The organism is Aminobacterium sp. UBA4987, assembly GCF_002396985.1.
Lineage (GTDB): Bacteria > Synergistota > Synergistia > Synergistales > Aminobacteriaceae > Aminobacterium > Aminobacterium colombiense.
Map to the genome: position 1 here is coordinate 1 of NZ_DGZF01000014.1, position 57,671 is coordinate 57,671.

At 47.1% G+C, this 57,671-nt stretch carries 52 protein-coding genes (1 of these 52 running past the window's edge); 20 read left to right on the forward strand and 32 right to left on the reverse strand.

All coding sequences use genetic code 11. The features are described from left to right. Window positions 1-2 precede the first annotated feature (2 nt). From glyA to B2U56_RS09490, 5 genes are all read right to left on the reverse strand, one after another. Window positions 3-1,259 (reverse strand): serine hydroxymethyltransferase, encoded by a 1,257-nt coding sequence (glyA, locus tag B2U56_RS09470; protein WP_013047610.1) that lies wholly within the window; start codon window positions 1,257-1,259, stop codon window positions 3-5. Between the two features lie 41 nt (window positions 1,260-1,300). After that, entirely contained in the window at window positions 1,301-2,494 is a 1,194-nt protein-coding gene (locus tag B2U56_RS09475; protein WP_013049161.1) for a glycine C-acetyltransferase, read from the reverse strand. 31 nt (window positions 2,495-2,525) lie between these two features. Further along, entirely contained in the window at window positions 2,526-3,494 is a 969-nt protein-coding gene (locus tag B2U56_RS09480) for an L-threonine 3-dehydrogenase (RefSeq protein WP_041459391.1), read from the reverse strand. Window positions 3,495-3,519: 25 nt separating this feature from the next. Then, complete coding sequence (locus tag B2U56_RS09485; protein WP_013049163.1) at window positions 3,520-3,804, reverse strand: hypothetical protein; 285 nt, start codon at window positions 3,802-3,804, stop codon at window positions 3,520-3,522. Window positions 3,805-3,953: 149 nt separating this feature from the next. After that, entirely contained in the window at window positions 3,954-4,544 is a 591-nt protein-coding gene (locus B2U56_RS09490; protein ID WP_013049164.1) for a hypothetical protein, read from the reverse strand. 167 nt (window positions 4,545-4,711) lie between these two features. Here B2U56_RS09490 and B2U56_RS09495 point away from each other — a divergent pair, with 167 nt between their 5' ends. Beyond that, window positions 4,712-5,896: an NAD(P)-dependent malic enzyme gene (locus B2U56_RS09495; protein WP_273311916.1), complete on the forward strand. Its 1,185-nt coding sequence runs from the start codon at window positions 4,712-4,714 to the stop codon at window positions 5,894-5,896. 77 nt (window positions 5,897-5,973) lie between these two features. On the opposite strand, the gene B2U56_RS09500 is transcribed toward B2U56_RS09495, so the two are convergent. Beyond that, a complete protein-coding gene (locus tag B2U56_RS09500; protein WP_273311919.1) occupies window positions 5,974-7,485 on the reverse strand; it encodes an AMP-binding protein in 1,512 nt (503 codons plus the stop codon). 77 nt (window positions 7,486-7,562) lie between these two features. Between B2U56_RS09500 and B2U56_RS09505 the strand changes: the two genes are divergently transcribed. Together B2U56_RS09505 and larC are read left to right on the forward strand one after the other, a co-directional pair. Further along, on the forward strand, window positions 7,563-8,453 hold the full coding sequence (locus B2U56_RS09505; RefSeq protein ID WP_148211360.1) for an asparagine synthase-related protein: 891 nt from the start codon (window positions 7,563-7,565) through the stop codon (window positions 8,451-8,453). Next, window positions 8,450-9,703 (forward strand): nickel pincer cofactor biosynthesis protein LarC, encoded by a 1,254-nt coding sequence (gene larC / locus B2U56_RS09510; protein ID WP_286953617.1) that lies wholly within the window; start codon window positions 8,450-8,452, stop codon window positions 9,701-9,703. The genes B2U56_RS09505 and larC overlap by 4 nt, the downstream gene beginning before the upstream one ends. Before the next feature lie 99 nt (window positions 9,704-9,802). On the opposite strand, the gene B2U56_RS09515 is transcribed toward larC, so the two are convergent. The 3 genes from B2U56_RS09515 to B2U56_RS09525 form a co-directional block, all read right to left on the reverse strand. Then, window positions 9,803-10,936 (reverse strand): alanine racemase, encoded by a 1,134-nt coding sequence (locus tag B2U56_RS09515; protein ID WP_286953618.1) that lies wholly within the window; start codon window positions 10,934-10,936, stop codon window positions 9,803-9,805. Between the two features lie 85 nt (window positions 10,937-11,021). Beyond that, the gene (locus B2U56_RS09520; RefSeq protein WP_286953619.1) at window positions 11,022-12,221 is read right to left on the reverse strand and encodes a M20 metallopeptidase family protein; all 1,200 of its coding nucleotides are present in this window, start codon (window positions 12,219-12,221) and stop codon (window positions 11,022-11,024) included. Window positions 12,222-12,239: 18 nt separating this feature from the next. After that, a complete protein-coding gene (locus B2U56_RS09525) occupies window positions 12,240-13,421 on the reverse strand; it encodes a hypothetical protein (protein ID WP_286953620.1) in 1,182 nt (393 codons plus the stop codon). 335 nt (window positions 13,422-13,756) lie between these two features. Between B2U56_RS09525 and B2U56_RS09530 the strand changes: the two genes are divergently transcribed. Together B2U56_RS09530 and B2U56_RS09535 are read left to right on the forward strand one after the other, a co-directional pair. Further along, window positions 13,757-13,981, forward strand: coding sequence for a DUF3343 domain-containing protein (locus B2U56_RS09530; protein ID WP_013049172.1), 225 nt, complete (start codon window positions 13,757-13,759; stop codon window positions 13,979-13,981). A gap of 248 nt (window positions 13,982-14,229) precedes the next feature. Further along, window positions 14,230-14,640 carry a hypothetical protein gene (locus tag B2U56_RS09535; protein WP_286953623.1) on the forward strand — a complete coding sequence of 137 codons (411 nt, stop codon included), beginning with the start codon at window positions 14,230-14,232 and terminating at the stop codon, window positions 14,638-14,640. Window positions 14,641-14,730: 90 nt separating this feature from the next. Here the strand turns inward: B2U56_RS09535 and B2U56_RS09540 are convergent, their stop codons facing one another. The 3 genes from B2U56_RS09540 to dnaK form a co-directional block, all read right to left on the reverse strand. Then, on the reverse strand, window positions 14,731-16,077 hold the full coding sequence (locus B2U56_RS09540) for an FAD-dependent oxidoreductase (protein WP_286953625.1): 1,347 nt from the start codon (window positions 16,075-16,077) through the stop codon (window positions 14,731-14,733). A 58-nt stretch (window positions 16,078-16,135) separates the two neighbouring features. Continuing rightward, a complete protein-coding gene (gene pepV, locus B2U56_RS09545) occupies window positions 16,136-17,527 on the reverse strand; it encodes a dipeptidase PepV (RefSeq protein WP_286953626.1) in 1,392 nt (463 codons plus the stop codon). Between the two features lie 122 nt (window positions 17,528-17,649). Next, window positions 17,650-19,539: a molecular chaperone DnaK gene (gene dnaK, locus B2U56_RS09550; protein ID WP_286953628.1), complete on the reverse strand. Its 1,890-nt coding sequence runs from the start codon at window positions 19,537-19,539 to the stop codon at window positions 17,650-17,652. 239 nt (window positions 19,540-19,778) lie between these two features. Between dnaK and B2U56_RS09555 the strand changes: the two genes are divergently transcribed. Next, window positions 19,779-20,609 carry a hypothetical protein gene (locus B2U56_RS09555; RefSeq protein ID WP_286953630.1) on the forward strand — a complete coding sequence of 277 codons (831 nt, stop codon included), beginning with the start codon at window positions 19,779-19,781 and terminating at the stop codon, window positions 20,607-20,609. A gap of 44 nt (window positions 20,610-20,653) precedes the next feature. On the opposite strand, the gene B2U56_RS09560 is transcribed toward B2U56_RS09555, so the two are convergent. The 4 genes from B2U56_RS09560 to B2U56_RS09575 all read right to left on the reverse strand — a co-directional run bounded on the left by B2U56_RS09560 (window position 20,654) and on the right by B2U56_RS09575 (window position 25,259). Next, complete coding sequence (locus B2U56_RS09560; RefSeq protein ID WP_286953631.1) at window positions 20,654-21,754, reverse strand: NAD/NADP-dependent octopine/nopaline dehydrogenase family protein; 1,101 nt, start codon at window positions 21,752-21,754, stop codon at window positions 20,654-20,656. Beyond that, entirely contained in the window at window positions 21,747-23,708 is a 1,962-nt protein-coding gene (locus B2U56_RS09565; protein WP_286953632.1) for a TRAP transporter permease, read from the reverse strand. Before B2U56_RS09565 ends, B2U56_RS09560 begins: the two co-directional genes overlap by 8 nt. After that, window positions 23,668-24,213, reverse strand: a complete 546-nt coding sequence (locus tag B2U56_RS09570) for a DUF1850 domain-containing protein (protein WP_286953633.1) — start codon at window positions 24,211-24,213, stop codon at window positions 23,668-23,670. The genes B2U56_RS09565 and B2U56_RS09570 overlap by 41 nt, the downstream gene beginning before the upstream one ends. Before the next feature lie 68 nt (window positions 24,214-24,281). Then, complete coding sequence (locus B2U56_RS09575) at window positions 24,282-25,259, reverse strand: TAXI family TRAP transporter solute-binding subunit (protein ID WP_286953635.1); 978 nt, start codon at window positions 25,257-25,259, stop codon at window positions 24,282-24,284. 274 nt (window positions 25,260-25,533) lie between these two features. Here B2U56_RS09575 and B2U56_RS09580 point away from each other — a divergent pair, with 274 nt between their 5' ends. Continuing rightward, a complete protein-coding gene (locus B2U56_RS09580; RefSeq protein WP_286953636.1) occupies window positions 25,534-26,430 on the forward strand; it encodes a MurR/RpiR family transcriptional regulator in 897 nt (298 codons plus the stop codon). Between the two features lie 51 nt (window positions 26,431-26,481). Here B2U56_RS09580 and B2U56_RS09585 read toward each other — a convergent pair whose 3' ends face one another. Continuing rightward, window positions 26,482-29,598 carry an ATP-binding protein gene (locus B2U56_RS09585; protein ID WP_286953638.1) on the reverse strand — a complete coding sequence of 1,039 codons (3,117 nt, stop codon included), beginning with the start codon at window positions 29,596-29,598 and terminating at the stop codon, window positions 26,482-26,484. Next, complete coding sequence (locus B2U56_RS09590; RefSeq protein ID WP_286953639.1) at window positions 29,586-30,896, reverse strand: metallophosphoesterase family protein; 1,311 nt, start codon at window positions 30,894-30,896, stop codon at window positions 29,586-29,588. The genes B2U56_RS09585 and B2U56_RS09590 overlap by 13 nt, the downstream gene beginning before the upstream one ends. Before the next feature lie 35 nt (window positions 30,897-30,931). Between B2U56_RS09590 and B2U56_RS09595 the strand changes: the two genes are divergently transcribed. Next, on the forward strand, window positions 30,932-32,173 hold the full coding sequence (locus B2U56_RS09595; RefSeq protein ID WP_286953640.1) for an SLC13 family permease: 1,242 nt from the start codon (window positions 30,932-30,934) through the stop codon (window positions 32,171-32,173). Next, window positions 32,167-33,189, forward strand: a complete 1,023-nt coding sequence (locus tag B2U56_RS09600) for a DUF2284 domain-containing protein (protein WP_286953642.1) — start codon at window positions 32,167-32,169, stop codon at window positions 33,187-33,189. Before B2U56_RS09595 ends, B2U56_RS09600 begins: the two co-directional genes overlap by 7 nt. Here the strand turns inward: B2U56_RS09600 and B2U56_RS09605 are convergent. Then, window positions 33,082-34,266, reverse strand: a complete 1,185-nt coding sequence (locus B2U56_RS09605) for an MFS transporter (RefSeq protein WP_273015693.1) — start codon at window positions 34,264-34,266, stop codon at window positions 33,082-33,084. The two genes, B2U56_RS09600 and B2U56_RS09605, sit on opposite strands and share 108 nt — an antisense overlap. 122 nt (window positions 34,267-34,388) lie before the next feature. On the opposite strand from B2U56_RS09605, the gene B2U56_RS09610 reads away from it, so the two are divergent. The 9 genes from B2U56_RS09610 (at window position 34,389) to nudC (ending at window position 44,554) form a co-directional block, all read left to right on the forward strand. Further along, complete coding sequence (locus B2U56_RS09610; protein WP_213700677.1) at window positions 34,389-34,904, forward strand: transcription repressor NadR; 516 nt, start codon at window positions 34,389-34,391, stop codon at window positions 34,902-34,904. A gap of 56 nt (window positions 34,905-34,960) precedes the next feature. Beyond that, the gene (locus tag B2U56_RS09615; protein ID WP_286953644.1) at window positions 34,961-35,971 is read left to right on the forward strand and encodes a PTS transporter subunit IIC; all 1,011 of its coding nucleotides are present in this window, start codon (window positions 34,961-34,963) and stop codon (window positions 35,969-35,971) included. A 172-nt stretch (window positions 35,972-36,143) separates the two neighbouring features. After that, on the forward strand, window positions 36,144-37,781 hold the full coding sequence (locus tag B2U56_RS09620; RefSeq protein ID WP_286953646.1) for a sensor domain-containing diguanylate cyclase: 1,638 nt from the start codon (window positions 36,144-36,146) through the stop codon (window positions 37,779-37,781). A 62-nt stretch (window positions 37,782-37,843) separates the two neighbouring features. Beyond that, the gene (locus B2U56_RS09625; protein ID WP_286953647.1) at window positions 37,844-39,202 is read left to right on the forward strand and encodes an MATE family efflux transporter; all 1,359 of its coding nucleotides are present in this window, start codon (window positions 37,844-37,846) and stop codon (window positions 39,200-39,202) included. Continuing rightward, a complete protein-coding gene (locus B2U56_RS09630; protein ID WP_286953649.1) occupies window positions 39,199-39,651 on the forward strand; it encodes a MarR family winged helix-turn-helix transcriptional regulator in 453 nt (150 codons plus the stop codon). The genes B2U56_RS09625 and B2U56_RS09630 overlap by 4 nt, the downstream gene beginning before the upstream one ends. A 25-nt stretch (window positions 39,652-39,676) precedes the next feature. After that, window positions 39,677-41,245, forward strand: coding sequence for a glucan biosynthesis protein G (locus B2U56_RS09635; protein WP_286953651.1), 1,569 nt, complete (start codon window positions 39,677-39,679; stop codon window positions 41,243-41,245). Between the two features lie 22 nt (window positions 41,246-41,267). Further along, window positions 41,268-41,606, forward strand: a complete 339-nt coding sequence (locus tag B2U56_RS09640; RefSeq protein WP_286953653.1) for a hypothetical protein — start codon at window positions 41,268-41,270, stop codon at window positions 41,604-41,606. A gap of 19 nt (window positions 41,607-41,625) precedes the next feature. Beyond that, on the forward strand, window positions 41,626-43,722 hold the full coding sequence (gene mdoH, locus B2U56_RS09645) for a glucans biosynthesis glucosyltransferase MdoH (RefSeq protein WP_286953654.1): 2,097 nt from the start codon (window positions 41,626-41,628) through the stop codon (window positions 43,720-43,722). Between the two features lie 34 nt (window positions 43,723-43,756). Next, a complete protein-coding gene (nudC, locus tag B2U56_RS09650) occupies window positions 43,757-44,554 on the forward strand; it encodes an NAD(+) diphosphatase (protein WP_273015687.1) in 798 nt (265 codons plus the stop codon). Here nudC and B2U56_RS09655 read toward each other — a convergent pair. Further along, on the reverse strand, window positions 44,518-45,717 hold the full coding sequence (locus B2U56_RS09655; protein ID WP_013049197.1) for an HD-GYP domain-containing protein: 1,200 nt from the start codon (window positions 45,715-45,717) through the stop codon (window positions 44,518-44,520). The two genes, nudC and B2U56_RS09655, sit on opposite strands and share 37 nt — an antisense overlap. A 195-nt stretch (window positions 45,718-45,912) precedes the next feature. Here B2U56_RS09655 and tpx point away from each other — a divergent pair, with 195 nt between their 5' ends. Beyond that, window positions 45,913-46,428, forward strand: coding sequence for a thiol peroxidase (gene tpx, locus B2U56_RS09660; RefSeq protein ID WP_013049198.1), 516 nt, complete (start codon window positions 45,913-45,915; stop codon window positions 46,426-46,428). A 76-nt stretch (window positions 46,429-46,504) separates the two neighbouring features. Here the strand turns inward: tpx and B2U56_RS09665 are convergent, their stop codons facing one another. The 3 genes from B2U56_RS09665 to B2U56_RS09675 form a co-directional block, all read right to left on the reverse strand. After that, a complete protein-coding gene (locus B2U56_RS09665) occupies window positions 46,505-46,804 on the reverse strand; it encodes an OB-fold nucleic acid binding domain-containing protein (RefSeq protein WP_013049199.1) in 300 nt (99 codons plus the stop codon). Window positions 46,805-46,919: 115 nt separating this feature from the next. Continuing rightward, window positions 46,920-47,213: a hypothetical protein gene (locus tag B2U56_RS09670; protein WP_013049200.1), complete on the reverse strand. Its 294-nt coding sequence runs from the start codon at window positions 47,211-47,213 to the stop codon at window positions 46,920-46,922. Between the two features lie 181 nt (window positions 47,214-47,394). After that, a complete protein-coding gene (locus B2U56_RS09675) occupies window positions 47,395-47,826 on the reverse strand; it encodes an FKBP-type peptidyl-prolyl cis-trans isomerase (protein WP_286953657.1) in 432 nt (143 codons plus the stop codon). A 134-nt stretch (window positions 47,827-47,960) separates the two neighbouring features. Between B2U56_RS09675 and deoC the strand changes: the two genes are divergently transcribed. Beyond that, window positions 47,961-48,638, forward strand: a complete 678-nt coding sequence (gene deoC, locus B2U56_RS09680) for a deoxyribose-phosphate aldolase (protein WP_013049202.1) — start codon at window positions 47,961-47,963, stop codon at window positions 48,636-48,638. A gap of 35 nt (window positions 48,639-48,673) precedes the next feature. Here the strand turns inward: deoC and B2U56_RS09685 are convergent, their stop codons facing one another. From B2U56_RS09685 to B2U56_RS09725, 9 genes are all read right to left on the reverse strand, one after another. After that, the gene (locus tag B2U56_RS09685; RefSeq protein WP_273015685.1) at window positions 48,674-49,879 is read right to left on the reverse strand and encodes a M20 family metallo-hydrolase; all 1,206 of its coding nucleotides are present in this window, start codon (window positions 49,877-49,879) and stop codon (window positions 48,674-48,676) included. Further along, window positions 49,873-50,796, reverse strand: coding sequence for a dihydrodipicolinate synthase family protein (locus tag B2U56_RS09690; RefSeq protein WP_013049204.1), 924 nt, complete (start codon window positions 50,794-50,796; stop codon window positions 49,873-49,875). Before B2U56_RS09690 ends, B2U56_RS09685 begins: the two co-directional genes overlap by 7 nt. Before the next feature lie 30 nt (window positions 50,797-50,826). Then, window positions 50,827-52,113 carry a TRAP transporter large permease gene (locus B2U56_RS09695; protein ID WP_013049205.1) on the reverse strand — a complete coding sequence of 429 codons (1,287 nt, stop codon included), beginning with the start codon at window positions 52,111-52,113 and terminating at the stop codon, window positions 50,827-50,829. Between the two features lie 12 nt (window positions 52,114-52,125). Continuing rightward, window positions 52,126-52,542 (reverse strand): TRAP transporter small permease, encoded by a 417-nt coding sequence (locus B2U56_RS09700; RefSeq protein WP_286953660.1) that lies wholly within the window; start codon window positions 52,540-52,542, stop codon window positions 52,126-52,128. 157 nt (window positions 52,543-52,699) lie between these two features. Continuing rightward, the gene (gene dctP / locus B2U56_RS09705) at window positions 52,700-53,722 is read right to left on the reverse strand and encodes a TRAP transporter substrate-binding protein DctP (protein ID WP_013049207.1); all 1,023 of its coding nucleotides are present in this window, start codon (window positions 53,720-53,722) and stop codon (window positions 52,700-52,702) included. A gap of 26 nt (window positions 53,723-53,748) precedes the next feature. After that, window positions 53,749-54,423: an aspartate/glutamate racemase family protein gene (locus B2U56_RS09710; RefSeq protein ID WP_013049208.1), complete on the reverse strand. Its 675-nt coding sequence runs from the start codon at window positions 54,421-54,423 to the stop codon at window positions 53,749-53,751. A gap of 17 nt (window positions 54,424-54,440) precedes the next feature. After that, window positions 54,441-55,829 (reverse strand): allantoinase AllB, encoded by a 1,389-nt coding sequence (gene allB, locus B2U56_RS09715; RefSeq protein ID WP_286953662.1) that lies wholly within the window; start codon window positions 55,827-55,829, stop codon window positions 54,441-54,443. Next, the gene (locus tag B2U56_RS09720; RefSeq protein WP_013049210.1) at window positions 55,823-57,238 is read right to left on the reverse strand and encodes a dihydroorotase; all 1,416 of its coding nucleotides are present in this window, start codon (window positions 57,236-57,238) and stop codon (window positions 55,823-55,825) included. Before B2U56_RS09720 ends, allB begins: the two co-directional genes overlap by 7 nt. Continuing rightward, window positions 57,223-57,671, reverse strand: the 3' portion of a protein-coding gene (locus B2U56_RS09725) for an IclR family transcriptional regulator (protein WP_286953663.1). 346 nt of this gene lie beyond the right edge of the window; the window shows 449 of its 795 coding nt (coding positions 347-795); its start codon lies off the right edge, out of view — the gene reads right to left on this strand; the stop codon is at window positions 57,223-57,225. Before B2U56_RS09725 ends, B2U56_RS09720 begins: the two co-directional genes overlap by 16 nt.

Here is a 57,671-nt window from a genome sequence, read left to right on the forward strand (position 1 = left end):
GCTTACATTCCCGCGTAGAGGGGATATTTGCCACAGAGATCAAGGACCTCGGCGCGGATGCGGGAAAGTACCTTATCGTTCTCTACGTTCTTCGCCACTTCGTCCATCCAGGACGCTATCTGCTCCATCTCGCTGGAACCAAAGCCGCGGGTGGTCACCGCCGGCGTGCCGATTCTCACTCCGCTGGTGATAAAGGGGCTCTGGGTGTCGAAAGGCACTGTGTTCTTGTTCACCGTGATGCCTGCCTTGTCAAGGGCTGTCTCAAGGGCCTTACCCGTTACGCCACGGCTCGTGAGGTTGATCAGGATAAGGTGGTTGTCCGTTCCACCGGAAACAAGATGAAAATCATGTTTCAGAAGGGCTTCCGCGAGGGAGGCCGCGTTCTTGACTATTCTGCCCTGGTACTCCTTGAAGGACGGCTGAAGGGCTTCCTCAAAAGCCACTGCCTTGGACGCGATAATGTGCATAAGAGGACCGCCCTGCATGCCGGGGAAGATGCTCTTGTCAACTCCCTTGGCAAAGGCCTCTCGGCACATGATCATGCCGCCGCGGGGGCCGCGAAGGGTCTTATGGGTGGTGGTGGTGACAAAATCGCAGAATGGAATGGGGTCTTTGTGAAGCTTCGCCGCCACAAGACCCGCTATGTGCGCAATGTCGAACATCAGCAGAGAGCCTGCCTTGTCCGCTATCTCGCGGAATTTCTCCGCATCAATCTCACGGGGATAGGCGCTGCCGCCGCAGACGATGAGCTTAGGCCTGTGGGCTAGGGCAAGGCGTTCAACTTCGGCAAAGTCGATGGTCTCTGTATCTTTGCTCACTCCGTAAGGAATGATGTTGTACAGCTGTCCGGAAAAGTTCACCGGGGAGCCATGGGTCAGGTGGCCGCCGTGGGACAAGTTCATGGCCAGAATGGTGTCGCCGGGCTCAAGGCATGTAAAGTAGACTGCCATGTTGGCCTGGGAGCCGGAGTGAGGCTGGACGTTCACGTGGTCGCAGCCAAAAAGCTGTTTCGCTCTGTCACGGGCAAGGTTCTCGGCTTCATCAACTACGTGGCAGCCTCCGTAGTAGCGGTGGGCAGGGTAGCCTTCCGCGTATTTATTGGTCAGCACTGATCCCATGGCGCACATGACGGCGGGGGATACAAAGTTCTCTGAGGCTATAAGCTCGATGCCATGTTCCTGACGCTCCCGTTCACGGGTTATAACGTCGGCTATGGCCCGATCCGTCTTCTCTAATTCTTCCCATGCTTTCTCAAACATATACATTTCTCCTTCCACTCTATGTGTATCCTCGTTTATATCTATCTCGATGATGAGATAATTTTCATTTCCTCTCCAACAAGCTGGAATTTCTGAAGGGCAAAATTAAGGTCTTCCTTTGTGTGAGCAGCTGAGACCATCACTCGAATGCGAGCTGTCCCCATAGGCACTGTGGGGAATGTAATAGCGCCGGCAAAGACTCCCTCTTCAAAGAGGCGGGCGCTGAATTTCTTGGCCTCTGTAGCTTCCCCAATAATGACAGGTGTGATGGGCGTTTCGCTATGCCCAATGTTGAAGCCCATGTCTTTAAGTCCCTTTTTGAGGTATCGTCCGTTTTCCCAGAGGCGTTTAACCCGATCTTCACTTCTTGAAAGCTCTTCAAGGGCAGCCAGGTTCGCACCAATATCAGGAACGGTCATAGCGCTGCTGAAAAGGTTGGGACGAGCTTTTTGCCTAATATAATCTACCAATTCGGCATCTCCGGCTACAAAACCGCCAACTACGCCAAAAGCCTTGGAAAGGGTGCCAACTTCTACATCGACCCGGCCATGAAGATTGAAGTGGTCCACAATTCCTCTGCCGCCTCGGCCAAGGACACCTTCTCCATGGGCGTCATCCACCATGATCATAGCTCCATGCTTTTCTGCCACTTCAACAAGCGCTGGCAGCGGAGCTATATCGCCGTCCATGGAAAAGACCCCATCGCTGATAACAAGTTTGTGACAGTTTACATTGTCATATTTTGCCAGCTGAGCATCAAGATTCTCTGGATCCGCGTGTTTAAAGCGGACTATTTCAGCTCGGCTTAAACGGCACCCGTCGATAATTGACGCATGGTTTAATTCGTCACTAAAGATAAGATCTCCTTTGCTTACCAGAGGAGGAATGGCTGCCAGGTTTGCGCAAAAACCGGACTGGACCACCATAGCCGCCTCTGTACCCTTAAATTCTGCGAGTTTTTTCTCTAGTTCCAGGTGAAGGTCAAGGGTTCCCGCAATGGTACGGACCGCTCCGGGCCCAACTCCCCATTTATCAACATACTTCTTGACCGCTTCAATAAGAGCGGGGTCGTTACAGAAACCCAGATAGTTATTAGAGCAGCACGAAAGATATTTTTTCCCCTCTATCTCTACCCATGCTCCCTGAGGGCCTGCTATGACAGGTATATTCGTATACAAGCCTTCCCTTTTCAACCGGTCCAGCTCTTCTGTAATAAAGGTTTTCTTTATGGTCATCTTTTCTTCCCCCTCTTAGATAATTTTTCTTTTACTTTTTGTTACATTTTTTCACTTTTAGGGTCTCTTTGAGATGGGCCAACATATCCTCGGTCATTTTATCGAGATCATATTTGGGGTCAAATCCCCACTCTTCCCTGGCAGCGCTTACATCCAGAGAGTTTGGCCAGGACTCGGCAATAGACTGTCGAACAGGATCCACTTTATATCCCAACGTGAAATGGGGTATGTACTTTCTGATTGAAGCCGCCAACTCCTCGGGATCAAAGCTCATGGCAGAAATATTGAAGGCGTTGCGATGTTTCAGTTTTGAAGAATCTGCCTCCATAAGCTGGATAACAGCATCTATAGCATCGGGCATATACATCATATCCATATAGGTGCCCGCGGCAATGAATGAATCATAATGACCATCGGCAATAGCCTTATAGTAAATTTCTACGGCATAGTCAGTCGTTCCTCCACCTGGTTCTGTCTCGTAGGATATCAGGCCTGGAAAACGGACACCTCGTGTATCCAGGCCATATTTTTTATGGTAGTAATCGCAAAGAAGCTCTCCTGTTACCTTCGTAATGCCATACATGGTGGCGGGCCTTTGAATGGTATCCTGAGGCGTATGGTCCAAAGGTGTATTAGGCCCAAAGGCCGCTATGGAACTGGGGAAAAAAACCGCACACTGTTTTTCTCGCGCTACTTCTAATGTATTAAAAAGCCCGCCAGCATTAATTTGCCAGGCAAGCTGAGGCTTTGCTTCGCCAACAGCCGAAAGAAGACCCGCCAGATGAAGAATCGTATCAATATTATATTTCTCCACAATACGTACAAGGGTGTCACTTTCACGGACATCAAGAATTTCAAAAGGTCCGTCACCAAGCTTTTCTATGCCTGTCGTTTTAATATCAGACCCCACAACATGGTCGGAGCCGTACTGGCAACGAAGCTTCTTTACAAGTTCCGTTCCAATCTGCCCTAGACACCCTGTGACCAAAAAATTTTTCACCACCCACTCCTCCTTCATCACCTTTTTATGAATTATTAAATAAAATAAAGGACCCCCGAAGAGGCCCTTTATGGTATTGTTCCGTACAAACTCCTGATGTCATAGCAGTTGATGTAGTAGTAGTCGACGTAGTAGTCGACGTGGTAGTCATTGTAGTTGCAGTTACTGTTTTATTTTTGTGACCTGCCATAGGAGAACCTGCTCTCAAGGCTTGGCGCTGTGAGCTCATTTCTTCCACGAAAGAAACTGTTTTTATTTTAAGACAGGGGGTGATAAGCCCTTTGGCAAAGTTCGATGTTAAAGCCCGCATTACGTCCTCCCACTTCTTTACTTGACAGCTTTATCTTAGTATTTTAACTCAACCTGCCTAGTATACGCACAGTCTTTAGAAGAAACAAGCTAAAACACTCACTCTTTTTTTATTTTACCATGGCCCCGAACCGGGGCCTGTTTCTTTTATCAGGTGGTACGGCACTCCGCCTGTTTTCTTCTGGGAAGGAAGGGAAGGTCAAGTTCTCCGGCAAAGGCCTCCATTCGGTGAGGAGCCACAAAGCCCCGCCCATCTTTCCATTCCACGTAGACCCAATTTTCAGGAGTGCCCCTTAAACGCACTTTTCCTCTATACCAGCCCCGCTGTTTTATGCCGTCTGTGATTATTTTTTGCCCCTCTGTGGTGTTTCTCTTTTTGACAGTCCAATATCCATCATCTCCCCAGGGGACGGTTCGGCTCTTAAAGACCCAGGCAGAATCTTTATATTCCAGATAGGAAAAAGTATCCGGCACAGGGTTTCCTTCTACATGAAGAAAGCTATGTCTCACCTCTCTTGGAGTCCCCTGATCTGAATAAGTTATTTCTTGTCGAAGCCCTTCTGGCAAGGATTGGGAGGCTCCATCCTCTGAGATTGGAGCGGAAACCTCCTTCCCGGAATTTTTCAGGGATTCTGGGAGTTCTATTTCATCGGGTTGAACAGAACTTTGGGCGAGAGCAGCTGTTGCAAATAAAAAGATAAGACAGACAATACCCACCCAACGAAAAAACCTGTTTGCCATACCACTCACCTCTCTTTTGTTTATTCTCTCATAATTTTTTATAAGTCGTCAAAGAAAAAGAAGACGAAAAGGCGATTTGATGTGTAGAATAATAAGCTGGTAATTATAAACTATCGGGGGAATTCGCTATCTCGCCTAGCAGCCCACGAAATAAAAGGAGGATTCCCATGCGGAAAGAAGCAATCTTCGCCAAGGCCCTATTAGCCCATCAGCAGTCAAAAGGGAAAGTTGCCATTACAAGCAAACTTCCTGTTGAAAGTATGGAAGACCTTGCCATCGCCTATACTCCAGGCGTCGCTGAACCGTGCAGAGAAATAGAGAAAAACCCTGACGCTGTCTATGATGTCACCTCTAAGGGAAACATGGTGGCTGTCGTTACCGACGGATCTGCCGTGCTTGGTCTGGGAGATATTGGCCCTGACGCAGCCCTGCCTGTCATGGAAGGCAAAGCCGTTCTCTTTAAGCGCTTTGCAAATGTAGACGCTTTTCCAATCTGTATCAGATCCCAGGATCCTGAAGAAATCGTGCGGACCACTGCCCTTATTACCCCAGCTTTTGGCGGCATAAATCTTGAGGACATTTCAGCTCCCCGATGCTTCGAAATTGAACGCCGGCTTAAGGAGGTATGTGATATTCCCGTATTCCATGATGATCAGCATGGAACGGCGGTTATAGTTCTTGCAGGCCTCATAAACTCTTTCAAGCTGGTTAAGAAAAACATCGAAGATGTGAAGATCGTCATGAGCGGCGCTGGTGCCGCTGGCATTGCCATATGCCGCTTTTTGCTCTCTGCCGGAGCAAAGAATGTTATACTCTGCGACCGGAGCGGCGCTATTTACAATGGCCGGCCTGAGCATATGAACTGGGCCAAAGATGAGATTGCAAAAGAGACAAATCCCAATAAAGAGATGGGAAACCTTGCCGAGGTCCTGAAGGGGGCCGATGTCTTCCTTGGCATTTCGGCTCCCGGAGTGGTGACCACAGAAATGGTGAAGACCATGGCCAAGGACCCTATTCTTTTTGCCATGGCCAACCCAACCCCTGAAATTTACCCTGATGAGGCCCAGGCTGGCGGAGCCGCTGTTGTCGCTACAGGACGAAGTGATTTTCCAAACCAGATAAACAATTGTCTTGGCTTCCCAGGCATTTTCAGAGGAACACTCGATGTACGGGCCAGCACAATAAATGAAGAAATGAAGCTTGCTGCCAGTGAAGCAATAGCGTCGCTCATATCAGATGAAGAGCTGACGGCTGAGCGGATCATCCCCGAGCCCCTTGATCCGCGGGTTGTTCCCTCCGTTGCTAAAGCAGTGGCCGAAGCAGCTAGAAGGACAGGCGTGGCAAGAATCTAAAAGTACGAAAACGTAATCTTTACATAGCCAAAGAGAGGCGGTGGAAATATCGCCTCTCTTTGGTTTATGGAGTAAACTTATATTACTCGGTTATTCTGCTCTAACTCTCTGAGCTGCTGCTCTCTCAGCTTTCTTCTTAAAACTTTCCCCACTCCTGAAAGAGGAAGCTCTCGCACAAAACATATCTTTCTGGGAATTTTATAATAGGCAAGCTGATCTTTACAGAAATTCGCCAGTTCAGAAGACGTGAGTCCGCTTCCTTCTTCCCTTACCACAAATGCCACCGGAATTTCTCCGCTTACAGGATGTTTGCCGCCAATGACAGCCGCTTCGATAACGTCGGGGTGGCGTTTCAGGATTCGCTCTATTTCTTGAGGGAAGACATTGTACCCGCCAACAATAAGCATATCGCTGACCCTGTCAAGAATTGTAATAAAGCCATCTTCGTCGATCCGAACCATATCTCCAGTATTGAACCACCCTTTAGAAAATCGTTCGGCTGTCAATTCAGGGGCTTTTAAGTAGCCTGAAGCAACAGAAGGCCCCTTAACCCAGAGAACGCCTTCCTTTCCTTTTTTCAGGGAGTTTCCCTCTTCGTCCCGAACATCCAGAGAGTAGCCTGGAAGGGCTGGTCCCACCGTGCCCTCTTTTCGCATCGTGTCGTTAGGGTTACATGAAACCACAGGGGAACATTCGGTAAGGCCGTATCCTTGATAGATAATAACGCTAAAAGTATCTCGAACCCGCTGTTCCAGCTCTGGTTCCAGGGCTCCCCCCCCGGTAAGAATATACTGGAGAGAGGAAGGCAAAGCCTCTCCCTTACTCACAGCCCCGAGGAGGAAGGGCAGCATCGTGGGAACTGCGATAAGGATATTTGTTTCTGAATCACGAAGGGCCCTGAAGAAGTTCTTTGTGGGCATAAAGGAAGGGACTATCACTTCGCGAAGACCCCAGAGCATGGGCAATAATCCGCAAATCGTATATCCCAGAGAGTGAAAATTGGGCAGCACGTTCAGCAATGTCTGATGTTCCTCAAAACCCTCTATGGTCTGCTGTACCTTCAGAGTGTTATCGTAAAGGTTTGAATGGGTAAGAGGCACTGCCTTGGGATCCCCCGTGGTTCCAGAAGTAGCAAAAATAACGGCAACTTCAGGATCCCCCTTCTCCACATGACGGCCTTGAAAGGGCGGGAGAGGTCCTTCAAGAGGAGCAACGGTCCAGGGAAAGGAAGAGAGGGACAGGGCTTCAGCCACAACCCCTTTTTCATCAGAAGTAATAACGCCCCATGGACAAATATGATGGAGCATGGCAATAGTGGCTTCTTTTCCCGAACGACTGTTCAGCGGAACGACGGTTCCCCCAAGCTGCCACACGGCAAGGGAAAGATAGAGTACCAGAGGAGAGTTGGGAAGAAAAAGAACCAGACGGTCCCCAGCGCCAAAACCTTTTTCCTCCAGGTTTTTACGGCACTGATCAACGACATCCAGCACATGGCTTCCTGATAACCACTTTCCTTCCCACCAGAGAATAGCATTATCTTTATCGTTTTTAAGACGGGAGAAAGCGATTTCTTCCAGGCGTTTTCTCATAGGCGGCCCCTTCTTTCTTTTTTATATGGTGTTAGAATACCACGGATAGGAAAAGTGGTGAACCACAGTAAGAGAAAATGATACAATCATTGATGTTTAAAAGAGAGTTGGTGGGAGAGTTGAGCTATACTATCTTAAAAAAATATTTACCTGATGCTGTTATTAAAAAACTGAAGCAATCTCGACGATGTGTCGTTTCTTTCTCTGGAGGAATTGACAGCGCCGTAGTGGTGGCTATCATGGCGTCTCTCATGGCTCCGGAGGATGTACATGCTGCCATGTTTCGTTCCTTTTTGCATTTCCCAGAGGAGATGGAACGGGGGGGCCTATTTTGCCACAGCCTGGGAGTTACCCTTCACCCTCTCCCTGGCCCCGAGCTGGATGTAGACGAAGTTATGAACAACAGCAGTGAACGCTGTAGATTTTGCAAGAAAGCACGGGGACGGGAGCTCCTTGAATTTGCCAAAGGCATAGAGGCCGATCTTGTTCTGGAAGGCTCTAACGCGGATGACCTCAAAGATGCTACACGTCTTGGCACAAAAGTACTGAAAGAAATGCCCCAAATCTATTCCCCCCTTGCGGAGGGTGGTCTTTCGAAAGACAAGGTGCGAACTCTTGCCAAAGAACTGGATATTTCATGGTGGGACGAACAGGCAACAGCGTGTCTTGCCACCCGTTTTCCTGAGGGACATCCTCTCGCGGCAGCAGAATGTTCACGTGTCGCCAGAGCTGAATGGGCCTTAAGAAAAGCAGGGTTTTCACAGGTGAGGATAAAGGTTTTGGGAGCCATAGCCTGTCTGCAAGTTCCTCAGACTCTCATGGAACAGGCTTTAACGCGAAGAGAGGAAATTCTCGAAATAGGGATGAAAGAAGGCTTTCACCATCTCATGCTCGATTTGCAGGGATATGAATGGGGAAGAAAGTGGATAGAAGAAAAAGATCTTTCAGGAAGGACGGAGCACATATGAAAACTCTTTACCTGGATTGTTTTTCTGGTATTTCAGGAAACATGTTCCTCGCAGCCCTTCTAGATCTTGGGCTCGATAGAAAAGAATTTCTTGAAAAGATGAAAACCTTGCGAATTCCATCGGGGCACCATCATCATGGTGAAGTACACCATGATAGCGGCGCGGGATATGAGATCCATATAAAGGACACCGTGCGAAACGGGTTTTCCGGCATCGATCTGACCGTTACAAGTACGGAGGATCACCCTCACCGCGGACTTATGGACGTGTGGGATGTTATTGATGAAAGCGGCCTTTCCCATAACGTAAAACAAAAGAGCAAAGACGCTTTTAAGCTCCTTGCCGAAGCTGAAGGAAAAGTACATGGCCTTCCTCCGGAGAAGGTCCATTTTCATGAGGTGGGAGCTGTTGATTCCATTGTTGATATTGTGGGTGCCTTTGTTCTCATGGAAATGCTCGAACCTGACTCTGTTATCTGCTCGCCTCTTAATGTGGGAAGCGGAACGATCAGATGCGCTCATGGCGTTCTTCCTGTTCCAGCTCCCGCCACTGAAAATCTCCTCATTGGCATGCCCGTATATTCAGCAGGCTCTCCCATAGAGCGGGTTACCCCCACAGGAGCCCTGCTGGTGAAGATGCTTGCATCCCACTTTGGAACCATGCCGGCAGGCAAGGTGATGGGAAGCGGACGGGGGTTAGGGTCTCGTGAAAGCGATATTCCAAACTTTTTACGAGTTACCCTTCTTGAGGAAACAAAAGAGAAGGACAATGCCCCTTCAGCATCAAAAGAAGAGCCCTTTATTCGCGATGTAGGAATCCTTCTTGAAACGAACATTGACGATATGAACCCTCAATACTATGAGCCTGTAATGGAACGTCTTTTCTCTATTGGCGCCATGGATGTCTGGCTTGAAACCATTATCATGAAAAAGGGACGGCCTGCCATTCGCCTTTGCTGCCTTGTATCTCTTTCCCAGGAAGAACAAGCCGCGGAAATTATCTTAAAGGGAACTACAACGCTGGGGCTGCGGCGTTCTGAAGTAGACCGGATAAAGCTTCGCCACCACATTACGCCAATGGAAACTACTTTTGGCCTGGTGCGGATCAAAGAAGCCTGGTGGGGGAACGAAAGGCTTCGCGCCAATCCAGAGTATGAAGACCTCAAACGAATTTCGAAAGAAACTGGCATTCCTCTAAACAGCCTGCGGGAAGAAGTGCTGCGTCAAATTGAAGAAATGGGTCATCCATAGCGCTCGACCAGCAAAGAAATGTATGTAAAAACGCCCCATTTCTTCTCAGGGAGAAAAGATGGGGCGTTTCTTGTATCGATCAAAATATAGTATATAATCCTATTTCGACATTCCCCTGGCTAGAATCTTATACTCCTCCTGAACCTGTCCATTCCTCACGCCGTAAAGTACAGGATACAGATTACATGTGGGACACGCGTGGTTGGGTATGATCTCTACCTTGTCACCGATGCGGAATGCCATGTCCTCGGGAGGGGTAAACATGCCGTGCTCCTCTGAGAGGCTTTTCAAATAGACGGTGGGGCTCTTTTTCAGCAGTCCGAAACCGGGGCTCGATGTTATGTTCCCACGGTGAAAATAAAAGGTCAGCGCCTTCGTTCCAGCGTCCAGAACTATACGGTCAGGAGCCGGGCAGCTGATTACCGTAGCCAGCACTGAGAGGGCACAATGTTCGTAGGTTCCTATAACCCCTGCCTGGTCGGCGTCCAGAAACACGTAGGTTCCCGGTCTGATCTCTGTAATTCCCTGCATAATTTCCGAAACAAGAAGAGATGGCGTAGAGCCAATACTGATCTCCTCAACCCCTATGCCTTCTTTTCGAAGAAATTCAGCCATCTCAAGCATCATATTTTGGCTGCTTTGGGAAATTGACCGGACTTCTGATATGGTTGTCGCATTATAGCAGTTCCCATCGTGGGTAAAGATACCTCTCAATTTAAGAGAGTCACGGTATCGAATAAGTTTCGCCAACTCAAGAATCTCTTCTTTTGAGCCCACCCCTGTACGATGATAACCGGTGTCCACATCAATCATTATTTCCATGGGACGAGACTCCCCATCGAAGGTTTCCGCCAGCATTTTGACATGATCAGGATGATCAACACCTACAGCGAGGGTTGTTTTTCGAGCGAGGGCAAGAAGACGATCCATTTTTATATCGCCCGCAAGCTCATTGGCTATAAAAATATCGTCAATTCCTTCTGCCGCCATAACCTCTCCTTCGCCAAGCTTTGCCACAGTAATACCTTTAGCGCCGGCAGCCAGCTGCTTTTTTGCTATATCCGGCGTTCTATGGGTCTTTATGTGAGGGCGAAGATTGACCCCTGCTCTCTGGGCCTTTTGCTGCATCCAGTTTATGTTTCTCTCCATAACATCCAGGTCCACAAGTAATGAAGGGGTATCAAGATCTGTTATCTCACAACCTCTGAAAGGCTCATGAAGACATTTCATCATACTCTCCCACCTCTATTCTCTTTCTTATCATGATGTATATATTCACACTCTATTATAATCGGAAATTTTTCTCATGCCTTCTCTCTTATCTATTAAATGTTTCAAGAAAACGCCAGGCCAAAGACGAAAGGAGGGCCACTCCATTGGTCAACACGCTATCGTTTGTTCGGAAATTGGGGCTATGGTGCTGAGCATCCGTTCCCTTTGATGGATCGCCCATCCCGAGGAAGAATAGCACTCCTGGCACTTTCTGCTGATAGAAGCTGAAATCCTCAGATCCCATGACAATGGGAAGTTCCTCAAGGGCTTTTTCACCCAGAAGTTCACCTGTGGTTTCCCTAAGAAGGCCTACCATGGCCGCATCGTTGACCGTGACAGGATAGATAGGTATAAAATCGACCTTGACCTCACATCGAAGGGCAGCGGCAATTCCTTCAGCAATACGGCTGATCCGCCCCCCCATACTTTCTCTAACTTGAGGGTTTGTAGTGCGCACATTGCCCTGGATACGGGCTGTTTCTGGAATAATGTTGGCAGCTGTTCCCGACTCAATCTTTCCAACGCTAAGAACTGCTGTCTCAAGGGGGTCTATTTCACGGCTCACTACAGTTTGAATCGTCGTAATTATGGTGGCCGCGGCAATAGTGGGGTCTATGGCCTCGTGGGGCCTCGATCCATGGCCTCCCCGACCTTTTACCTCAATCTCCCATATATCGGCAGAGGCCATCATGGGGCCGCTGCGAAAACCTATCTTTCCCGCCTCAAGGGTGCTCCAGACATGAAGCCCGCAAATTGCATCCACTCCAGCCAACGCGTCTTCCTTAATGAGCATCGGGGCACCAGAATTAACCCCTGCTTCCTCCGCCGGCTGAAAGACGAGACGGACCCGGCCGGGCAGTTCTTCTTTAAGGGCAGCGAGAACATGGGCCACCCCAAGAAGGATCGCCGCATGGGCATCGTGTCCGCAGGCATGCATAACCCCGTCACAGGTGGATTTCCAGGGGTCATCCACAGCTTCCTGAAGAGGAAGGGCATCGATGTCAGCTCGGATAGCAATGAGCGGGCCATCTTCCTTTCCTGTAATATCCGCTATGACTCCCGACCCTGTTCCATAAAAACCGCGACGGATATTTTCATATCCAAGGTCTATCAAGACCGATTCGATCTTTTTTGATGTTTCCTCTTCTTTCCATGGCAGCTCTGGATGAGCATGAAAGTCATGACGGAAATCTATAACTTTCTGCTCAACTTCAGATGCAAGGGCGTGGATTTTTTCTGTGTTCATAATAATAGCTCCTTTGATCTAAAGTAATTTCACGAGGAATCCCGCAAGGAAGACAGATGCAATGGTCACTGTAGTAAAACCGGATACAAGCATTTTTGGAAGAATGCCCGTGAGTATAAAATCCCTTTCCTCTGATGTTTCTCCCACAGCATTGGCCACTTCCTGAGAAACAATAAATGTTCCGGGGAAGCCAAAAAGACAGCATACCCCCACGGCCAGACACATTTCCCAGGTGTAACCAAAGATCTTTGATGAGACAAAGGCGACAATGACAATGCCAACCACGGAAACTGCAAAGGCTACGACGATGGGGAAAATCAGAGACGCCACCATCTGAGGGGTTGCTTTGTTCAGGCTCATGAAAATAGGCACTAAAAGGGCGAAAAGGGCCAAGCCTGTGGAATTGGCCTTGTCAAGAATTTTATGCTCAAGGAAACCAATTTCGTAAAAAACAATTCCAAAGATAAGGGCCATAACAAATTGATTTATTACTCCGCCAAGGGCCTTGGCACACATAACAGCGAGCCAGCCAACAAGCATGGCCTTCATAATGAGAATAAAAGGCGTTTGCAAATCTTTGGGAGTGGCAGGAAAAAGTCTCCAAGTGGGCTCCTCAGGGTTGCTTTTGACCTTGCTCCCTTTATCAGACAAAAGTCCTTCACCCCTCCTGAAAATTTCACGAAGACGCCGGCCTTCTCTGGAAAGGCAGACAGAAGCGATAGGGAGACCCACAAAATTCTGAAGAACGAGGAGCAATGTCACAAAAACAAGCACTGTTTCAAGACCCTTGGCTTTGGCAGCCTCGCTCATAATAAGGGTCGCTACAACCCCGCCTGAAATAGGGCCTGCGGCAGGGACAGCATACTCTTTACCTATGATGGGTGAACCGATGATAAAGAGGGCAGCCGCGGCGGCAACGATAGCTCCGAGAGCTATAATGACGGTCTTCCACTCCTCTTTAAGATCTCGAAGTTTCATCAAAGTGCCCATATGGATCATCAACATGGGAATAAGGGCAATAGCCAGTTTGACTATAACAGCGTCTTCAAAGAGTGTTGCGGGGATGCCAAACCAGAACCCTACCATGAAAATAATGCCGGAAACAAAAAGCATGGAACAGATAGCCTTTGTTTTTTGAGCTACAAAATCACCAATAGAGTAAACAACTGCTATGACTAAAAGTGCTGTTACCGCGTTCATTTCTATTCCTCCTTTAGGAATTTATTTAAATAAAAAAAGGCCAGGACCCCACATTCGGAGGTCCTGGCCTTGAAGCGCGCGAAGTACCTGCGCCAGCAGGCTTATAGGGCCTCCTCGCATGGGTACCAATAGGCAAAAAAGAAAGAAAAAAATTCGCAAACTAAAGAATTTTTCATTAAAACAACAACCTCACATAAAAAGTTGCTCTCTTCTTACCATGATTTATCTATGCCGTCAAGAAAATACTTTCATGATATTATGGCGTTATCTGCTTTAGTGTAGAAAGTAGATTGCGAGCTTCAGGATTCCATTAAACACGAGGAGGAAACATTTTTATGAAGTGTCTTGTAACCTTTCATGTCACCAGTATGGCCCTCATGTTCGAAAAACTGTGTCGAAAAGAGGGAATGGACGTAAAGATTATCCCCGTTCCCCGCCAGATTTCTGCTAGCTGCGGTCTTGCCTGCAGCTACCCTTGTGATAAAGAAGAAGCTGTTCGCCAGGTCTGCGAGAAAAAGAAAATTGAAACCGCAGGATTTCATGTAATAGAAGATCTCTAATCTCCTCTAGACAAATTTTTCCTTTTGCATAGCAATGGAGTTATAATACCCAATTGGGTATAAGGAGAGGGAGCGGAACGGCTCTTGGCTTCGAGAACATTGCGCTTCTTGAGGGGGCACCCTGGCCTTACGAATTGCGATAGAAATTCAGTAAAAATGCCGAAATTCTCACTGTCCTTTCTCACGATATGCAAACTCCCCCAGGGTTTTAAAATATGGATACCATTTAATTAAGGAGGAGTTTAGTGATGAAGAAAAGTTTCATTCTTATTGTCATAGCAGTTCTTGTTTTAACCTTTGCAGGTTCAGCATGGGCCCACGGCGGCAACAGCACTGGCAGAAGGTGTGGAGGAGGGCATATGGCCTATTGTGGCAGTGCTCAAAATCAGAGTTTCGGCCATCACATGATGAGAAGAACACAACCAGGGATGGGATTTAGGAATTCAAGCAACCTTCCTTTTGATCAGAGGAATATTCCTCAGGATATTCTGAACAAGCGAGATGAAATGAGAAGAACCCATTTGGAATTGCGACTGGAGCTTGCACAGCCTCAGGTAAATCATGAGAAAGCCTTATCACTCCATGAAAAGATGCTCAACCTTCGTCAGGAGCTATCCCGCTGGATGTTCAACCAGAGGCTTGCCAATGGAATGAGATAATAGAACTTTTAATTCTTCACAGTCCTGAATAAATAAGAGAATGGGTCCTTCTCAATGGGAGGGCCCATTTTCTTATAGCCTAACTTTTAATCATATCAACTGGCGGGCAGCTATTTGTATTGGATCCAAGGGAAGGGAAAATGGCGGGGCATATCCCAAATCAAGATCTACAAGCTCACGTACAGTCATTCGTGCTGCTATTGCTGCGGCAACCACATCAATACGCTTCGCTGAACCATGATTTCCCACGATTTGGGCACCTAGAATGCGTCCTCCCGGCTTTTCCGCAATCATTTTTACGTGGATCTGCCCGGCGTCAGGATAATAGCCCGCCTGGGTCTTGCTTTTAATAGTCACCGTGTCGTAATTAAAATCGAGGTCCTCCAGCTCTTTCTCAGAAACCCCTGTTCTTGCCACCTCAAGCTCGCAGTGCTTGCTCACTGCTGTTCCTATGACTCCAGGGAAGCGTTCCTCCCCCCCTCCCATATTTATGCCCGCGACCCTGCCCGTTTTATTGGCCACAGATCCAAGAGCGATCCAAAAGGGGCGGTTTGTTACCATATGCCATGTTTGGGCACAGTCACCGGCAGCCCAAATACCTTCTGTTTCTGTTGCCATGGCCTGATCTACAAGAATTGAATCCTTTGCGCCAAGAGGAAGGCCTGCCTCCTTGGCAAGTTTCGAGTTGGGACGCACGCCAAGACCAAGAATAACCATATCCGCGGGGATGGCGCGCTGGTCTGTTACAACTGCTTTAACCCGGCCGCTATCCCTTTCAATGGCTTTCACCGTTTCACCAAGATAGAGTTCGGTGCCCACGCGGCGAATGGCCTGAGCTATATGCTCCGCCATATCTATATCGAAGGTATTCATGACCTGGAACGAACGATCCACTAGGCTCACCTTCATCCGCCTTATACAAAAGGCTTCGGCCATTTCAAGGCCAATATAGCCTCCCCCAACCACTACTACACGCTGAGGCTGTCTCTCTTCAATAAATCGATGAAGCAAAATACCATCTTGCAGAACGCTCAGCTGAAAAACTCCCTCTCCATCAAGGCCTTCTACAGCCGGACGAATAGGCGCAGATCCTGTAGCAAAAAGCAGATGGTCAAAGGTATCGGCAAAAACTTCCCCTGTTTTCAAATCCAAAACATTGACAGTTCTATCCTGAATATCCACACTAAGCACTTCATGAAGCACAAGGGCCCGTATGTTCTGCTTAGACATAAACTCCTCAGGTGTCCGAACAATGAGTTCGTTTTCTTTTTCCACCAGGCCGGCTATGTAATAGGGCATGCCGCATGCTGAATAGGATGTATGGGGAGAGCGTTCGTATGCTACGATCTCAGCTTTGGGCTGCAACTTTCGGATCTGCCCTGCCGCTGACATTCCCGCCGCATCGCCACCGATAATAACGTATTTTTCTCGTTCCATCAGGGGCACCTCCTTATCAGTTCGTAAGATGGAGTTTCCTCTACCTTTACTTCATAGCCTAACGCGCCAACGCTACCATGGCCTGAGCCATTATCTTCACATTTTTCATCAGATCCTCTATTGCCCAACACTCGTTCTCTTCGTGAATCGTATAGGACTGACCTGGTAAGATGGGGCCAAAAGCCACTACATTAGGCATAGATTTTGCATAGGTGCCGCCGCCGATAGCAAGAAGATCGGCCTGAAGGCCCGTCTGTTCTTCATAGACCCTCTTAAGAGTTTTGATCAGTTCAGTTTCTGGATCTACATAGAGAGGAGCTGCATGTTTCACCTTCGTAATGGTTATGCCCGCATTAGTGAGGGTTTCCTCGAGAATTGGCATAACATCAGATTCTTTTTTCGTTACGGGATAGCGCAAATTTAAGGTAAATTCAACTTCAGGTCCGTTGCTGCTCATTGTCCCAAGGCAGACGGTCAACGGTCCAGAAATACGGTCTCTCATGGTAACGCCAAGGGATTTTCCATCTGTTTCAAAACCAATGATACCGTTAAGGGAACGTACAAAAGAAGCCTGGGAGCCTCCCAAATTGACCTTTGAAAGAATATCAATGACACAGAGAAGAGCGTTCACACCAAGCTCTGGGGTGCTTCCATGGGCAGGTACTCCCTGAATTTCTATTACAAGGGTTCCCTCAGCGGTGTCTTCTACTATCTTATATCCGCTTCTATCAGGTCCATTCCAAGAATCCACTATGGATGCGAGGCGCCTTCTTTCTTCGGCTGAAGCCCGAAGGATAACCTGGCTTGACGCAGCCACAACATTAGGAGCCACCCCGCCATTGAGGGAAGAGATGACAACCGGGCCATCCCCTTCGAAAGAAGCTTTGCACGTTACTGTCAAAACCCCTTTTTCGGCATAGATGATGGGATACTCTGCATCGGGAGTGAATCCGGCTGCTGGCAGATCTTCAGTTTTGACGTAGCGAGCCATGCACTGACTGCCTGATTCTTCATTGGTTCCAAAGATGATGCGAATGCGCCGTTTTAAGGGAATTTTAAGATCTTTAATGGCTTTCAGGGCAAAGAGCGCTCCCAACGTAGGGCCTTTGTCGTCTATAACCCCCCGCCCCCATATCTTTCCATCATGGATTTCCCCGCTGTAAGGATCGCAGGTCCAGCCTTTTCCCTCTGGTACCACATCGAGATGGCCGAGAACTGCAACCATTTCTTCCCCTTCTCCCCATTCGGCATACCCTGCCACGTTATCTACGTTTTTCGTGCGGAAGCCAAGCTCTTCTGCCAGGGCCAATGTATGGTCAAGGGCACGCCTGACCTCCCGCCCGAAAGGAGCATTTTCTTCAGGAGTCCCCGCAACGCTGGGGATTCGAATAGATTCCTGTACGGCTGATACAATATGGTGTTTCAGCCCATCAATAGCGCGATTGAGCATAAAAGTCCCTCCTAAGATATTTAGATCTTCCCTCCCCCCGATCCACTTTCTCTGTTTCTACGAAAAGATCGGCTAGGTATACCATATTGTAACAGAGGACTACCTGACCATATCTATTTTCCTTAACTATCGCTCCCCTGGCCTGAATCAGTAAATTCAGCGTCCACCACATCTTCAGACTGGCTGGCACTCCCTTGACCTTCTTTTTGATTGCTCGATTCAGCGGAAGCTACCACCTGAAGGACCTGTTGCAGTTCAGATATGCTTACCTTCATGCTCTCGACTGTTGCATCAGGTTTTTTGAGCAGATCTTTCCCTTCCTCCAGCAAACTTCGGGCCCTGGACCTTTGGGCCGGCTCAAGGATGCTTTCTTTTTCAGTCAGTTCTTTCTCCAGTCTGTATGTAAGGGTTTCCAGTTCATTCTTAGCATCAGCCCTTTCCCTTTTTTTACGGTCTTCAGCAGAATGCTCCTGAGCTTCCCGCACCATCCGTTCCACTTCTTTTTTATCGAGGTTGGTAGACCCGGCTATGGTAATCTGCTGTTCTTTTCCCGTATCTCTATCTCGTGCCGAAACTTTCAGAATTCCATTAGCATCGACATCGAGGGTCACTTCTATTTGAGGAATGCCTCGAGGGGCCCTTCGTATGCCCTCTAATTTAAAATTACCGAGAACTCTGTTATCCGCAGCCATTTCCCGCTCTCCCTGAAGAATGACAATGTCCACCGCCGGCTGGTTGTCTTCAGCTGTTGTGAAGGTCTCAGTCTTTTTATAAGGGATGGTGGTATTCTTATCGATGACCTTTGTCATAACGCCTCCCATGGTCTCCACTCCAAGGGATAGGGGTATGACGTCGAGAAGAAGAACATCTTTCATTTCACCCTTTAAAATACCAGCCTGGATAGCTGCTCCCATAGCCACAACCTCATCGGGATTAACAGACATATTTGGGTTCTTTCCCCCTGTAAACTCTTTTACAATGGCCTGTACAGCGGGCATTCGCGTAGCCCCTCCCACAAGAACAACTTCATCGATATCCGAAGCAGACATTTTGGCTCCGGCAAGAGCATCTTGCATGGGCTTAAGACATCGTTTCACTAGCGGTTCCGTAAGCTGCTCTAATTTAGCCCTGGTCAGATTCATGCTTAGATGCTTGGGTCCAGTAGCGTCAGCAGTAATAAAGGGCAGACTGATCTCTGTAGACGTTCTCCCGGAAAGCTCGCATTTCGCCTTTTCCGCCCCTTCATAAAGCCGCTGAAGGGCCTGACGATCTTTTCTCAAATCAATGCCATTTTCTTTTCTAAATTCATCTGCGATGTAATCCACGAGAACTTTATCGAAATCGTCACCGCCGAGGTGGGTATCACCGGAAGTGGCCAGCACTTCGACAACGCCCTCCCCGATATCGAGGATGGAAACGTCAAAGGTTCCGCCGCCCAAATCAAAAACAAGAATCTTCTGCTCTTTCTGTTTTTCAAGGCCGTAGGCAAGGGCCGCGGCTGTGGGTTCATTGATGATTCTGAGCACATTTAAGCCGGCAATGGATGCCGCGTCTTTCGTTGCCTGCCGCTGGGCATCGTTAAAGTATGCCGGTATGGTAATGACAACATCTGTAATGGCATCCCCAAGGTACGAACTCGCGTCACTGACCAATTTTTTCAGCACCTGGGCGCTTATCTCCTCTGGAGCATATTCTTTGCCCCAGGCCTCAAAGCGTACCGCCTTGTTCGGTCCTTCCTTGACCTTGTAGGGAACTATTTTCATCTCTGATGTTACTTCATCGTAAGTCCGCCCTATAAAACGCTTCACAGAAAAAAGAGTTCCATCGGGATTCAACGTAGCCTGCCGTTTTGCCATAGCTCCCACCAAACGCTCCCCATCTCTGGTATAGGCGACTACAGAGGGAGTTGTCCGGCTTCCTTCTGAATTGGCGATAACAGTAGGAACTCCGCCTTCTACCACTGCGATAACAGAATTGGTTGTTCCAAGATCAATACCAACAGCTTTTTTCATCCTTTATCCCTCCCAACTTTGACCTTTGTTGACCAATACATATTACACTCACCCAGTACTTATTGTCAATAATGGTCAGAAAAATTTTGGCTCCTTATTTTTCCTTTTTTTATCCTAAGACAGGAATTTCCAGCCATATGCCCCTCACAAATTTCTTGACTTTTATAATTTTCATGTATAATCGTTCCATGATTCAAAGTATTCCTACTTCCATTTTATTATAAGAAAGAGGTGGCTGTATGGATCATATTTTGAATGAAGAGTTTTTTTTGGTCAAAAAAGAAAAAGGAATTCGAAAGAACATCTTATGCCATATGAGGCTGCTTTCTGAAAGGGAAACTCCTTTAGCTCTTGCCCTTCATGAAAAAATCGCTCAGGAAATTGGCGATGAAAATATTTTTTGCGCTGTTCACACAATAGAAGAGAGTATAAGAGGAGAAGGGTTTGTTATTGGAATTTTTTCTGGAAACCGCCTGGTGGCCATGCGCGCTGTTTCCTACGAAGGAAAATATATGGAAGAAGCCCTCGCAGACCTGCGATTGCCTTTGGCAGAAAAAGAACATGCGGCGGTAATGGATTTTTGCATTACTGAAAAAAACTTTCGCGGCAACTATATTCAGCATTTTACTTTTCTCAAGGCAGAAGGGATCCTCTATCCCGAACGCTATCACCTCCATTGCACTATTTCTCCTCTTAACGTTTTCAGCCTTAGAAATGTTCTTCGATCCGGATTCCACATTGTGGATCTCAAAGAAAAGTATGGAGGATATCTACGCTTCATTCTTCACAAAAATCTCAAAAACGTTCCCTGCATCTATACCCACGACCATATTGAGGTTCCTATAGAAGACTATGAAAGCCATCTGGCCCTGCTCTCAATGGGCTATTGCGGATATGCCGTAAAGGGCGCTCATTCCGGCTTTTCCATTATGTATGGGACAAAGGTGGCTCAACATCTTCCATTGCATGCCGTGAGCGGAGAGAGGCCCATTTTTCACCTCACGCAGAAGGGGAAACCGCACCGTGGCAAAATTCTGCCCTGGGACCGCTATTTCCCCAATAAACAATAGGGGGAAGGGCGAAAATGCTCCTTCCCCCTATATTCACTCTCTCTTTATGGCAGCGGCGTACCGGTTGCGACAAACTTTTTCAAATCATCAAGAAAAACCCCCTCTAGCCCCAAACGTGCGAGAGTCCTTCCTTCTGCCCTATAATCCTTCTGATGGATCAGGTTGGCAAGGTCAATCATCAAGTTCATGGTGGGGGTAGGAACGCCGGTAATGCGCCCAAACTCTGCCAGGGGAACCAGGCTCATGGGGACATCCTCAGAAATGTACCTGGCAAAAGGATTTTGAGGAGCTTCGATGCCGCGATAGCCATCCTGTTTCTGTACGGCTTCATAAATAGAATCACTGTCTGTATGGGGAGACCCGTAGACATCCTCAAGCCATTCAATACATGTCATAGTCTTTACGCCAAAAGCTTTCGCAACAGCCACCCGCTCTGCGTCGATCCGCTCTAAAACGTTGCTTACACAAGGGGTGATGCCATCCATATAATATTCAAAAAGTTCTTTGTTTTCTATTCTTGCGATGTTGAGCAAGGCAGGGGTAGGATGAAAAATAGCCCCAATATTAAGCAGACTTGTCTCGAGAACATTTTCTGCCGCAATGAACTGAGGGTAGAAAGGCTTCAGTTCCTGAAGTACTTCTTCTGTTCTCGTTGCGGGAAGAGCAGCCAAAGCCATTTCATTTTTAACCTTGAAAATAGTGACTTCGGCAGGTCCCGTTTTACGGCAGGCGTAAATGAGGGACTGAGCCTCTGCCACTACAAAATCTGCTTTGGGATTGATAGCCTTCGCTCTCATATGAAACTCTATGGCTCCGGCAGTCCGCCCCGGGTTCAAAACTATTTTCTGCCCCCTATCAAGATAGGGGGCCATCGTCTCTGCCAGTTCCCTGTGGGCAAAGGCCGGAGTGACCACAAGGATCATACGGCAACCCTCTATGGCTTCTACTACATTTGTGGTTATCATGTCAAACTTAGCAAAACCGGTACGGGAAACCCCTTTGAGGGTAACCCCGCCAGCTTCTCTGATTTGCTCGATCGCCGCTGGGAATTTATCAAAAAGCTGTACGCTACATCCGTTTAGTGATAAAAAAGCCCCCATACTTAATCCGCCGTTTCCGGCTCCGAGGACAGCAACTCTATTCAAGTGGATCCACCTCACCTTTTAGATCCCGCTTTTTCTTGCGGGCATTGACCTGGAGAAGAATAATTGCAGAAAGAAGAATCAGACCGATAATATCACCTCTCCAGCCTGGATCAATAAGGAAAATAGCTGCAACTCCCGCAACAGCTCTCATAAGGAGAGGAAGGGTTCCTATGAAATATCCTTCCAGACAGGCAGACAGGGCCATAACACCTAAAGTTGCGGTAATAGTAGCTATTATGGCAGCCCCGACAGTGGTATCCAGAAGCAAAATGCGGGGTGACAGAGCAAAAACAAAGGGCAGTATAAATGCAGAGGAAGAAAGTTTAAGCCCTTGCAAGGCCGTTTTGACAGAATCTGCTCTGGCAATAGCCGCAGCCAGATAGGAACTGAGAGCCACAGGAGGGGTGACAGATGCCATACAACCAAAATAGAAAATAAAGAGGTGAGCGGCAACAACAGATATATTCAGCTTTACAAGGGCTGGCGCTACCATGGATCCCAAAATAATATAAAGAGCCGTGGTAGGCATACCCATACCCATAATAAGAGAAGCGATCATGGTGAGGAATAAAGCTAAATAGAGATTTCCTCCAGACAAAACGATAATGAAATCGGCAAACTTGAGCCCCAGCCCTGTCAATGTTACCGTTCCTACAATGAGACCTGCCACGGCACATGCCGCGATTACGCTCAGGGCACCCCTCGCCCCCAGATCCAACGCTCTCAAAAAGGACTTAAATGAAAGCCGCGTAGCCTTTCTAAAAGAGCTCGTAATAATAACGATCAGAACAGCTGTAACAGAAGCCTTTATTGGCGAGTACCCTGCTAAAAGCATATAAACAATACTTAGGGGGGCCAGAAGTAAAAAGGCACCATCTTTGAATACTTTTGAAAAAACAGGAAGTTCACTCTTTTTCATTCCATAAAGCTTGAGCTTGGCCGCTTCCATGTCAACCATAATAAAAACAGCAACATAATACAAAATGGCTGGTATAGCTGCGTGGATAATCAACTTTCCATAAGGAACTCCTGTCATTTCTGCCATTACGAAAGCCGCGGCTCCCATAATGGGCGGCATAATCTGACCGCCCGTGGAAGCGGAAGCCTCCACTCCGCCAGCAAACTCAGGCTTATACCCTACACTTTTCATGAGTGGAATCGTAAAAGTTCCTGTTCCCGCCACATTGGCAAAAGAGCTTCCCGATATAGTTCCCATAAGGCCGCTTGCAACAACCGCAGCTTTAGCAGGACCACCGCGATACCGTCCGGTAATGGAGAAGGCCAGGTCAATAAAAGCCTGGGCCCCGCCGGTCTCAGTAAGAAAAGAGCCAAGAAGGATAAATATGAACACGAATGTAGCCGTTACATAAATAGCTACCCCATATATTCCTTCACTTGTCAAGAACATATGCTCTATAATTCGCGCTACTTCATATTGCCTGTGGCCAAGGGTTCCGGGAATAAGGTGTCCAAAAAAGGCATAGAGAAGGAAGCTCACTGCAACAATAACAAGAGGCCAACCCATAGTTCGTCGGGTTGCCTCCAGTACTATAAAGATCATAATGGCTCCTATGATAATATCCCTTGTTGCGGGATCCCCCATTCGAAAAACAATATTCATATAGTCCAGGGTAAGGTAAACCCCCACCCCCAGGGAAAAAATGATTGCCCCAATATCCCATAGAGGAAGCTTTTCTTTCTGTTTGTTCGTTGCCGGGAAAATAAAGAATGTCAGAGCAAGGGCAAAGGCCAGGTGTATGGCTCTATGCTGAAACTGAGGAAGCATATGCACTCCAGATGAATACATATGATATAAAGACATGCATATGGCCAGAATGCTGCAAATTCTGGCGGAAATACCTGTCAGATTCCTCTTTCTTTCAAACTTTTCATTGAGCTCTTTAAGTTTTTCTTCAGGAGTAAGTTCTTCCTGTCTTTTTTTCTTGAAAAACATCGGACTCACCTCGTCTTAAGTACTGAAAATACGATATTTTTTCGACCAATACGTCCATGCGCTCCATATCGTCAAAATAAAGCTTCAAATCAATTTCCCGCGAGCCGCCATCTAAAAGCAGGCGTGGTTCAGCTATATAGCTAACCCTGAAAGGTACTAGATCCAGAGGTATATTGAGCCCTTGAATAACCATATAACCGTTTTCAAAACGAACCGCCTGGTCACAAGTGGAAGGAACACCCCATCCCAGATCCTGGAGCCTTGTTTCCACCACCAGCATGCTGCCACTCCCGTCAACTCTGTAATATTCATATACAGGTGTCAAATGAACCGAATGCCGAATACAGGTGGCGAAGGAATAGCCCGCCAGTATTTTATGTCGATACAATATATGACCTGTTTTGTAATTTTTTACATTCAGCACAAGAATGGGATAAAAGAAGAGAAAATATAAAATTACTATTGCGCCTGAAAAAAAGAGACTTGCTAAAACCCTCTTTCTCATTTTTGCCATCCTCAATTAAGAAGAGAGGGGTACAAGGGCATACCCCTCTCTAATAACTGCTTTCCTGCTTATTTAACAACCCACTTGCTTACATCTACGCCTTTTTCTTCATAATATTTTGCGGCACCGGCATGAAGAGGAATAGACATAGCGCTCAGTGCAGTTTCAAAACTGATCATTTTACCCTGAACGTGAGAGTCTGCAACGACATCGAGATGGTCGAAGAAAGCCTTTGTAATCTGATAGATAGCATCTTCAGGAAGGTCCTCGCGAGCGACAAGCAGTGCGGGGCTTGCTACAGCCTCAACGTCCTTATCGACACCACGGTACGTCCCTGCAGGGATATTGATCATTGCGAGATAGGAACGCTCTTTCAAAAATTCATTCATTATGTCTGCATCAAGGGTAAGAAGCTGAATGTCAAGGGTTGTGGAAGCATCGACAACCGCAGATGTGGGAATGCCTGAACCTATTACCGCACAATCGATAAGGCGGTCTTTCAGGGCTGTAATGGCTTCGCCAAAGTTGAGGAACTGGGGAGAGAATTTGTCGTAATCCAGTCCATGGGCTTCAAGAACCATTTTTGCTGTCCGTTCCGTACCGCTTCCAGGGGCCCCAACGGCAACCTTCTTGCCGACAAGATCCTTGGCGGTTTTCAGATTAGATCCCTTTAATACGACAAACTGGAAAATTTCAGGATAAAGACAGGCGATGCCGCGAATATTCTCCACGGGCTCATTTTCAAATGGAGGCTGGCCGCTGTATCCTCCAAAACTGGTGTTTGAAGCGCCCATCATAAGCTCTACCTTACCTTCTCGGATCATTTTCAGGTTCGCCACGGAAGCGCCGGTTGACTCTGCTGTAACTTCAATGCCGGGTACATATTTTGTGATGATGGATGCAATTGCCGAACCGATAGGATAATAAGTCCCCGCCGTTCCTCCTGTAGCGAAAGAGTAGCGCTCTACCGCCATAGCAGATACAGAAATCCCTAAAACCAGAACGAGTGTTAGAAAAACCCCAAAACCTCTTGCATATTTTCGCATGCTTTTTCCCCCTTCATTAGAGTATGGATTAATAAACTCCTAAAATTACAGAGACAAAACCCTTGCCCTTCGATTGACCAACGGAACTTTGAGCAGTTTTTTCCACCTATAGGGACTTATCTATCTTTTGATATTTATGGATATCAAAGATTTTAAAAGTGATATATTGAATTTCAGAATATACTCACTATAATTTTAAGGGGAGAGAATGTCAACTGAGGATACAGAGAATGTGTAAATGTATACATTATGCCTTCTAGAAAGGAGGGACAGAATGCACAATAGAAAACAGGATGTTTCTATAGAAAAAAAAAGCAGTGAAAAAGACCTCTTTGAACATATGAGAGAAACGAGCCTGAAGTTGCCCTCACAACAAAAAAACGTTTGCGATTATATCCTCGCCCATTACCAACAAGCAGCCTTTATGAAAGCGGAAGAAGTAGCCCTGGCCACAAAAACAAGTAATGCCACTGTGATACGGACTGCGGGAAGCCTCGGTTTTAAAAGCTATACGGAGATGAAAGAAGAGATTCAGCATGTTCTTACCTCTACAACTCCGCCTCCTCTCGATCGTTTGCGGAAAAACATAGCTGGAGACTCCGGTTTAAACGTTCTCGATCACGTTATTAAAGAAAACATTCAAAGCTTACAGACACTCTACAGTCAGCATTTGGCCGAAAGTTTTCCTCGAGCAATCCAAATCCTTCAAAATGCTTCCAGAATCTACATTCTGGGACTTCGTTCAACTCGGGGGCTTGCAGTGTACCTTCACGCCCTTTTGCACCAATTGTTTAAAGATATTTATCTTGCCGACGGTTCCGGGTCAGACAATCTTTTTGACGAACTTTATGACATGACTGAAGATGACGTATTTATCGCCTTAATGGCCGGGAGTCCTCACTATACGAAACGAACTATTAATGCCGTAAAATATGTCCGCAACCGCTCAATACCCGTTATATTGATAACTAACAATCTTTCGAATGTCGCGGCACCGCTGGCTTCTGCCGTGCTACTCGCCCCGCAGAACACGAATCACTACTCTACAGTAACGCTCCTAACCATTATCGATGCCCTGGTATTCCAGCTGGGACAGCTTAAAGCAGACGACGCAAGGCCTAAACTTGAGCAATTAGGCGACCTTTTAGTAAAAAATGATATTTCTGTATAGAGAACAGATGAGGGAAACGACCCTCTGAGAAGAGGCCTTTTCCCTCGCTGCTCACGGTTGGACAGAAAAAAATTTGCCGTTTTTCATCTCATATGTTGAAAATTTATGCGCCATGCCATCCCTTGCCTCAAGAAACACATCTTCTATATCCCTTCTGCACGAGAAGAGGAGGATCTGCCCTCTTGACGCTACATCAAGAACAACCCTGGCAGCTCCAATCTGGCGCCTCTCATCAAAGCGAACAAAAACATCATCGAGTATGAGGGGAAGGGGTTCCATTCTCTTTCCATAAAGCTCTGCCAGGGCCAGACGGATAGAAAGATATACCTGGTCAGCGAGGCCGCTGCTCCAGACATCTTCCTTTTTGCGAAGGAACCCCGACTTTTCTTCAAGCTCTACTGAAAAACCCCCCTCTTCCGATGCTGTAGAGATAAGGGAGTACCGTCCTTCTGTCATAAGTTCAAGGAAATCCCCCGCCTTTTTAAAGACTTCAGGCTGTCGCTCCTGTTCATGTTTTTGACGGGTCTGCTCGAGAACGCAGCGGCATGCCACCACGGCGAGCCATTCCTTAAGGGCGAGCCTTAGCTCTTCTTCCAGCTTCTCCCGCTCTAAAAACAATGCGCTTAATTCCTTGTCTTTTTCCAGTTCATCAATGCGGGTTTTCAAATGACCGCGCTCTTCATTCAGTTCCTCCAGTTGCTGGGAAAGAAGCTGCTCCTGCTCTTTACTCTCACCTATGAGGATTTGCGACTCAGCCGGTGTTCTTTTAGGGAGCTCCTCCAAAACTTTTGTGAGATTCTCGCTTCCGCCAGCTATGGCAAGAAGAGAGAGCCAGTGGTTTTCAATGATCTTTTTCAGGTCGTTACAGCGCTGCCATCTCTCACCCAGCTCTAAAAAAGACGGCTCATCGTGAACCTTCGCCTGCTCAAACAATTCCTTTTTTAGCGTTCTGCTTTCATTCCATGCCTTATGGGCTCTTTCGTATATCTCCTCGTTCCGTTTTTTCTCTCGTTGGATCATGGTTATCTGATTCCACTGCTCCTCTGCTTCTTCAAGGCGGGATGTGAGAATATCGATAGGAGAAACGAGGCTAAGTTTGTCCCATGAGCCCAAAGACAGTGAGCGGAAAAGAGAATGGATTTCCTCCTCCTTAGCTGATATATACTCCTGAGAAGAGGAGAGCTGCTTTTCCATATCCCTTATCCGAGCAAGCTGGCCGCGAAGCTGTTTGACCAGGCTTTCAAATTCTGTCCAATGTTCTACTTTCAATGAAGCGGAAAATCCTTTCTCCTCTACAAAGCTTTTCCACTCCGCATCAGTTTGATCTAAAAGCTTTTTTATACTGTTGAGGGAGCTTTCGCAATCTTCGAGTTTCCTTTGGCGGCGACCCAGTTCTTCCTCGGCATCCCTTTGGGACAGAAGAGCCTGGTCGTACTCACGGATGCCGTCAATACAGTCGTCGATATGCATTTCCGCTTTCCCCAGCTCAAGATAATCCTTCGGGCATTCTATCGCCAGGCCTTCCACTGCATGGCTAAGCTCTTCCTCTGTTTCTGCAAGATTTTTTCTTAGGCGGCAAAGAAGCTCTTCTTTTTCATTGAAGAACTTCCTTTTCTGTAAAAAATCCACGATTATAAAACCTAAGCCTGCAGCTATGGCTGTTACCCCTGTCTTCAAAAAAAACATGTCTCCTGTCCTGTAGCCCGCTCCCAGAAAAGCTAAACCTAAAGTTCCTGCTGCTGCCCCTCCCCACTGCAGCTCTTTTTTCTGCCGGAAAAGGTCAAGATTCATTTCATTTTCTTTTATCTGATTTTGAATCTGATGCCAACGGGTGAAAAATTGGCGTAACGATCCGCACTTCTCTCTCAGTGTCTGAACTGACAGTGGGGAGACATTTCGTTCCATCTTCTCAACATGCTCTTTTCGCATTTTAAGCAGGGATCTTGCTTCGTCTCTTGCTTTTTGGGCCTGTTCACAAGTTTCATTACGTATGATGTGCTGATTGCGAAAATCTTCTTTCTGCTTTTCTAAATCCCCTGCTTTTTGGGAAACGCCAAAAGACAGGTCAAGGGATTCCAGGTCATCAATAGTCCATGACTGATGGATTTCCCGTACCTCGCGGTCAAGACGCTGTTTCATCGACAGGATATCTAAACTGAGATTCTGAATGATTTCTTCTTCTTTTTCGATGCGATTTCGATTCTGAGCCAGTGCCCGAATGGCGCCTTTCTGTTCAAGGACCTTCTGAATAGAGGGGATATGAAAGGCCTGAAGCTGCTTTTCTAAGTTTCGGCATTGGAAGACCAGTTCCTCAAGTTCTCTTTCTCTAGCCCCTTCTTCCTCATGAATTTTTTTGAATCGCTGAAGGCCTTCGTCTGGAAAAAAGAGAATTTCACCAATCTCTTCGAGCTTTCTCTGTGCTTCCGTCATTTCCACCCAGGGAGACCTGGCCTTTTCAACCCACTCCATCAAGGAAAGATCGTAACGGAGGGCTTCTAAGTTTTTTCGCGCCGATTCTATCTGATGACCCGTCTTTTCCAATTCTTCTTTCTTTTGCAGATACTCGTCTTTTTGTTGCTGGAGAAGTTTTATTTGTTCTTTTGTCTCCTGTATTTTTTTTAGGAAAACATTGATCTCCGCTGATGACCTGGCCCCTCCCTGAATTCTGTAAAGGGCCTTTTCCTGATTGGCAAGGGAAACAAGGAATGTGGGAAGAGATGCTGTACCCAGTCCGGCGCCTGCAGAAAAAAAACGACTTTGTATTCCCTGATCATTGAGAGGACGTATCTTTTGCATATCCTCGAGACCTACGGCAAAGATACGTTCATACATTTCCCGATCCACATATCCCAGAAGATCTTCAAGGCTGGTTCCATTCCGCGCACCTGAAAAAGTTGAGTTCCTGCCGTTCATGACCAGGCTAAACCGTTCGCCCTTGAGGGATTCAATAATTAAACTTCCCTTTTGCTTTCCTCCGTGGGGAGGGGCATATAGATTGCGGTTGGAACGTCCGTCAGGGCACCCAAAGAGGCTATATCGCAAAAAGCTCATCAGGGTTGTCTTACCGCTCTCATTATCTCCAAGGATAAGAGACAGACCTGCAGGAAAATGTCCTTCCATGTTCTCGAGGAGACCAAAACTACGGATTTTGAACTCTATGAAACGCATGGGTCATTCTCCCCCTTAAGCAGCCCGTCCAATCCCTTTATAGCGGCCTTTTCAAGAATTTGAGCAATGTCTTCCCTTTCCAGGGTTTGCAGGTAGGGCTCCAGGTCGCCCCGCCTCCATCTCCCATTCCCCAAGCCCTCATCCATAAAGGCAAAAAGTGTTTCATTGTCCCGTATTTGAGATCGGACGATATCCATCTCCCTGAGAAAATCCCCCACAAAGGTCTGGGTCTTCCGAAGGTTCTCTATGGAATAATCAGGGCGGGTTTTATTCTGTATGGCCTCAATCCATACAAAGTCGGACAAGGCCTCTTCCTCCCTATTGAGTTCCCCTATCAAGGTTTCCATGAATCCATCCCGGCCTAATCGCCTATAAAGACTCGTATTTCCCGTCAATGTCACCCGAAGCATAATGCCCCTGCCCTCCGCTTCCTTGCGGTATTTTCCCCTAAGGTTTTCGATGGCATCCATGAGAACCTGCTCTTCCTCCACAGAGGAAATATCAAGGGTTTCTTCCCACCAGCGAATTTTATCTGTAGGATGGAAAATCGGAGAGATGGAGCCCTGTGCCGATACCGTCACAAGGTAGCATCCGCGAGGGCCCGTTTCCCTCACGCTCCTCCCCTGAATTGTTCCCGGGTAGACCACTAGCGGATTTTCACATGATAGAATCATGGGGCTATGGATATGCCCCAAAGCCCAGTAATCCACAGAAGAATCCCGAAGATCTTCAATAGAACATGGGGCATAATTCTCATGGCCCTCCATGCCTCCTACATTGCAGTGAAGAAGGGCGACATTAAATCCCTTCCTGCTTTCAAGGGCTTTTGCCATTTGAATGGCGACATTGCCCCTTTCATCCCCAGTGGGGTAACTATATCCTGCTATGTGGCCGATAAGGGTATCATTTTTTCCGTATAAGGGACAAACCTCTACCTCGCCCTTAAATTGGAAAACCCTCTCCGGGAGACTTAATTTTGCCCGATCTCCAGAAAGGGGGTCGTGGTTCCCATGAACCATATACACGAATATTCCAGCCTGGCTTAAACGAAGAAGCTGCCGCCTAAGGGCAAGCTGGGCGCTGAGGCTTCTATCAGCGCTATCATACAGATCTCCGGAAAGGAGCACAAAATCCACTCGCTCCCGCAGTGCCAGGTCAACTACTCTTTCAAAGGATTTAAAGACCGCATCCTGCAGCATGCCCGCAATTGCCGGCGAATAAGAACGTACCCCCCGAAAAGGACTGTCCAGGTGCAGGTCTGCACAGTGAAGAAACGCAAAATCCCGCTGAAGGCCCATTCCACTGCCCTCCTTCTTCTGTTAGACTTTTATTTATGATGACAACAATATTTCTAGGAAAGGGACTTGTTTATATTATTTTCATTCTCGTCTATCTTGGCATGATCGTCGGACGATTTCCAACATTGGCTCTCGACCGAACCGGCATCGTGCTGCTTGGAACCATTATATTGCTTATTGCGAGTCCTTTCCCCACAGAGATTCTTTTCCAGGCTGTGGATACCTCCACAATAATGCTTCTTTTTGGCTTTATGATTATTTCCGCTCAATTACGGCTAGGGGGGTTTTACACAATAATAACCCAAAGGGCAGCAAACCTCGACGGTTCCCCTCAAAAGCTTTTGGCCGTGGTTATTATCGTCTCAGGCGCTCTTTCCGCCCTTCTTTCCAATGACATCATATGCCTTGCCATGACCCCTGTCTTAGGCGAAATCTGCATCAAGAAGGGGCTAAATCCTCTTCCTTTCTTACTCTCCCTGGCCTGTGCCGCAAATATAGGATCGGCACTGACCCTTATCGGCAATCCTCAAAACATGCTTATCGGTCAAAGCCTTCTTCTTCCCTTTGGACCCTATATGCTTTTCGCCCTCATACCAGTGGTTGTATCTCTTTTCGTTCTCTGGGGCATAGTCTGTTTTCTGTATAGACAACATTGGCATGAAACCCTTCCTCTGCCGCAGAAGGTGGACCTTCCTTTCCTGGGCTGGCAGACTGCAAAGGGGATTTTTGTTCTGTCTGTTGTGGTCGTCATTTTTCTTTTCGCCCCTCTGCCCCGTGACCTGGTAGCGCTAGGTGCCGCGGCTATTCTGTTAACAAGCCGTACCATGGCCTCTCGCAAGGCCCTTAACCTTGTAGACTGGCAACTGATCGTTCTGTTCATAGGTCTCTTTATTATAAACGGTGCTTTCGCAAAAAGTGGAGGACTCGCAGCCATAGAAAAGGGCCTGCACATGGCAGGGATCTCCCTCCAGCACGGAAGCTGGCTTTTCTGGATGTCGGCCATCCTTTCCAATGTGGTTTCTAATGTCCCCGCTGTCATGCTGCTTCTTCCGCTCTCAAAGATCCCCCTGGCAGGACCGATCCTGGCATTAAGCAGCACCTTCGCAGGAAATCTCATCGTCGTAGGGAGTATCGCCAACATTATTGTGATCAATGGGGCCAGGGATCTGGGACTCGCTATTTCATGGAGGGACCACGCTCGTATTGGCATCCCTGTTACTTTAACATCTCTTCTTATTTCATGGATTTGGATTTTTGCTGGAGGACCCCTATGGTAACAATTTGTTTGGGAACAGTTGCTCCTTCCCGCAACTCCATAGGTAAAGATGTTATTGCCAGGCAGCTGCGGGAAGAGGGGTATTGCCTTATAGATCTAGGGGGAAACATTTCTGTCCAAACCCTGGAAGAAGCCTTTTCTCGAAAAACCTTTAGCCTTCTAGCCCTCTCCTGTCCTGAAGAGGAATGTTTAAATGAGCTGAATTTTCTTATATCCTGGGCCGTTAAACGATCTGTTCCCGTCCTTATAGGCGGAACGGCTGTTAATGTTCATGACGTCGCAGCCTTGCGTTCCGCGTTGAAGGCCCCTTTTCTCTATTACAGCTGCAATGTCGCCGATCTTATGCCCGTTGTTCAAAAAGCGCTGAAGCTTGAGCCCCCGGCCATGCCCCTCCATGGCGAAGGAAAACCCTTCTTTCTTTTCGGGGAAGAAAAGGCTCTCGCTGAAGAGATGGAGCTATGGATCTTAGAAGGAAACAGGGATCATGTGGTTATTCATGAAAGAACCCGACAATGGTGCGGCGGGTGCCCTGACAACATAAACCGCACATGTCCTCTGAGCAGCGGCTATTTAGTCCAGAGATCCATGCAAGAAAGCCGGCTCTTTGTAGAAAAATTCCGCCGTCTGTTCCTTATTGGCCTTCCAGTGCTGAAAAGAGAAGAACGAGAAGTGGAAAGAAAGGGGAGAATAGCCATGTGGCTGGCCATGAAAAAGCTTGAAGGTGCTTTTTCAAAACGTTTTTCACAGGCTGTCATGTTCAAACTGCCCATTCAGTGTCCTCTCTGCCCGCCTGAGGACTGCATCATGCCCCTGGCCAGATGCCGCCGGCCCCAGGATCAGTTTCCCATGCACGAAGAATATAATATAGACATGATGGAAACGGCCCGCGTTATTGCCGGGGACAGAAGATCAATGGAGATGTATGCCCTTCTTCTGGCCGATCCTTTTCCAAAGGAAGAAGTAAACCAGGACAGATGCCCCGAAAGCAAAGAGAGAAAAGCCCCTGAACGCCCATGAAATTCCTGCCAAGGCTGATGCATATCCAATATAGACCGGCAGGAGGGTCCAGCTGATATCCATGGAGAAATACACCATGGATGATGCCCTCCCTCTGAATCGCTCAGGAATCATATCTCCAATAAGGGCAAGATGAGTGGGGTATCCGTACCCCACTGCAGCGCCGTAGAGGAAACCAAAGAAGGCGATCATGAAATTCGAAGTGGCAAAGGAAGCGCCAAAAAGGGCCAGTCCCATGGCCCCAAAGGATGGAGCTGCTATGACTGTTCGCGGTACTCTCTCATAAAGCCCCCTGCCAAAGAGCCTGATAATGATCGCTCCGATGGAAATAGCCACCATGTAAACTGATGGGTTGAGACCTCTGCCAATGGCAAGACTTGATACATAGGCAATGGACGCATCCGTAAGTCCCAGGAAAACACAGGAAATCAGAAGAAATTTTATGGGCGTTTCCTTGAAAAGAGCCGCATAAGAAGTTTTTTGAGTTTTGTTCGAAGAAAAATCCTGCTGGACAGGGGGGAGAAGAAAGGCCATGGACATTGCCCAAAGGGATGCCGCGGAAGCCATGAGCAGATAGGGAAGGTCCCAGCCCCGGTTAATAAAAAGTTCAGCCAGAGGAATAATGGTAAAAGCTGTCATTACCCCCCCAATACTTGTAATAGCAAAGGCAGAACCTCGTATTCGCTCTGGAATGACAAGGGATTGGTAGGTTGTTGTGGAGACTACAAAAACACTGAAACCGCCTCCCATAAAAAGACGAATAGTATAGAGGATTCCAGGCGTATGGTCGGTAAAAGCCAACAAAAGGGCGGAAACAACGCAGATACTCGAGGCCCCAACCATGGTTCTCCGTATTCCGAAACGATCTATAAACCACCCCGCAGTGGGACGGCATAGTGTAGCGGCAAGATAAAAAGCGCTGATGATCCAGCCAATGCGCTGAGGCTCCAGACCGGCCTTTTTCAAAAAAGGCGGCAGCATGAAAAAAGTATGAGAATAAGAAAAAATAGCAAAGTAGGTAAGGAGTATAAGAATAATCCGCTTTCTCCACGATGCGAGCTCCGATCCACAGAACAATTAAATCGCCCCCTTGATGTATTCACATTAAGACCCTCCGCATTCTTTGTAAAGCCCCTTCTGCGAAGAATGTTGCCAATAGGCTATAATATCTGAGTTGACCCATAGGGGGGGAATAAAAAGTGAAGGGACCTGAACGGAGAAAGAGAATTTCTAACATTCTCAATACAAGTCAATCAGCAGTGAAGGGAAACGAGCTTGCGGAAACCTTCAATGTGAGCCGGCAGGTGATTGTTCAGGATATAGCCCTGTTGCGGGCAGAAGGGCATAACATTATAGCAACGCCCCAAGGATATATGATGCTTTCACCACACCAACCCTCCTCACTAAGATCAATTATGTGCAATCATACTGGAATCAAAGAGATGAAAGAAGAACTTGATATTATGGTGGATAATGGAGCCACTGTTATTGATGTCATGGTAGAACATCCCGTATATGGCGAGATAATAGGCAACCTTATGCTCCGAAACCATGAGGACGTGGAAGAGTTCATTGAAAAGGTTATTCAGACAAAGGCGGAACCTTTATCAATCCTGACAAGAGGCGCCCATTTTCACACATTGGAAGTACCTAATGATGCAACGTTTCAAAAGATAATAGTGGCTTTAAAGAAAAAAGGGTACTTGATGGATTGAGTTAAAACCTATATACTCCTTTACAAGTGACAAGACACTTGTAAAGGAGTTGTTCCATGTTGAGCAATAAAAATCTTCGTTCCTACGCTATCAATGTTTTTAATGGAATGGCACTGGGTTTGTTTGCTTCTCTCATTATCGGGCTTATCCTCAAGCAGTTAGGCGCTTTTCTTTCTATTCCCATTCTTGAGCACTTCGGTAAAATAGCACAACTTCTTATGGCTCCGGCTATAGGGGCGGGCGTCGCTCTTAGCGTCAAATCACCGCCATTGGGGGTATTTGCTGCCTCAATTGCTGCAGCAATAGGGGCCGGATCTATCAACTTTACAGACAACGGGGCTATTCTAACTATAGGAGAACCCATGGGAGCCTTGGTGGGGAGCCTTGTGGGAGCAGAAGTCGCCAAGCTCATCGCTGGGAAAACGAAGGTGGATATCGTTCTTGTCCCCGCCGCAACAATCCTCGCCGGGGGGCTGGCGGGATATTTGACCGGGCCATGGATTGCTCAGGGAATGAATTTTTTGGGAGCCCTCATCAACACGGCAACGCGCCTCCATCCATTTCCTATGGGAATTCTTGTTTCTGTACTCATGGGCATTATTCTTACCCTTCCCATTAGCAGTGCCGCTCTCGCCATAGCCCTAGGGCTCAACGGCCTTGCGGCCGGAGCTGCCACAGTAGGCTGCTGCTGTCAGATGATTGGGTTTGCCGCCCAGAGCTACAAGGATAATGGTGTGGGAGGACTTATCTCCCAGGGGCTTGGTACATCCATGCTTCAAATTCCCAACATTATCCGCAATCCATGGATATGGGTTCCTCCCACCCTTGCTTCCGCCATTCTCGGACCAGTAGCCACTATGGTCTTTAAAATGGAAAACAATAAGGTGGGCGCTGGAATGGGAACAAGCGGACTGGTAGGACAATTTGGAACCATAGCAACCATGGGAGGCTCTGGATGGGTGGGAATCGTGATCCTTCACTTTCTACTCCCTGCTCTCCTCAGCACTCTTTTTTGTCTTATTCTGCTGAAGGTTAAAAAGATCCGCCCTGGCGACATGAAGTTATAAAGAACACATACAAGGGGATTCCATCTACCAGGGGGATCCCCTTTTTTATAAAATATATTCAAACCGCAAAAAGATTACCCCCCTTCACATACCTTTTAATTTCATGTATTATTTTTAATAATTTATCATTTTCTTAAAAGAGCAATATTCTTCCTTTCAGGAGTGTGATCCTTTGCCCAATTATACAAATAGCAACCTCTCCACAGAAATGAGAGGGAACATCTTGCGTCGCTCTCTATGGATACTGCCTATTCTCCTGGCAACGATATGGCTCATGGGGCGCTTCTATTCTATGGAAATCGCCCAAGAGCAGGAGCTGCTCGAGAGTCTGGAATACCAAAGCAGCCTCTCACGCCTTGAAATTGCTCGCCAACGTATGGATACCGTCTTTAGCGATCTGTTCTTTTTAAACCACGTAGCAAGCTATGTATGGGTTGACGGCGTATTATCACCTCATGAGCAAGGATATATTGAAAATTTTTTTCGCTCTTTCATCGAAAACAAGGTCTATTATGACCAAATCCGCATTATCGACATGTTTGGACAGGAGTTCATCCATATTGAAAAAAGGGATGGAAGCTCTGTCATTATGCCCCCGCATAAAGGGGATAAGAGCTCAGGGGAACATTGCTTCAATCACTTTATCAAACTAGAAAGAAACCAGGTGTACCTTTCTCCTCTTAATCCTCATCTGAACTATGAAGAGATGGAAGGTTCCTTAAGACCCCTGCTCCATATAGCAACTCCTATTTTTGCAGAAAACAATACTAAGATCGGTGTTTTGATCATCAACTACCTGGCTCGTGATCTGTTAGATACCCTTTATTCCTCTTCTGCCATGGGAAATATTATGCTTCTCAACAAAGATGGTTTCTGGCTGGAAAGTTCGAATCAAAAAATAGAAAAAGAAATACAGACTCAAGAGAACCGAACCTGGAATTTCTTTACCCTTTACCCCGAGGAAGCGAAAACTATTTACTCCCAGAAACAAGGGCAGGTCAAATCTTCAGATGGTCTTTTTACCTTTGCCACCATAGGTCCCCTTGATTCCATGGCTCTTAGCCAGGGAGCCTGTGATTATGAATGGAAGATTGTTTCAATGATCCCTGCTTCTATACTGGAATGGCGTGAAGAGGCCATAAAAAACCGCTTCAGAACCCTTTTAGGCATTGTCGTTCTGATCCTTTCCGTTGCGGTCTTTCTTTTTATAGTGGAATACGAGCGCCGGCAGAAAATACATGTTCACTTGAAAGAGAAGACCCTCGAGCTCGAAAGGGTCAACATGGCCCTTAACGCCATGGTTAAAAAAACTGAACGGGATGCCATGATAGATCCACTGACAGAACTTTGGAACCGCCGGTATATGATTAAGCGCCTTAACGAGGAGGATGCCCGCATCCAGCATACTCAAGGAAGCGCCTCCATCGCCGTCATTGACCTTGGCAATTTTAAAAAGATCAATGATACCTATGGTCATGCCAGAGGGGACAGAGCCCTTGTACAAATAGCCGCTATACTCAGAGAAGGGTTACGACAGACAGATTACGTAGCCCGCACAGGGGGGGACGAATTTCTCATCTATTTTGCAGATCTTCCCTTAACAAAGGCAAAAAAGATTATGGAACGCCTCTATAATCGCATTATGCAGCATAGGTTTGCCGGGGCAAATTCACCTATTTTCGCTGATTATGGTATCGCCCATTGTCCTTCTGACGCAGACAGCCTTGAAGAAACCGTCAAAGTAGCAGATTCGAGGATGTACGCGTTCAAGGTCAACCGAAAGGGACATACAGCAGACACCGAAAAATAGTTGCATATGCAACGAATATCTTCTATACTAATCTCTCGTTTTATAAACATGGAGGGATGAGTATGGAGCGGCGTGAATTACTTGCAAAAGAACGGGTGGGACGGCTGCTTTGGCAGCTCTCCGTCCCCGCAGTTATAGGGATGTTGGTTCAGGCATCCTACAATATAGTCGATGCTATTTTTATAGGCCGGGGTGTGGGGCCTCTCGGTCTTGCGGGAACGACTATTGTTTTTCCCATTCAATTATTAGCCTCATCTCTTGCCGTTACCATTGGGGTAGGAGGCGCTTCCATTATTTCCCGCAGCCTTGGGGCTAAAAAATATGAAAAAGCAAACTGGGCTCTTGGAAACATGGTCTTTCTCTCGTTAATATTCAGCATTACCATTCTCATTACGGGTTCCCTTGCTCAACAGCGTCTCCTTCGTCTTTTTGGCGCGAGTCCTACTATCCTTCCTTACGCTGAAGAATATTTACAGGTCATTTTGATGGGCCTGCCCTTTGTGGGATTTGGCATGTCATTGAACCACGCGGCCCGGTCAGAAGGCAATGCCAGGGTTGCCATGATCAGTATGATCATATCTGCTGTCATGAACATGATATTAGATCCTATCTTCATCTTTGTGCTTAATATGGGCATTCGCGGGGCTGCCATAGCCACCGTGATCTCTCAGATAGCCATGGCCTGCTGGATGGGTTACTATTTTCTGTTATCCGGAAACAGCTTTCTTGTACTTGCCCTTCGCTATGGACAACCCCAATTGGAATACATTAAAGAGATTCTCTCTGTAGGGGCAGCGGAATTTGTACGCATGGCCTCAGGGAGTATGATCATAGTCTTTATCAATAACAGCCTTATCCATTACGGCAGTGATATTTCAGTAGCTGTATATGGCATATTGCATCGGGCACTCTCTTTTTCTTTTCTGCCCATTGTGGGAGTTTCCCAGGGATTACAGCCCATACTTGGCTTCAACTATGGGGCAGGACGGTACGACCGCGCTCGAGATGTCGCACGCCTTGCAATTATAGCCGCATCATGCATTGCCTTTTGTGCCTTTATGGTCGGGATGTTCTTCCCGGAAAAAGTTGTCAGGCTTTTCACTACAGATCTTCTTCTCATCAAAGAAGCAAGTGCTTCTTTGCGTATTGTGATCACGGCCTACTTTCTTGTGGGATTCCAAATTACAGGTTCGTCCATGTTCCAGGCCCTTGGAAAGGCCAGGGCTTCCCTTATTTTGTCTTTGACCAGACAGGTTATTTTCTTTCTTCCCTGCGTGGTTATTCTGCCGCGATTTTTCCATTTAAAGGGCATATGGCTAGCCTTCCCCACTGCGGACGCCCTTGCCTTTCTTGTTACGATAACTCTTGTTTCTCGACAATTAGGAGCTCTCAAAATGGAAAGGGGTGAACAAAACCAATGACCCAGCAACCCCATATCGGCCGGTGGATCTCATGTTTATACAGACAAATGCAATGTCTTTTCGATCGGGCATTTCAACCTCTCGGTCTTGGCTGTGGTAATTACTCTTTTTTGCTGATGCTGCGCCGCCATGACGGGCAAACACAGGAAGAGTTGAGCAATGAACTGGGTTTTGACAAGGGAACAACAGCAAGATCTCTAAAAAAGCTGGAACGCCTTGGATATATTCAAAGAAAACGAAGTAAAATTGATGGTAGAGCGAATCTCGTTTTTCTTACTCTTCAGGGTAAAAATGTGATACCATTCGTTGAGCAAATTTTAGAGGACTTAATGTCCAAAATTCTAGAGGGCATGTCGAAGGAAGAAAAAGAAATGACTTACTCTCTGATCAACAAAATGGCATTAAATGCCCTTTATCTTAGACAGGTTGAAGGAGATCGAACACCATAACAGTCCGAACAAGGGGTGACGTTACATGTTCCTGAGGAGATTTTTGTCTCACCCAAAGAGATATCTCGTAGCACTGATCCTTCTCATCAATATTCTTACAGTTCCTATCCCTCTTTTTTGCGCCGTTCAGGAAGAGGTTGGGCTTGCCTTCGTAAACCACAAGGCAGAAGACCTAGCTTTAAGGCCTTTTGAAGATCCCAGTGGCTCGGTGCCTAAACTCCTCATGGAATTAAACTATGACCAGTGGCGCGATATTCGGTTCCGCTCTGAAAAAACCCTTTGGAAAGAGGAGAAACTTCCTTTTTCCATTCAATTTTTCCATCTTGGCATGTTTTATGACCGGGCAATCCAAATTAATATCGTAGATAAAGGAAAGGCTGAACTGTTTCCTTTTTCTACAGATCTGTTCGATTACGGTAAAAATCAAATAGATCTTAAAAAACTCCCCTCAAATCTTGGGTTCGCTGGTTTTAGAATACATTTTCCTATCAACAGGCCAGGCTATGCTGATGAAGTGGCCGTTTTTCTTGGCGCCAGCTACTTCAGAGCTGTGGCAAAGAATCAGCAATACGGCCTCTCTGCCAGGGGAATAGCTATTGACACTGCCTCTCCTACCGGAGAAGAGTTTCCCTGGTTCAAGGAATTCTGGCTTGTGAAACCAACATCCCGCTCTTCGACCTTAATCGTCTACGCCCTGCTTGATAGCCCAAGCTGCACAGGGGCCTATAAATTTACCATCACGCCGGGAGAAGAGACGCGAATGGATGTTACATGCAACATTTTCAAGCGTAAGGATATTAACAAAATAGGTATCGCTCCTTTCACAAGCATGTTCTTCTATGGAGAAGCCGAAAATGGCCGGCCTGGGGATTTCAGACCCGAGGTGCATGACTCTGACGGCCTTTTAATAGAAACCAACGGAGGGAAATGGATTTGGCGTCCTCTTGCAAACCCCTCCCGCTTACTCATAAGCCAGTATAAAGACGTTGACGTAAAGGGCTTCGGTCTGATGCAAAGAGACTTGAATTTTGATCACTATCTTGACCTTGAAGCTCGTTATGAAAAGCGTCCAAGCTTGTGGATTACCCCCCAGAACGATTGGGGGGAAGGGCATGTGGAGCTTGTTGAAATACCTTCTGATAGCGAGATAAACGACAATATCGTAGCCTATTGGGTTCCCGAACCCAACGGGAAGCTCTCTTTCGCCTACAGCATGAAATGGCTTACTCCCCACATGGATGAAAACAAGCCTGCCCGAGCTGCCCATACCCGCCTCGTCGCAGAAAAAGAAGAAGGGGTCTATCGTTTTATTATTGACTTCGAAGGCAAAGAGCTTAATGCCATACTGGCCGAAACCGGCTTGGCCAGCGATATCACCGTGGAAGGGGATGCCTCCCTTATAGAACGGCAGCTTCTGAAAAACCCTGTAACGACAGGGTGGAGGCTCAGCTTCAAAATAGCTATCCCTGTAGAAAAGCTGAAGAGTATCGTTCCTGACCGGAAACCTATAGTAAAACTTACAGCTTTCCTTAAAAAAGGTGAAAACATACCTGAACCCCTCACTGAAATATGGACCTATGATTTTAGGCCTTAGGTAGGAAAGGGTGAGAGACTGAATGGAAAGTTGGCAAGTGGTAAGAGACCGCATTCTTCTTTATGTACGCGCCATGGATCTTCCGCCTTTTAAAGGGCTGGAATTAGCATTAGATGCCCTCAAGCAATCAGAGGCATCAAGTATAGAGGGAGCTATGGATGCTCTTGAGAACTGCATCGTGAAACAAAAGATCGACCATGGCGTGCGAAATGCGAAAGGGGAGCATATTTCTTCAGTCCCCCCCATGACCAGAGGCACAATGGTATCGAAAAACTTCGATCGCACTCCATGGCTCACGGCCTTGAACAAATTTATTCTGCGATGGGCCCGGAATCTTTTCGGCCCGTCGCGATCCCACTAAAAAACGAGGCACATCTATTATGACCACAAAGCCTGTTGAATTAAAATGGACTCGAGCCGCCAGCTGGAGAAGGATTTTGCTTTTAGCCTGTATTCTTTTCCCCACCATCATGGCAACCCGATACATGGCAGGGATTCTTCCTTATAAAGGGACAACTTTTGTAGAAGCTGCTCTTGTGACGGTCTTTGGCATTCTTTTCGCCTGGATTTCTATTGGATTCTGGACAGCCATGCTCGGTTTCTTTGTATTAATCCGCCAGAAAGACCCCTTTTCATTTTCACAGGCACTGAAGGGGAAATCCCTTTTTATCGAAGACCCTGACGCTCTTACTGCCATTCTTGTCCCCATTTACAATGAAGATGTAAACCGGGTCATGGCAGGAGTGCGGACAACCCTTCAGGAACTGAGAAAGACAAAGCTCGACCACATGTTCCGCATTTTCATTCTTAGCGATACTACAGACCCGGACATCTGGATTCATGAGGAAACTGCATGGCATGAGGTCTGCCGTGAAGAAAACGCCTTCGGTTCGATTTTTTACCGCCACCGCAAGAGCAATGTGAAAAGGAAAAGCGGCAATGTAGCAGATTTTTGCCGACGATGGGGAAAAAGCTACCGCTACATGATCGTCTTCGACGCCGATAGTATCATGGCAGGAGAAACTCTTGTCCGAATGGTACAGGCCATGGAGCTTTATTCTAATGTGGGGATACTTCAAACACCGCCTTCTGCTGTTAAACGACATTCCCTCATCTCTAGAGTGCAACAATTCGCCAACAGGGTCTATGGCCCTGTCTTTGCCGCTGGACTTCATTTCTGGCTTCTTGGCGATGCTCAGTACTGGGGACACAATGCTATCATAAGGGTCGTGCCATTTATGGAACATTGCCAGCTCCCCCGGTTACCTGGAAAGGGGCCCTTGGGGGGAGAGATCTTGAGCCATGACTTCGTAGAAGCTGCTCTTATGCGCCGGGCAGGATTTGGCGTCTGGCTCGCCTATGACCTAAAAGGAAGTTATGAGGAAACACCACCCACCCTGCTTGATGAACTTAAACGCGACCGCCGTTGGTGTCAGGGGAATTTGCAACACCTCAGGCTTATCTTTACCCATGGTTTCTTCCCCGTTCACAGAGCGCTTTTTATAAATGGCGTCATGTCATACGGCTCTGCCCTGCTATGGCTTGTCTTTTTGATCTTAAGCTCTATTGAGGCTGTAGCAGAGGTAATCATTGAACCGAAATATTTCCCTTCAGCTGGGGTGTCCCTCTTTCCTCAATGGCCGGTCTGGTATCCCCAGTGGGCTATTACGCTCTTAGGTTCCACTGCTATAGTTCTCTTTCTGCCTAAATTTCTCAGCGTTGCCTACATTGTTTTTCACGAGAAAAAAGCCCACCTCTATGGAGGGACTTTTCATCTCTGGGCCAGTATGATTTTGGAGACCCTTACTTCTACCCTTCTTGCTCCTATCCGCATGGCATTCCATAGCCGTTTTGTTATTATGACTCTGGCTGGACGGACCACAGGCTGGGGAACACAAACCCGTTCCGATCGAGGCACCACCTGGAATGACGCTTTTCAATATCACATTGATCAAACTCTTGTTGCTTTGCTTTGGGGAAGCATTCTGTATATCTTCAATCCCTCTTTCTTCTGGTGGATGTCGCCTATCCTGGGACCAATGGCCATATCCATCCCTATTTCGGCCCTGACCAGCCGTGTTTCCATGGGGCTAAGGGCTCAGAAGGCCCGTTTGCTCATCACACCGGAAGAAACGGATGAACCAAGGGAGCTCCGTAAGATTGACCAAAATGCGGAAAAGCCATCGTCGTACTTTCCTCTTCCCCTTCCGCTGGAAAAGGGATTTGTACGGGCAGTAGTGGATCCAAAGGTTCTTGACCTCCATACGTCTCTGATTCTTCGCCATCGCATAGCAGCCCCTTCTATCCGCAAACGACGGGAAGACCTCCAGGCAAAGGCGCTGGAGAAAGGACCAGAGGAACTCACATCCAAAGAGAAAATGGAATTATTGAATGACCCTGAACAGCTGCGGGAACTTCACTGTAAAGTCTGGCGCATACCTACGTGGGAAAACGCGGCTCGGTGGGGCATAAAATAAAAGAAGACATTTCAAGAAAGGAAGAGCAGCAACAATGAATGATGAAAACAAGTCGTTCCTATTTATATTTCAGAAGGATAGGGTTCTTGTAAAAAAGAACTCTTTCTTCTCTATACCGACCTTTTCTGAAGGCTGCGATTTCACCCTTCCCTTCATTCGTCAGGGAGATGTTGGCATCCCAAAAGGGAATGGACACCATTGGGCAGAAGTTCCAGAGGGCATACAGGCCCCTCAATCCATGGATTTTGTTCCCTTGAGGGGGCTTTATGAAGGAATAGGAGAAGAGCTTTTTGCCGTGGCAGGGCAGGCTTTTCAAATAATGTACTGGCATCGGACAACCCGCTTCTGCAGTTGTTGCGGCGCCCCCTTGCAGAAACATAAGGTGGACCGTGCCATGGAATGTCCGGCCTGCAATTTTCTAATCTACCCGAGGATATCACCAGTTATTGCGGTAGCAGTGGAAAAAGAGGGGAAGCTCCTCCTCGCCCGAAGCCCCCACTTTCCTCCCAGACGCTATAGCATTTTAGCTGGTTTTGTTGAACCCGGAGAGAAGCTTGAAGAAGCCGTTGCCCGTGAAGTTATGGAAGAAGTTGGTCTGGAGATAGAGCATATTCAATATTTTGGAAGCCAGCCCTGGGCCTTCCCCCACTCCCTCATGATGGGATTTACCGCTCAATGGAAATCTGGCGTCATTCATATTGATGGCAAGGAAATAGAGGATGCTGGCTGGTATACTCCCGAAACGCTGCCTTCCACGCCAACAAAAGCAAGTATTTCCGGTTGCCTTATCTTAAATTATTTAGAGAGATCAAAGGGTTTATCAAAACCTTGAATGGGTAGGGAATCCTTGCGTTTTCCTATGTGATCAAGAGCGATATGAATAAATATATGAGGGTTTTCAGAAAGGTCAACGATAGCATGTTCCTCATATTTGTTTCCCTCTTCGTCTGTTTTAAGAAGCACTCTCGGTTTTGCGGCGTTCTTCTCTCCGGAAGTCAGCACCATTCCAACTCGATTATCTGACAGCTGAACCATGGTTCCCGGCGGGTACATGCCAACAGCGTCAAGAAAGGCCGCTACAATAGTTTTATCAAACTGAGACTCTGCTTCTTCAAGAATAATTGAAACGGCCTTGTGCAAAGGAACTGACCCTTTATAAACACGAACTGTGGTAAGGGCGTCGAATACATCGGCGACAGCCGCAATTCTGGCGGCAAGGGGTATTTCTTCGGCCTTCAGCCCGTAAGGATACCCTGTACCATCCATTCTCTCATGATGAGACTCGATAACAGCAAGAATATTCTCGTTCTTTATGTCAAGCTGCCGGGCTATTTGGGCACCATAGACCGGATGTTTTTTTACTTCCTTGAACTCTTTTTCAGACAAACGGCCAGGTTTGTTCAAAATAGAAAGAGGCAATCTGGCCTTGCCAAGATCATGAAGAAGGCCTCCCGTTGTCACCGCCTTAACCAGTTCTCTGTTTTCAGGGAAAAGGCGGTAGGCTAGAAACCCGCCAAGAAGTGCTACATTAAAAGAATGGACAAAGGTATAATGGTCCTGTTCCCTCACGTTGCCAAGGGAAAGAAGAATGCGTGGATTGCGAATAATACACTGAGCTAAGAGCTTTCCTACCCGCAAAAGAGGAACAAAATACATTTTGGAAGATTCGCCGGCGGCAATGGCAGTAAAAATCTGTTCAACTTCACGAACAGTGTGAAGGGCTAACACTGAATCTGTTGGATCTGAAGGAATCCGGAGGCTTTCGAGAACCTCAAGCACTTCTCCAAGGGCAAAATCCACGCTTTCTTTTACGGTCACATAAGAAATGCCTTGATACTCAAGAGTCGCAGCAAAGGAAAAACGGGAATCGCCCATTTTTGAAAGATTCTTCCCTTTAGGAACTAATAAAGCTCCCCTGGGGGAAAGTACATCTTCAACTATTACACCAGAACAGCAAGGAATATCCCATACCGGGATACGTTGTGCTACGATCATTTCCCATCCTCCGCTTTGAATATTGCGTCATGTCGCCATGTATTTAAAGTATATTAAGTTATTTTTTGGTTATTTTTATTTCACCTGGTTTTTATTTTACACTTTTTTATTTTTTATGCCACTACTTTATCTTAGTACAGTAATTTTTATATGATAAGATTCCTATACCGGCATAAACTATTTGGAGGTGATCATATGGAGAGAACGGGAATTGTTACTATGAAGGGGAAACCTCTCACTCTGATTGGGGAAAGCCTTTCTGTAGGCGATAAGGCTCCGGATTTTGCCGTCTTGGACCAAACCTTGGCTACTAAGACACTAAAAGACTTTGAGGGGCGAATCAAAGTAATTTCTGTAACACCATCACTTGACACCCCTGTTTGCGACCTGCAGATCCACTGGTTCAATGAAGATGCGGCCAACCAGCCTGATGATGTAGCCGTTTTAAACATCTCCATGGACCTTCCCTTTGCCATAAAACGGTTTTGCTCGACGAAGGGAATTGAGAGGGCCGTAGCCCTTTCTGACCACAGAGATGCATCCTTTGGCATGAACTGGGGGGTTTTAATCAAAGAACTTCGTCTTCTTGCCCGGGCCGTTTTCATTGCGGATAAAGATGACGTGATTCGGTATATTGAAATAGTTCCCGAAGCGACCCACGAGCCAGACTATGAAAAGGCCCTCCAGGCCCTCGTAAAAATAATACGATAGATCTGTGTTTCTTTCTCACCACGCCGCATACTCAAACCGAGGGAAGGTCCTTCCCTCGGTTTTCTTTTGCATGCACCTAGCAAATTGTTATTTTTTCGATCTTCTCCACTTGAACATACATCTCGCCACTTCCGGCAGAAGAGCGTATCTTTCCCTCGATGCGAACTGGCGTTCCTTCTTCTTTGTCTCGCAACCATTCCTTAATATCGGAATCGAAGGCCCGCATTAGAAGAAAATCGTGGCGAATGCTCCCGTCTTCCCATGGCGTGTCCTGCCTCACCGAAAAAGCTACATACTTTCCCATACGGCTGATTTGTTCTTGTACACCCTCAATAAAATGTAGTCTTCCCGAAATCTTAACAGTATTTTCAATCATTTTGCCTTTTCCAACCCCTTTACTGGCTTCGTATGGAGAACACATATACCACGAACAGAACTTTTTCGCCAATAGGAGACAAGCCACGAAAAAAGGGAGGCACCGTTCCCCTCCCTTATGCTTCTTCTATTTTCCGAACAAGGACATACATTTCACCGCTGCCAAGTGACGAACGAACATCACCTTCCACCCTTACAGGCGTGCCCTCCTTCCGGCCCAATATCCACAATCGCAGTTCAGGATCATACGCCCGCATAAGCAGAAAATCGCGCCGGGTGCTCCCATCCTCCCAAGGGGTCTCCTGTTTTACCGAGAAGGTCACATACTCACCCAACCTACTTTGAAGAACCCTGTTCCCCTGGACGTGATGCAGAGTCCCGGCCACCGTAACGATGTTCTCCGTCAGCATATGCACATCACTCCTTGTGGCTGGATTTGAGGAAGTCATATTCCTCTTTTTACCTTATGTCTTTACTTTACAATGGAAAATGTTTTGACTCAAGCCCCGGAAATATTCACCTCTGGCTGTAGGGTCTTCTTGTAAAGAAAAAACCCCAAGGGAACGACGTTTTCACCGGGGGCTTTATTTTTTACATTTCAATATCAACAACTGTTATTTCAAAGGTCAGCGCCTTCCCCGCCAGGGGGTGGTTGGCATCGAGAACCATTCCTTTCTCTGTTACGTCTACCACTAGGGCGTTGAACACATGGCCGTCTGGCGTCTGGACCTGCAGTACTTCTCCTGCTTTGGGATTCAAATCTTCTGGTATGTGTTCCGGAGGAACTTCCGCTGTTAAATTGGGGGCATACTCGCCATAGGCCTTGGCTGCCGGGATGGTAACCGTCTTCGTTTCTCCTGCGGACATTCCCAACACTGCCTTGTCAAACCCCTCCACCACCTGGCCAGACCCCACAGTGAACTTCAAAGGATCCCGCCCTTCGGATGTGTCGAACACTGTGCCATCATCTAAGGTGCCCTTATAGTGCACCGCTGCTATATTTCCATTTTCTATTTGAACCATGAGGTCCTCCTCTCGGCTACCCTTTCCTTAAAGGCGCTTTTTTATTCTACATGGACAGGAAGACCCCGTCAAAAGAATAATATTTGCTAAAAATGATATAGTGGATGGGACGAAAAGGGTCAGGAGGGATCATAATGGATTACTGTTCTGTTGCAAGCCTTATTGATAACACATTGTTAAAACAAACAGCGTCTTTTAATGAGATTCTGGCTTTTGTTAAAAAGAGCCTGCCTTACAATTTCAGGACACTTGTCATTCCGCCATTCGCCCTTGAAGAATCTCTTCGCTATTCTTGTTCGGAAAATATCTCATGCCGCTTTTCCGCTGTAGTGGGCTTTCCCCTGGGGTACATCTCCACAGCCCTAAAGTGTCATGAGATTGAAACATATAAAAGCTTCGGCCCCGCCCTTTCCGACATTGATGCTGTTATCAACATCAACTACATAAAGTCTGGAGACTGGCACGCAATTGATAAAGAAATGCAAGAGCTTTGCAAGGCTGCGGAGGGAAAAACGCTTAAACTTATTATTGAGACACCTCTTCTTACCCATGGAGAAATCACCCATGTATGCAAAATAGCTTTAAATCATGAGAATATCCATTTCATAAAGACTGGAACCGGTTTTTCAGGAAAAGATACGTCTATAGAGGAAGTGCGAACAGCAGCGAAAGCCCTTCATGGTCAAAAGGGAATTAAAGTTTCTGGCGGCGTTCGAAGTCTGGAGCACATCCAGGCCTTTCTCGACGCAGGAGCCGCCATCTTTGGATCAAGCGCAGGCATTACTCTTGTTGAAGAGGCCCGAAACAAGTAGTTTCAAGCCTCTTCAACGGTGAGGACTGGATTATATCAGTCTTTGTCATCAAGCTCCAAAAGAGTTTCAAGAAGGGTGTTTGCTCCGCAAATTATATCTTTTGGAGCAGTGGCTTCCTCTTTAGAGTGACTGACCCCTTCAATGCTTGGAACGAAGATCATGCCTGTGGGCACAAAATGAGCCATGGGACTGGCATCATGAGATGCCCCACTGGGTATCAGCTGATGAGAAAACCCGCGCTTCTGAGCAGCTATCTCTATGGCTGAAATAAGGTTCCTGTCAAGTTCTACAGCTGGTTTCTCTACCATAAGCTCCATGGATCCCCGGCAAGAAGGCATTTCCTCAAGAAAAGATCTGAAGGTTTTGGCTACCTTATCTACAACTTCATCCCGCAAGGAACGGAGTTCTAGTATGAAAGACGCTTTTTCCGGGACAATGGGCGCCCCGCCGGGAAATAGAGAGAAGACTCCCACGTTACAGACAAAATCATTCTTTTCCCGCAGCCGTTGCTCTACCCACGTAAACCATCTTGCCAAAAGAAGAGAGGCAGATCTCATGGCGTCACGCCTTTCTTCCATTGGTGTGGTTCCTGCATGATTGGCCTGGCCGCAAATATCGATCTTATAGCGAGTAATACCCACGATACCTGTGGGAATTCCAATGGCAATGTTTCGCCGCCAAAGGATTGGTCCCTGTTCTATATGGAGCTCCAGATAGGCCAGATAATCTTCTTTTTTACCCCGGCTCTTTTCTATCACCTCGTGAGATAAACCGAAAGAAGATAAAATATCATTGGGTACATCCCTGGACACGAGCCCTGTAAAGGCCCTGCTTCCAAAAGTTCCGCCAAGGGGGCCGCCCTCTTCGGCCGTAAATGCCACGACTTCGAGGGGATGACGAAGAGGCCCGCGCTCTTCTCGAATCCTCCGCGAAACTTCTATTCCGGCCAAGATTCCCAAGGCACCATCGTATTTCCCCCCGCCAGGAACAGCATCGAGATGAGATCCGACGAGAAAGCTCTTCGCGCCTTTCTCTTTTCCATCGTATCGGCCAAAGAGATTGCCTACCCCATCAATTCTGGTCTCCATCCCCGCATCGTTCATAAGGGTGTGGAGGTACTCCCTCGCTTCATTATATGAGGCAGAATAGGCTGGTCGATCCATACCTTTTCCAGGAACCCATCCTATTTCACCAAGTTTTTCAAATTCTTTTAAGAAGCGCCCTTCCTGGACGGTTAGCAACCACACTCTCCCCCTTCGACACGGGAGAAAAGGGCTAATGCTTCGTCATATATCCTCCGAATTTCATTTTTCACTTCTTCTGTGGCGGGAAGAATTGGCAAACGTGGATTTCCTCCCCAGTATCCGGCCATTTCCATAGCGGACTTCATGCCTCCGATGCCAAAACGGGCCGTGACAGCAGCATTGAGCTCAAGGAGCCCAAGCTGAAGTTCCCGGGCCTTATCAATCTCCCCTTTGTTCCAGGCATTGTAAATGGCAACGCAATATTCCGGAACAACGTTAGCCACCGCGAGGGTTCCCCCAACACCGCCAAGCATTAGAGTAGGAAGAAGAAAGCTTCCCGACCCGGCAAAAACAGAGAAGTTCTTATTTCTTGTCTTTGCGATAACTTCTGATATCTGCACGATATTTCCGGAACTGTCTTTAATCCCCACAATATTCGGGTGATCGGAAAGGGCGATTGACAGGGAAGAAGGAATATTTACCCCTGCGTTTCCGGGCATGTTGTAAAGCATAATGGGCATGGGGGAGGCATCAGCCACAGCAACGAAGAACTTTTCAAGAGTCTGTGGGTTCATGTCTCTTTTAAAGAAATTCGGCGTGATGACAAGAGCGGCATCCGCACCGGCCCCGGCGCACCGTTTCGTCAGTTCTATGGTATCGCGGAGAGACTCGCATCCCGTTCCAGCAATAATTTTCATTGAGGAAGAAACCGCTTTCCTCGCAGTTTCGACCAACGTCACCTTTTCTTTCATATTTAACATGACAAACTCGCCATTGCTCCCGAGAATAACCAGTCCGGCGAGGCCAGTTTGGCTAAATTTCCGGGCGTTCTCTTCATATTTCTGAAGATCAAGGTTCCCATCACCATCAAAGGTGGTTCCCACTGGGGCAAAAATTCCTCGAATGTCTGACATAATATCGCTTTCCTCCTTATAAGATTTTAGTTATTTAAATATCCAGAGAGGCCAAAGAGAAATAGCCGGAACATAGGTAATGATCAACACCGCTACGAAATTCGCAATAATGAAAGGCATGGCTCCCTTCAAGATGTTTTCGAAAGGTGTTTTCACAATGTTTGCGGCAACAAAGAGGTCTACACCCATGGGAGGTGTCACCATTCCTAAAGCCAGGTTCGCCGTTACGAAAATCCCAAAATGGATGGGATCGATACCAATCTGATTGACAATGGGAAGCAAAAGAGGGACAAAAATAAGAATATTTGAAAGAGTATCAATAAACATGCCTCCCAGCAAGAAAAGGATGTTAAAAAGAATCATGATAATAAACTTATTGGTGGTAACTGAAAAGATCATATTGGCAATCATACCTGGCAGATCTTTCATATAAAGGAATTTTGAGAAGGCACCGGCAGCACCCATAAGAATAATGCACGAAGCTGTGATAACCGCCGCTTCGATCATTGCATTGCAAAGACCTTTAAGGGAAAGTCCACCAGTAACGCCTCCGAGAATTATAGCATAGACAACGGCCACTACCCCTGCTTCGGTGGGAGTAAACACACCGGAATAAATGCCGCCAAGAATAATGATTGGCATGAGAAGGGCATATTTTGCATCCCATATTTTGCCCATGACCCATCCAAAACCTCCATCACGCGGCTCCCCGACATAGTTGCGTTTTTTTGAAATGGTCACGGCCACGATGATAAGCACAATGCCTACCAGAATGCCAGGAAAGACTCCCGCGATGAACATGTCCGTAACCGATACTCCGCTTACTACTCCATAAACAATCATGGGTATGCTTGGGGGGATAAGAACGCCTATGCCGCCAGCTGCGGCAAGAAGGCCGCCGGAAAACCCTTTATCATATCCGCGGGCGTTCATTGCCGGAATCATAATAGCTCCGATAGCCGCCACAGTTGCCGGCCCTGAACCCGAAACGGCCGCAAAGAACATGCAGGCGACCACTGCTGAGATCGCAAGGCCGCCCGGGTAGTCCCCCGAAATGGCTTCTGCAAGATCAGTTAATTTTCGTGATATGCCTCCATTGGACATGAGGGTCCCCGCAAGAATAAAGAAAGGAAGGGCAAGAAGAGTGAAAGAATCTGCCGTTGTTATCATCCGCTGCCCTACCAAAAGCATGACTCTGTCTATACCGCCAACGAGCCACGGAGTGAAGACGAGACAGCTTCCTCCTATAGCAACAGCTACAGGTACGCCAAGGAACAACAGTAGAAACATTGTGCCGAACACATAGAAAAGAAGCATTATGGCCCCTCCTTACATCATCCGGGATTCTTTTTGGGGCCTGAAGAGCGGCAGAATTTCTTTTTGAATAATACGAAATGCCATCAGACCGAAAAAGAATGGACCAAAAACAAAGTACGTCCACGTAGGCAGACCCATGGCCGCAGTAATCTGGGAACTTTTAAACTGCATAGCAGTAATTTTCACAGAATAATGGGTAACCAAAAGACAAAATATAAGAAAAACCGCTGAGGAAAAAACATTCGCCGCTACCAGCAAGCGGGGAGGGAGAATGAGCTTGATAACTTCAACCCTCACATGCTGCAATTTCTTTTCGCACAGCGAAAAACCCACGAGAGAAAGCAGCACAAAACAAACTCTCATCAATTCCTCAGACCATGAATGTACAAAGCTAAAGAGATACCGGGTTATTACCTGTTCTATCCCCACAACGATAATGATGGAAAAAAGAAGAATGGTAATGACTTCTTCCAGATATTTGTCAATTTATTTCAGCGCTTTCACAGCCTTACCCCCTCGAGAACCTTTTCCATGGGGCGGGAGGATATCATGGCCCCTCCCACCCTTTTCTTACTCTGCAGTTCCATTAATTTTGTGGCGGAACCTCTTCAAAATCTTTTTGGAAATCCACTACTTTTTTGTAAAGGTCTTCGCCTATTTCAGGCAGGTATGCGTCATATATAGGCTGTGAAGCTTCGCGGAAGGCCCGACGCTCTTCTGCTGTCAGTTCAATAATTTCAGGAGAACCGGCTGCCTTAAACTCTTCCATAATTGCGCGGTTAGCGGCCAGAACATGTTCCTGGTCCCATTTACAGGCCTCTGTGGCCGCATTTTGGATGACCTCTTTTTCCCTGTCAGACAGGGAATTCCACGTATTCAGGGAAATGACAAGAACCATAGGGTCAAGAACGTGTCCATCCATGGTTATGCATTTCTGAACTTTATCAAAACCCTGGGCTTTGATATTTTCAAAGGGGTTTTCTCCACCATCAATAATTCCCTGCTGCAGAGATGTAAAGACTTCGGAAAATGCCATAGGAATTGCGTTCGCTCCAAGGGCTTTGAAAAGCTCGATGTGAATAGGAGTGGACATGGTCCGTATCTTCATGCCGGCCAAATCCTCAGGGCTCCGAACAGGTTTGTTGCTATGGATATGACGCCATCCCTGGGTCATATATCCAAGGCCTTTAATGCCTTTGTTTTCAAGGGGCTGAATGATTTCCATAGCGATATCGCTGTTAAAGAAAGCAATGCCTGCTTCAGCGCTCTTAAAAAGATAAGGGAGATCGTAGAGAGCGACAGCATTTGTAAAAGGCGCCAACAATCCTGTCGAAATTACCCAAAAATCGGTAACACCAAGCTGAAGCTGTTCAATACCTTCCCTGTTATCTCCCAGAGCCCCGGCTCCCATAACCTTGACTTCGATTTTGCCATCGGAGTATTCATTAACGTACTCGGCAAATTTAACTGATGCCTGGCTGAAGATATTAACCTCTTGCCCTGTATGGCCCAAACTGAGAGTTTTAGCTTCCGCGACTGCCATGTGAGATCCTGCAACAAAGAGCGCCAAAAGAAGACCTGTAATGAGTTTGCACATCTGCCGTTTCATGATAAACCCTCCATTTTCTCTAAAAATTAAAACACCGGATTATAGCGGCGTTTTTTGCTTGTGGAAACACCGTAACGAACCATACCTGATGCTACAATCAGAGCACAGACCACTCCATCAAGCACTGGAACACCAAGTTCTTTTTCCATACTTTTGTCAAGTCCGGCAAAACCGGCACAGCCCAACACGATCACTTCCGCCATATCTTCATCAATGGCCTTCCGTGCCGCTCCCATAAGACGCTGCTCCTCGTTTTTCCCCTCATCTTCCTTTTGAGGTGCTCTTATAGAAGCAAGGTACCCTTCAAGATGATACTTTTCTATAAGAACTCTCTTGTTCGGAATATTGCGTTCCACGGGGGAAATGACAGAAAAACGGTCTCCCAGCATAGTGGCCATTTTCATGGATGCCTCTGCGATACCAACAACCGGCTTGTCACAGATCTCTTTCATTAAGTCAAGGTTCGGATCTCCATGACAGGCGATGACAAAAGCATCGAAATCATCGTTATTATCCCGAATGATCTTCATCATTCCGGAAGCGGCCCTGGCGTGGTCTTCATAGGTTGCAACAAATGGGGAGGACTCGGGTATGTGAAGAGTTACGACCTCGAAATCCCCTTTCGCAAAGCCACAAGCACTTTTATGAATGGCTTCCGTCATTTCTAAACTGCTATTGGGATTGATAATGAGTATTCGCATGAGAGATAGTTTCCTCCTTATTTCTGAGGATAGAGACGCTGTCCCCACCCCTTAGCTTCTGGGTCGACAACGCCATCTTTCATAACCATACGTCCCCGAACAGCTGTATGAAGAGGACGCCCCACAAGTTTCGTACCATTATATTGAACCCCTATGGCCTTGGCATGGGTCAATAGATTCTCATTTGAAACTTCAAAAGGCGTTTTCATGTCAACTACAACAAAATCGGCATCTGCCCCCGGCCGAAGAACTCCTTTTTTCGGAAAAAGGCCAAAAATCCGAGCCGCATTTTCACTCAAAAGCTCCACTGCCCTGGGAAGGGTAAGCCTGCCATCCCGCACCGCCGTCAACATGAGAGGCAATGTAAGCTCAATGCACGGAGAACCTGCGGCGGCAGTGAAAATATCTGTAAGGCCCTTCTCTTTTTCTGAAAGAAGGAAGGGGCTATGGTCACTGCCAATAAAGTCTACTGTTCCGTCGTTAATGTAATCCCAGAGCTTTTTCATAGATTCTTTGCCGCGAAGAGGCGGATTCCCCTTGGCAAAAGGCCCAATTTCTAGTAACTTCTCATCTGAGAGGAAGAGATAATGGGGGCACGTTTCGAGGTAGACTTCCTGTCCCTCGTATTTTGCCTGTTTTACCAGTTCCATTGCTTCAGGAGTGGAGATGTGGGCGAAACTAATTCGAACTCCTGTTTCCCGGGCGAAACGAAGCAGTTTTTCCACTGTCTCAATTTCGGCTATTGGCGGACGGGAAAGAGCATGGTAGGGAAATCCGACTTTCCCTTCCTTGCGAAACTGCTGAATCAGGCGCTGAATAATGTCATTGTTCTCGGCATGAACAGTACAGATCAGCCCTGTTTTCGCCACTGCCTTGAAGCCGTCGAGAATGGCGCCATCGTTGGCCATGGTCAGCCCTCTAAACTCTTCCTCTCTCCCTTCTGGAGCTTCATGAAGAAAAGTCTTAAAGGCGACAATGCCTGCTTCCGCTACCCTGCCAACCTCCTGAGGAAAATCGGCTCCTGCCGCTCCAAAAAAGGCGTAGTCAACCAAGCACTGAGGCTCAGCAGACTTGACCCTCGCCTCGAGGATCTCAGGAGAGTAGGGAGGAGGACATGAAATAGGATGTTCCAGGAACGTAGTTACGCCGCCGTGAGCGGCAGCCCTGGTTTCTGTTTCGAAGTTCCCTCTTTCAGTATGTCCGGGATCCCTTACATGGACATGGGGGTCGACGACCCCTGGAAGTACAGGATTGTTTTCTGCATCGATAACTGTTTCTGCGTCAGGAAGAAGCTCGTTTCGGCAAATAGCAACGATAGTGCCATTCTTAACGGCAATGCCGCCAGAGAAGAGCTCCCCTCCTGTAAATACTTGGGCGTTACGAACGACAAGATCAACTTTTACCATGAGAAACAACTTCCCCTCCTTTGTAATAAAGATGTGTTTATGTATTTCCCCCACCCAGCGCCTGACTCGCAAAGATATCCACGGCTATAGACAAAACGCCCCCTGACCATGGTGTGAAGAACCTTTCCATATAGGGCCTGTCCTTCATAAAGCCTTGCGATCTCTCGGCCATTGGTGAGAAAATCTGATGACTTCACTATAAAAGGTGTTTTTACATCAACGATAATTAAGTCTGCATCGGCTCCGGGCAAGAGGGAACCTTTTTGCGGATGAAGATCAAAAACTTGTGCAGCCTGACGTGATAGGAGATCAACAGCTTTAGCCAAAGAGATTTTTTTCTCTTTCACCGCTGTCATAAGAAGGGGAAGGCGCACCTCAAACCCGACAGAACCTGCTGGTGCGTTAAAAATGTCATCCCATCCCCTTTCTTTTTCTTCAAAAAGAAAGGCCCCATGATCGCTTCCCACGTAATCCACTGTCCCATCAAGTAAAAATGGCCACATTTCTTCTTGATGACATCGAGAGCGAATAGGCGGATTGAATTTTGCGTAAGGACCGTAACCAAGGGCACTCTCTTCATTAAGAAACAGATACTGGGGGCATGTTTCAGCAAAGATGCGCTGCCCTTTTGCCTTGGCCTTCTTGATCATCAAAAGGCTCTCGGGACACGAAACGTGGCAGAAGCTCACTGGAATATTGAGCAAGGAAGCATAGCGGATGATTTTTTCGACTGCCTGAACTTCCGCATGGGGCGGACGGGATAGGCCATGAGCGGCAAAATCTTTTCTTCCCCCGTTACGAAGTGCAGCTGTACATCGCTGGATAATAGCATCATTTTCAGCATGAACGGCAAGGGTAAGACCTGTTTCAGCAACAGCCCTCATTCCTTGCCACAAAGCACCATCATCATCCATGCATGTTCCTCTGAACTCCTGATCCCGTCCTGGCAAGGGAGAGAAGAGGAATGTTTTGAAACCGATAATACCGGCCTCCGCAAGAGCCTTGAAATATTGGGTTTCCCGGCCGGCGGCACCGTAAAAAGCAAAATCTATATAGGATTGAGCGGAGGCTGTATCTATTCGCTTCTGAAGTATTTCCGGACAATACTGGGGAGGGGCGGAAATGGGCATTTCAAAGATTGTGGTAATGCCTCCAGCAGCAGCTGCTGCTGTTTCAGATTGGAAGGTTCCTCTTTGACACATTTCAGGCTCTCGAATGTGTACATGGGTATCGATTCCTCCCGGAAGGACAAGATCTCCGTCCGCATCCATTTCTTTCTTACCGACAATTAAATTATCTTTTCCTATATAGACGATCCGACCCTCATCCACCCCTATGCTCCCGTGAAAAAGGGTGTGGTTATAAAAAATGTTTCCATTTCGGATAACACAATCTACATATTTTTGCATGGCCCTTCAAATCCCCAATCAAGGCGTTTTCGAGCCTCGCAGGCTCCTTGCTGAACAGCAGCAAGAACTCTTTGAATCTTTTCTTCGTCCGCACGATAGTCAGGCAAAACAACGCCAAGGCTTCCGTAACATCGCTCGTAGGGGAAATAAAGAGGAACCGCAATACCCGTAGTCCCTGGGTCAACCTCTCCGGAAGCGATAACGTACCCTTTCTCTCTTCGTTCTTGATAACGTTCTCTCAATTCCTCAATGCACGTTGGAGTTTTGTCTGTATAGACAGGAAGAGGCAGGTCGTGGGAAAGAGTTCTGAAGGCCTCTTCTTCAGGCATGCCAATAAGAACAGCGAATCCGGTAGCCCCTGCGTGAAGTGGAGAACTCTGGCCTACCTGAGATGAGATCATAAGACGTTGAGATGTTTCAACCTTATCGACAC

What these genes read in the sequence shown, in the direction of transcription:
- B2U56_RS09615 (WP_286953644.1), top strand. Translation starts at nt 34,961, where the DNA reads ATGTTGAGCAATAAAAATCTTCGTTCCTACGCTATCAATGTTTTTAAT.
- B2U56_RS09570 (WP_286953633.1), bottom strand. Translation starts at nt 24,213, where the DNA reads ATGAGAAAGAGGGTTTTAGCAAGTCTCTTTTTTTCAGGCGCAATAGTA.
- B2U56_RS09580 (WP_286953636.1), top strand. Translation starts at nt 25,534, where the DNA reads ATGCACAATAGAAAACAGGATGTTTCTATAGAAAAAAAAAGCAGTGAA.
- B2U56_RS09530 (WP_013049172.1), top strand. Translation starts at nt 13,757, where the DNA reads ATGAAGTGTCTTGTAACCTTTCATGTCACCAGTATGGCCCTCATGTTC.
- B2U56_RS09485 (WP_013049163.1), bottom strand. Translation starts at nt 3,804, where the DNA reads ATGCGGGCTTTAACATCGAACTTTGCCAAAGGGCTTATCACCCCCTGT.
- B2U56_RS09535 (WP_286953623.1), top strand. Translation starts at nt 14,230, where the DNA reads ATGAAGAAAAGTTTCATTCTTATTGTCATAGCAGTTCTTGTTTTAACC.
- B2U56_RS09690 (WP_013049204.1), bottom strand. Translation starts at nt 50,796, where the DNA reads ATGTCAGACATTCGAGGAATTTTTGCCCCAGTGGGAACCACCTTTGAT.
- B2U56_RS09575 (WP_286953635.1), bottom strand. Translation starts at nt 25,259, where the DNA reads ATGCGAAAATATGCAAGAGGTTTTGGGGTTTTTCTAACACTCGTTCTG.
- B2U56_RS09695 (WP_013049205.1), bottom strand. Translation starts at nt 52,113, where the DNA reads ATGCTTCTTTTCTATGTGTTCGGCACAATGTTTCTACTGTTGTTCCTT.
- B2U56_RS09675 (WP_286953657.1), bottom strand. Translation starts at nt 47,826, where the DNA reads ATGGTTCAAATAGAAAATGGAAATATAGCAGCGGTGCACTATAAGGGC.
- B2U56_RS09520 (WP_286953619.1), bottom strand. Translation starts at nt 12,221, where the DNA reads ATGAACACAGAAAAAATCCACGCCCTTGCATCTGAAGTTGAGCAGAAA.
- deoC (WP_013049202.1), top strand. Translation starts at nt 47,961, where the DNA reads ATGGATTACTGTTCTGTTGCAAGCCTTATTGATAACACATTGTTAAAA.
- B2U56_RS09495 (WP_273311916.1), top strand. Translation starts at nt 4,712, where the DNA reads ATGCGGAAAGAAGCAATCTTCGCCAAGGCCCTATTAGCCCATCAGCAG.
- B2U56_RS09655 (WP_013049197.1), bottom strand. Translation starts at nt 45,717, where the DNA reads ATGATCGTAGCACAACGTATCCCGGTATGGGATATTCCTTGCTGTTCT.
- dnaK (WP_286953628.1), bottom strand. Translation starts at nt 19,539, where the DNA reads ATGAAAAAAGCTGTTGGTATTGATCTTGGAACAACCAATTCTGTTATC.
- B2U56_RS09590 (WP_286953639.1), bottom strand. Translation starts at nt 30,896, where the DNA reads ATGGGCCTTCAGCGGGATTTTGCGTTTCTTCACTGTGCAGACCTGCAC.
- B2U56_RS09540 (WP_286953625.1), bottom strand. Translation starts at nt 16,077, where the DNA reads ATGGAACGAGAAAAATACGTTATTATCGGTGGCGATGCGGCGGGAATG.
- larC (WP_286953617.1), top strand. Translation starts at nt 8,450, where the DNA reads ATGAAAACTCTTTACCTGGATTGTTTTTCTGGTATTTCAGGAAACATG.
- dctP (WP_013049207.1), bottom strand. Translation starts at nt 53,722, where the DNA reads ATGAAACGGCAGATGTGCAAACTCATTACAGGTCTTCTTTTGGCGCTC.
- mdoH (WP_286953654.1), top strand. Translation starts at nt 41,626, where the DNA reads ATGACCACAAAGCCTGTTGAATTAAAATGGACTCGAGCCGCCAGCTGG.
- B2U56_RS09475 (WP_013049161.1), bottom strand. Translation starts at nt 2,494, where the DNA reads ATGACCATAAAGAAAACCTTTATTACAGAAGAGCTGGACCGGTTGAAA.
- B2U56_RS09565 (WP_286953632.1), bottom strand. Translation starts at nt 23,708, where the DNA reads ATGTTTTTCAAGAAAAAAAGACAGGAAGAACTTACTCCTGAAGAAAAA.
- B2U56_RS09525 (WP_286953620.1), bottom strand. Translation starts at nt 13,421, where the DNA reads ATGAACGCGGTAACAGCACTTTTAGTCATAGCAGTTGTTTACTCTATT.
- B2U56_RS09710 (WP_013049208.1), bottom strand. Translation starts at nt 54,423, where the DNA reads ATGCGAATACTCATTATCAATCCCAATAGCAGTTTAGAAATGACGGAA.
- B2U56_RS09490 (WP_013049164.1), bottom strand. Translation starts at nt 4,544, where the DNA reads ATGGCAAACAGGTTTTTTCGTTGGGTGGGTATTGTCTGTCTTATCTTT.
- B2U56_RS09665 (WP_013049199.1), bottom strand. Translation starts at nt 46,804, where the DNA reads ATGATTGAAAATACTGTTAAGATTTCGGGAAGACTACATTTTATTGAG.
- B2U56_RS09600 (WP_286953642.1), top strand. Translation starts at nt 32,167, where the DNA reads ATGGTAACAATTTGTTTGGGAACAGTTGCTCCTTCCCGCAACTCCATA.
- B2U56_RS09630 (WP_286953649.1), top strand. Translation starts at nt 39,199, where the DNA reads ATGACCCAGCAACCCCATATCGGCCGGTGGATCTCATGTTTATACAGA.
- glyA (WP_013047610.1), bottom strand. Translation starts at nt 1,259, where the DNA reads ATGTTTGAGAAAGCATGGGAAGAATTAGAGAAGACGGATCGGGCCATA.
- B2U56_RS09515 (WP_286953618.1), bottom strand. Translation starts at nt 10,936, where the DNA reads ATGATGAAATGTCTTCATGAGCCTTTCAGAGGTTGTGAGATAACAGAT.
- B2U56_RS09585 (WP_286953638.1), bottom strand. Translation starts at nt 29,598, where the DNA reads ATGCGTTTCATAGAGTTCAAAATCCGTAGTTTTGGTCTCCTCGAGAAC.
- B2U56_RS09640 (WP_286953653.1), top strand. Translation starts at nt 41,268, where the DNA reads ATGGAAAGTTGGCAAGTGGTAAGAGACCGCATTCTTCTTTATGTACGC.
- B2U56_RS09670 (WP_013049200.1), bottom strand. Translation starts at nt 47,213, where the DNA reads ATGCTGACGGAGAACATCGTTACGGTGGCCGGGACTCTGCATCACGTC.
- B2U56_RS09595 (WP_286953640.1), top strand. Translation starts at nt 30,932, where the DNA reads ATGATGACAACAATATTTCTAGGAAAGGGACTTGTTTATATTATTTTC.
- allB (WP_286953662.1), bottom strand. Translation starts at nt 55,829, where the DNA reads ATGGTAAAAGTTGATCTTGTCGTTCGTAACGCCCAAGTATTTACAGGA.
- B2U56_RS09720 (WP_013049210.1), bottom strand. Translation starts at nt 57,238, where the DNA reads ATGCAAAAATATGTAGATTGTGTTATCCGAAATGGAAACATTTTTTAT.
- nudC (WP_273015687.1), top strand. Translation starts at nt 43,757, where the DNA reads ATGAATGATGAAAACAAGTCGTTCCTATTTATATTTCAGAAGGATAGG.
- B2U56_RS09555 (WP_286953630.1), top strand. Translation starts at nt 19,779, where the DNA reads ATGGATCATATTTTGAATGAAGAGTTTTTTTTGGTCAAAAAAGAAAAA.
- tpx (WP_013049198.1), top strand. Translation starts at nt 45,913, where the DNA reads ATGGAGAGAACGGGAATTGTTACTATGAAGGGGAAACCTCTCACTCTG.
- B2U56_RS09625 (WP_286953647.1), top strand. Translation starts at nt 37,844, where the DNA reads ATGGAGCGGCGTGAATTACTTGCAAAAGAACGGGTGGGACGGCTGCTT.
- B2U56_RS09500 (WP_273311919.1), bottom strand. Translation starts at nt 7,485, where the DNA reads ATGAGAAAACGCCTGGAAGAAATCGCTTTCTCCCGTCTTAAAAACGAT.
- B2U56_RS09505 (WP_148211360.1), top strand. Translation starts at nt 7,563, where the DNA reads ATGATACAATCATTGATGTTTAAAAGAGAGTTGGTGGGAGAGTTGAGC.
- pepV (WP_286953626.1), bottom strand. Translation starts at nt 17,527, where the DNA reads ATGCTCAATCGCGCTATTGATGGGCTGAAACACCATATTGTATCAGCC.
- B2U56_RS09635 (WP_286953651.1), top strand. Translation starts at nt 39,677, where the DNA reads ATGTTCCTGAGGAGATTTTTGTCTCACCCAAAGAGATATCTCGTAGCA.